The organism is Falsiporphyromonas endometrii, from assembly GCF_042654485.1.
GTDB lineage: Bacteria > Bacteroidota > Bacteroidia > Bacteroidales > Porphyromonadaceae > Porphyromonas > Porphyromonas endometrii.
The window spans coordinates 1-57,671 of the sequence record NZ_JBHSGO010000216.1; the positions used below are offsets into that span (position 1 = coordinate 1).

The following is a 57,671-nucleotide window of genomic DNA, read 5'->3' on the forward strand; positions in this document are numbered from 1 at the left end:
CGAGTGCAAAGATAGAGCATTTATCCATTCCCCTCCAAATGTTTTGACAAAAAAGTTTTGTGAATGACTCGGTGATTATGGCTTAACTGCCTTTATCCTTGTCGGTTAGGCGTGGAAAATATTTTTTCTTGTCCTCGGGAACAAAATACAAATTAGGGGTGAAATGCCATATTAAGGGGAAAAAGGGAGTGGTCGGGTGTTCTTTATTTGAAGAAGGTCCTGATAGCGATTCCGGTCTTTATTGACGAAGGTAATTATTTCGGCTTTCTTCTTTTTGCACACATGCTTTCCTTATATATATAGGTGATATGGGGAGAGTTATAGGAACAAAAAAGCGAGTTCCAATCATCTGCATGATTAGAGCCCGCCTTGGAATACTCGAGATTGTTTTGGGAGGTTTTACAAACAGTCTCTTATTAAAGAAGCCATTTCACCAAGAAACCTTACCACTCCTACCAGTTGATAGGCTCTTTTCCCTGACTAATAAGATATTCATTGGCCTTGCTAAAGTGTTTGCATCCGAAGAACCCTCTATATGCAGCCAAAGGAGATGGATGTGGAGCTTTGAGTATTAGATGCTTCTTAGGATCAATCATTGCAGCTTTTTTGCCGGCATATGCTCCCCACAACAAAAAGACAATACCTGACCTTTCGGAAGCAAGTTTTTGAATAGCTGCATCTGTGAAGGTCTCCCACCCTTTGTTTTGATGCGACCCGGCCTCTTTCGCCTTGACTGTTAGTGTTGCATTGAGTAGTAGCACCCCTTGCCTGGCCCAATCTATAAGATGTCCTGTTTTCATTACGGAAGGTCTTCCGAGGTCAGAAAATATCTCTTGATAAATATTTCTCAAGCTTGGAGGAATAGGGCAATTATCCGGCACCGAAAAAGACAACCCCTCAGCCTGCCCTGCTTCATGATATGGATCTTGCCCCAGTATCACCACCTTCACCTTATCAAAAGGGCACTCATCAAAAGCCCTAAAAATAAGTTTTGCCGGTGGATAGATAGGCGTAGGTCCGGCATATTCCTCTCGAATGAAGTTTGTAAGTATATCGAAATATAGCTTAGAGAATTCATCTTTCAGAGCCTCTTTCCAACCGGCTTCTATTCTAACGAGATCTGGATTCATAATTTTCTTTTCTTAGATTGGTTCTTTATTCGGAAGCCCCCTCTGTTATAGGGTCTATTTCTCCGAAATGTATCTTTCATTATTGGGGGACAAAAAGCAGACTTCATATGTTTCAGGCTCCATTCCCCCTGGTCAAAAACGGCAGCTACTACATCATAGCGGACCTTCATTCTAAGTTTTCTTAGCTTAATGTAGGCATTCGCAGCATAAACAATGTTCCAGATTTTCTGTTCATCCACCGCCATATAAGTACTAAAAGGTGTATTGGCTGTACGGGTTTTCACTTCGACAAAGACCAGCATACGGTGATCTTGACATATTATATCTATCTCTTTATTACGATAGACCCAGTTACGCTCCAAGATAACATAGCCCTTCTCCTGTAGCATCCTGCAGGCCAACTCCTCGCCCTCAATCCCAAGTCTGTTGTGTAGTGCCAATGTTACTTTTTATAGGATTCTATATGTCTTTTCTTCTTTTCTTCCAGGATTTTGTCGATAGCTATAAATATCCCGGTCTCTTCCACTTCTCCAAAAGAGTGATTAACAGCCGTTCCAAAAACCTTCATCTCCGGAGACAGCCCCATATATGCATTAATAAGAGGAGGAATTGTGATACCTATCGCCCTAATAATACGATTGAGTTCTTTGAAGTCATCTTTGATCGAGTCGGACGAGAAGATGTCTTTGGCATCCGACTCACTAAGATCAATCTTCAGGGGTTCAATAGGTCTGATCAACCCCTCTTTATCTTCGAAATGCTTCTTAAGAAAAAAGAGTATTAGATTACGAGCCCTTCTATCATACTGGGGGTACATAGTTACCTTCCCATAGAAATACTTTAGATTTGGAAGCGTAATGGTCAAAGCCCCAATACCATCCCAAAGGTTGTCCAAAGCGAAAATTGCTTTAGCCCCCTTAGCTGTCGATTGATAAGCCAACGTTACAAATGACCTTCCCAACTCTACCGTATAAGGGAGATAGTCTTGTACAAAGTTGTCACTAAAGTGAAACATATCCGCAGTAGCAAGTCGTGGCTGACCGGATTCGTCCATCTCCACCTCAGACCCATGCTTAAATCTATATCCTCCAATAATAGCTTTGTCAATTGGATCCCAGACGATAAGCTGATAGTAAGCATGCTCTCCCAAATCATACTCATCTATATCCAAGGCCTTACCGGTACCACCGCCATGAAATCTAAAAGCCTCTTCACGAAGTCTGCCAAGTTCTTTCATGGTATTTGGAGCTTCATCGCCTTTGAAGATATAAATCTCATTGCCGCCACGATTGGTGTGACGAAGCAATCTGTCCGAAGTTAGCTCCGGCTCAATTAAAGCCACATCAATAGGCTCATGAATAGGGAGAGGTTGATTACTATCTGTATTACACATCGTCATAAAGTTATTTCTTCTTTAGAGTATAAACAAGTTTGCGTATTGCTTGAGCAATCTCTTTTGGAGTCTTGCCATAAGAATCTATTTCACAAGGCATGATTGGCTTGCCAACATAAACATCAAAACGCTTATGCTTGACTCCGAACATCTCATGAGGCAAAAGGGCCATACCCACATTAAGCTTTATGCCAAACCATTTTCGAACAAGCTCAATATTGTAAAAAAGATTGGAGTTTTTCCCATCAAAGAATAGAGGGACAATGGGACGATCATACTCTATTGCCTGTTTGACAAAACTCTTTGCCCAGGGAAGATCCTGTATCTTACCATCTATTTTTCTCGAACATATGCCTGCCGGAAAGCTCACAAGTGGTATGTTGCTCTGAAGTGTTTGATCAAGCATCCTAACCGAATCCTTGGATTGTCGTCCAAACTTATTGACAGGAATGAAGATGGGTCTCAGAGGCTCCAAATTATAAAGCAAGTCGTTTACTACATACCTCACATCTCCATAATGTGTACCAACCAAATGAGAAATGGTAATGCCATCATAAGCGCCCAAAGGATGATTGCAAACGAATATACATCTGCCGGAGTCAGGCAAATTTTGAGGATTGATCCATTCAGACCTTACATCGAAATAACTCATCAACGCTTTCACGAAAGCAAGACCGGACAAATGTCCATAATTAGAAAGGATATAATTGATTTCGTCTTGATGGATAAGTTTTTCGAGTAGACGTACTACCACTCTTGGAGCAGTCTTACCACTCTTTTGCCTAATTATCTCACCAATATGTATTGACTGAACATCTTCCTTCATAATCTAAACATGTATGACATCCTAATACATAGGAGTACTTACACCAAAAAGAGACTGTCACCGACAACAGGCTCGTACACTAAGGCAAAGTTAATACATGTATCCCAAAATTTATACTTTGATGACATTCTAATGTAGATATAAGGTATGAAACTGCATTATTTTGCACAGTTGCAACAATTTCTCAAATGTCATTGACCTTTTTGAAGGATATTGGCAGCTTCTGCCCTGAGAAGAGATCTCCGCAACCTAAATGCCCAAATGGCTGCACCGGTACCCTTCATCATGGTACTTATGGCTATTGCCCACCAGATAAAATCCAATCCAAGCCCCAAGCCTACAAAATATATTGCCATCGGAATCCTCAAATAGTTTCCGGTGATACTGATAATTGCAGGTGGCACACTCTTACCAACACCATAAAACAACCCTTGAGTTGCAATCTCACACATCTGAAAAAGTTGAGAATACCCAATAATGCGCAAATAACTTCCGCCTGCAATGTATGCCATTTTCTCAGGGACAATCAACCCAAACAGGTTTGTTCCCCAGAAGACAAACAGCAATGTTCCAAACACACCAAATATGGAGGTATATAGCAATGTATATTTGTAGGCATCAAGCACTCTTCTATACTTTCGAGCGGCAAAATTTTGCGCTACCACACTCGACAGAGCTGTGGCAAATCCCTGAGATGTATTCCAGGTAATAGCTTCCAACTGTCCTCCTGTTGTAAGCGTGGCAACACCTATATGGCTTGCAAACCCACTCTGCACAGCAGCAGCTGAAGCTTCCCTTCCCATAAAGATATTGACAAAAACAAAGAGAGAATTAAGGACAGCCACCGGCAGTCCAATGCTCAATATCTTCTTGGAATATTTCCATTTGAGACTTGTAAAGAGGGCAATACCACCAAAAAGATGGTCCTTATATTTGAGTCGATACACAAAGAGTGCGAGCACCAAGGTCTGAGACAGCAAGGTTGCCCATGCAGCTCCCTCCACCCCCATCTTAAAGACAAAAATGAGTAAAGGGTCCAGAATCATATTGAGTACAAGGCCTACAGCTGATATTTGGAAGGGGATCTTACTCAATCCGGAAGCGTTGTATATGCCGCTGATGGCAAGAGAAGCAAAGAGAGAAGGCAAACCAAAAAGAACAATCCTTAAGTAATTGACCGCCACATCCTCGACCTCTTTAGGCAAGAGATAGAAACCAAATATATTCCTTCCAAATATTGCATAAATAATGGCCAAAGTAACAGAGATATAGAGCGACATGGTGATATTGTGAGAGGCGTATGTGGCTGCCATCTTCTTATCTTCAAGACCAAGGCTCTGCCCTACTGTCACCTCGCTACCTGTTTTATTGACATTCGAAATCGAGTTGGCAAGCCAAAGCAAAACCGAAGCCACACCTACGGAGGCCACAGCCTCTGACCCCAAACGCCCAAGCCAAGCCATATCGGTAAACGAATAAGCCATCTGAATGAAAGAAGTACCCATGATCGGCAATGCTATGCCGACCAACTGTTTCCTGATATTACCTGTTGTTAGATTTTTAGCCTGTGCCAAGTTTACTCTTCTATATAAATATGAAACATATACCTATCCAAAGGGGTAATCCCTCTTTGAGGGTGCAAAAGTACGATTATTATACGAACCCAAAAGATGCCTTAGACAGAAGACATCCAACAGGTCAATGTATAAGGGGCTAAATAATTTCTATATAAGCACTAAAACTGCGATTAGACAGGTTGCTGCCAATATTTAGACGGCCTCTCTTCAGTCTTCCGCTATCATCAAACTCGGGATCCAAATTGTCAAAAATACCCGGTGCAACAACAAAAGAGGCTTTGCATCCTTTGGCAATTAATCGATTATATAACTCAATAGCAAGATATCCCATCGTCTTTCTCAAGTTGATTTCGACAGCCGGATAACACGATAGATTGCCCTTTTCATCGTAGTATATAAGGGCGTCAATACCTAAATATCCTTCATAATACGGGGCAATATGCTCTTGAATAAAATCTTTGGATACATCCAAGATCTTATCACCCGAGCATTTGGGTAACCCATAGAATAGACTATCCTTTATTTGTTCTTGCGACATAAGGATATTGCCTGTATAACTTCCTCCTTGAGTAGTCTTAAAATACGAATAACCCAAAAAGCAACATTTCCCGTCCACAATCTTCCATTCCGTCGCAAAGTCTTGTTTTATAGGCAACCTCTTCTCCACCATAAGAGAAGATCCACGCTTCAATAGGTTCGATAATAAGGTCTCATCTTCCGCTCTCAAAGGATAATCAAAAGGGAAGACACCTCTTCCGGATGATGAGAATGGGATCTTAGCAATCAATTTGTGCCCCAAAAGCTCAACAATATGCGGCAAGTCGTCAAGAGATTCTATTTCTTGTGCTGTCAGATATTCAGGCAAATGCAATCTTTGACTAAGGTAAGACATCAATCGAGCGGCGGTTCTTCTATGTACAAGCTCTTTGAGATGCGACGGTCGTTCGGAATACTTTACCTGCCCAAATACTTTGGATATGGTACGCACAAAAGTTTGTTGCGCACAAAGTTGAGGTGCCCAAAAATCCAATTCGATTGGCAGGACAGAGTGTAAAGAAGGATTGGGAAGATAAGTTCCATTGACAAAATCCCTTGCAGTGATATCACACCCAAGGTACAAGGGCTCTTTATCTCCCGGGACATATACAACATCACTGGGATTTCCCAAGACACGCAACATTGGGGATAAATCTTCCATCATCCTTTGCACTAAGCGAGGAGGAGTATAACTGCTCATAGCAGGAAGATGCCAAGTTTCCTCACTACCGGGATTGAAAATAAACACTTTGGACATGGCAATAGCTACAAATACATCAAAAGCTTGTTACTTTCTTCCAAAGTCTGCCGGTATCTCCAACCATTGCTCCGTTTTCCACTTCAAGATCTTGTTGGGGTATGTATTTGCTTGAAGCCACTTCTCCGCTCTTTGTATAAGTTCGAAGATTACTTCATTCTCTTCAGTCTTCAAAAGAAGAGTGTTGCACTTCTTCTTTCGTACCCATGCCATACCGGTTTTGCTATCAGAATATATAGGAAGGGTCCACCCTTTTTGTTTACACAAAGCCAAAGCATGTACAATCGCTAAAAACTCCCCAATATTGTTGGTACCCTTCTTAAGTGGACCGATATGGAAGATTTGCTCTTTACTCTTTGTATATACACCTCGATACTCCATATCACCGGGATTGCCGCTACAAGCTGCATCTACAGAGATACTCTCCCAAATAGGGAAATCTGTCACCTGCGCTTCGCCGGGTCCGGGACTATCGCCATCAAAATCCATTCGTTTTGCCGGCCTTGGCGCATTGTAGTATCCGGCATCGAAAGCCTCCTGAGCCTCCTGTGGTGTAGGATAAGAGCGATACTTACACCCCGGGAAGCCATCCACCTGAGCCTTACAATCGAGCCAAGTGTCATACACACCGGGATGATGACCTTCCCAAACGACATACCATTTTCTTTTTGCCGCCATCAGAAGATCCCCCCGGCATATAGATTGTCGAAATTTACTTTTTGGTCTGTTGCCTCTTGCAGTTTAGACAATATTTCATTTAGCTCTGCAACTTTATCTTCATTGCCTTCTTCTTTGTACAATTCGATAAGGGCTTCAAGATAATCTTTGTTGGGCATCTCGGGATCGTTTACATCCTCCAGCAGTTCAATCGCCTCTGTTGTATCTCCTTTGGCACGATAAACTTTGGCCATACCCAAATGAGCATCAATAGAGAATGGGTCAAGGTCCAAAACACTTTGATAAAGGTTGAGAGCAGCGTCCAAATCTTCCCGACAAAAAGCCAAACGAGCTTTCATGATAGGTACATATTCCTCATCCGGCATCAACTCCTCAGCAAAATCCAAACTCTTGACAGCAGCATCAAAGCGTTTTAGAGCTATCTCCATTCTACCCTTCAAGAGAAAGAGTCCACCCGCCTTGGGATAATCCTTTATGAGTGTTTCTACAAGATCCACAGCCTCCTCTGTGCGACCCAATCCATCAAGAGCTTTAGCCTTGCATCTTGTAAATTCCAAATAGGTAATATCCTCCTCGCCCTCTTGGGAAGAAGCGTTGTCCGGCAAATCAGAAACATCATCTGATGAACATTCCCTTGAGACCTCGCCCAATGCCATCTCGGCATCCTTCAAAGCTTGCTCATAGGCCCCTTCTTCCAAACATTTTGTACATCTTCTATGAAGTGAAGGCAGGTGCGTCGGCTCTTCGTCCAACAGCAAATTGAGCTGTGTCATAGCCTCATCTTTTGCTCCGGCTGCAAAAAGCGTATCCATATAATAGTATCGGGTCTCAAACTGTGGACGCATCTCCAACGATTTGGCAAAAGCTGAAAGAGCAAATTGGTATTCATGCATCCTCGAAGCTCTGATTGCATCAAACTTCAATGTATCTGCTTGAAGTTCTCTGACTTTGTCATCTCTATTATCCTCTATCGGCTGTATATCTTCTTGAACCGACCGGATATGATCAAGCTCCGGCTTAGCTTCCTTTTTGGAAGAGCCAAAGAGTTTTTTCAATATTCCCATTTTTATAACGCTAATTTTAGTATTTCTTTGAAACCTCACACAAAAGGACAAAAAAAGCTCTCGACGAAGAGGTTAGACTCTTGGTCGAAAGCTCATTGTTGCTTCTTGACGTTCGGTACGAATGCTAACCGACCGTAAAGTTAGTGAATTCCAAACTCTTTCTTTATTCTATCCACATAATCAAGTTTCTCCCAACTAAAGAGCTCTACCTCCATATCAAACGGATCTCTATGGAAACTTTCGAAATGCTTGGTCACCTTCTTGGGATCTCGTCCAAAGTGACCATAAGCAGCCGTCTCTTCATATATAGGTTGTCGAAGATTGAGTCTCTGCTCAATACCATAAGGGGTCAAGTCAAAAATTGATGCAATCTTCTTGGCAATCTCTGCATCAGACATTTCAACATGACTTCTACCATATGTACGGACATAAATACTTATTGGCTCAGCCACACCAATGGCATAACTCAGCTGCACGAGCATCTCATCAGCCACACCTGCAGCAACCATATTTTTAGCTATGTGGCGAGCTGCATAGCAGGCCGAACGGTCTACCTTCGAAGGGTCCTTGCCGGAGAAAGCTCCACCACCATGAGAAGCCTTACCTCCATAGGTATCTACAATTATCTTGCGCCCCGTAAGACCTGTATCACCATAAGGACCTCCGATAACAAATTTACCTGTTGGATTGACCAGCAACTTAAAGTTATCCGTAAAAAGTTTAGCCAAACCAATCTCTTCATAATATTCCTTCACTCGAGGAATCAGATACTTGCGTATATCTTTTGCTATGCGGTCATGCATCGCACTATCTGCACAATCTTGAGCCTCTTTTGTTTCACTCTCAGGCAAGATAAACTCATCGTGTTGTGTGCTGATAACTATTGTATCAATACGAAGGGGCTCCCCATTGTCAGAATATTCAATTGTTACCTGACTTTTGGCATCCGGACGAAGATAGGGCATTGGGCTATCTTTCATCCTACGAATATCCGCCAGTTCGACCAAAAGCGCATGAGCTAAATCTATGGGCAAAGGCATATAATTGGAAGTCTCTTTTGTGGCATATCCAAACATAATACCTTGGTCACCGGCTCCCTGCTTCATACGATCTTCACGATCTACACCACGATTGATATCATCGCTCTGTCCATGTATAGAATTAAGAATACCACAACTATTGCCATCGAAGCGATACTCGTTTTTAGTATATCCTATTCGATTGATTACCCTACGTGCCGTAGTATCAACATCCACATATACATTACTATTGATTTCTCCCGCTAAAACAACCTGACCGGTAGTTACCAAAGTTTCACAAGCAACCTTACTATCAGGGTCCAAAGCCATAAACTGGTCTAAAATTGCATCCGAAATCTGATCGGCAACCTTATCTGGATGCCCCTCGGATACAGATTCTGACGTAAATAAATAACTCATATCGTTATGTTATTAATAAACTAACCATGATCAAGACGCAAACACGAACTGCCTCGATCATCAAATATCATAATAAGTTATTGTGGAGACTGACTGCAACAGCGACAGAGGGTCGCATTGCTTTGTCGATGTAGGACAAAGGTTTAGCATTTTTTCGCGTGGTTGCAAGCTTCACAAATCCTTCCACGTTTGCGCTGCAAAGGTAGAAATATTTCTTAGAATACAAAACAGAAAAACCAAAAGAGATGACATTAAACAACAAGCAATCCAGTTGCATATAACGCACTCTTTTAGTACCTTAGCATATAAATAAGAACAAAAACCATGGAGATAATCATATTACTTACCCTATTTTTGATTGGTATGATGCTTGGCGGATGGAGCCTCCAAGCAGGTAAGATATGTGTCTTCGGATCAGAGGAGATGGCCATACACACAACCTTCAAAAGAAACCGGGCTGTGAAGCTCGCAACAAAAGGCCTCCGTTTGTTAAATATTGTTGCCTCACACAGTACTCTAAAAGGGGCTCAAACAACCCTTATTTATACCGATATTCATACATTTTGGGGTTAGGGGAATCTGACCCTATACGCACTTTGCCCGTTTTATTAGTACGAAACGGGCTTTTTTATGCGCTATTTTAACAAAATAGCTCGCGCAAGAAGCAATCCGTTCTCGCGCGACTTTCAATCTGATCTCGCGCGACCTTGACATGCAAAGTCGCCCTACTTCGGGTGCAACCTCGCGCGAATATAGGTTCAAGGTAGCGCGAGAATGGATTGCAAGTCGCGCGACCTTACAAAAAAGGCGGCCTGAAGTGGATTTTTAAGCCGCCAAATTGTCCATAAAAAGTAGCTTATACATCTATTAACATTTATATAGGACGGTTTCGTACTATCTATTTTGTGTTATGAGAAGAATGAGCCCGTTTTTACGTCAAAAATGGCAATTTTTCAATCCATAAAAGGCTTGGATTATTAACATAATTTATCTAAAAAGAAGCTTATTGAGAGGGGTTAGAATGACAATATTTGCCTTCCGAAAAAAGATATTTTAGGCAAAAAAATAGTTTATGTAAGCTCTGTTTGCTTATCATTTGAAATAATCTTTTGGCACAAATAAATCTTAAGATACTCTTTAGTTAGCCTTTTATTTTGTTATTTTGCTAATGATATTGGATATTAGGTATCTTTTGCGTTCTTCCATAAGGAATTATTACTCACTTGAAGAGGCACAAATGATACAGAAGAATTAAATATATGAATACAGAACCAATCATATTAGGAATTGAAAGCTCATGCGATGACACGTCGGCAGCTGTTGTTTGCGGGCGCAAATTGCTGAGCAATGTCATAGCTTCACAGGCTGTCCATTCTGCATACGGTGGTGTCGTTCCCGAATTGGCATCGCGAGCACACCAACAAAATATTGTACCCGTGGTTAGTGAAGCTATTAAAAGAGCCGGTATCACTAAGTCGGACATTGATGCCATAGGCTTTACCCGTGGACCGGGATTGCTTGGATCTCTTCTCGTTGGCAATGGATTTGCCAAGGGATTGAGTATGTCTATTGGTGCGCCACTTGTAGAGGTCAATCACCTTCATGCACACGTATTGGCCCACTTCTTATATGAAGAGGGGGAAGAGGATCATGCGCCCGAATTTCCATACTTATGCTTGTTGGTCTCAGGCGGCAATTCACAAATCCTCGTTGTCAAATCTCCCTTCGACATGGAATGTATCGGCCAAACGATTGACGATGCTGCAGGAGAAGCCTTCGACAAATGTGCCAAAGTAATGGGACTTGGATATCCGGGCGGTCCTATTGTCAACAAGCTTGCAAACATAGGTAACGCCAAAGCATTCACCTTTGCCAAACCCAATGTGCCCGGCTATGACTACAGTTTCAGCGGACTTAAAACAAGTTTTTTGTACACGCTCCGCGATGAGCTCGAGAAGGATGCCAACTTCATAGAAGACAACAAGGCCGATCTTTGTGCCTCACTACAAAGTACGGTGATAGATATATTGATGAAGAAACTTCGAAAGGCAAGTAAAGATCTCGGTATCAAAAGAGTAGCAGTAGCCGGTGGGGTATCTGCCAATACAGGACTGCGTGCTGCGTTTGAAGATCATCGAGACAGATATGGATGGAACATTTTTATCCCCAAGTTTGCCTACACTACCGACAATGCGGCCATGGTAGCTGTAACAGCTCAGTTTAAGTACCTTGCCGGAGAAACTTGTCCTCTCAATCTACCTCCTTTTGCAAGAGTAACAGTGTGATATAATCAGCTTATAACAAATGAGCAACAACCCTTTGAAGTCTACAAACATTATGGGTATCGAAACAATCATACAAGAAATAGCCACAATCCTTACCAATCGCAAAGAGACACTTTGCACAGCAGAGAGCTGTACAGGTGGTATGTTGGCGGCCGCATTTACCTCCATACCCGGAGCATCCGAATACTTCAAAGGAGGCATCATCTCATATACCTATGATGTCAAAAACAACCTTCTTGGAGTCCCATTGGAGGATCTTGAGAAGTATGGAGCTGTAAGGTCTGAGGTAGCCCTTCAGATGGCAGTCGGAGCCAAAGAACAGATGCAATCTACATATTCCATCTCCACCACAGGAGTGGCAGGACCGGGGGGAGGAAGCCCCGATACACCGGTTGGCAGTGTGTGGGTAGGCTTGACTTCACCCAACGAGACTTATACAAAATTACTTCACCTGAGTGGAGACAGAAAGCAAATTATCAATTCTGCCAGGGAGGAAGCAATCCGGCTATTTAGAGATTTACTTAATCGGACAAATCACTAACTCTCTTCTTTAATTGTCAAAACAAATAATAAATATGAAACGAAATCACCTCTTAATTATTGGAGCAACACTACTTCTCTTTTTATCGTCAACGATAAACCTGTTGCACGCTCAAACATCTTCAGATATGATTTGCCGAATTGGTATGCAATATCAAATTAGCAAAAATAAATCTTGGGGACTCAATAGACCTGTCATCATTACGGTAGAACCCGGAACTCCCGCAGCTAATGCCGGACTTATGCCCGGTGATATTATCGAAAAGATCAACGATATGTCGACAGATGCTATGACTGAATCTCAAATCAACCGTATCATCAAAACACAATCTGACAATATCCTTTTGCAAGTGAGCAATTTTAGCCGAAAGAACAAGCCTGTCATCCTTAAAAGATCTTGCAAATCGCGCTATGTCTTTAATGAAAATGACTTAGCTTCTGCCTTTGCATTTTATAGCTTGGAAGACGAGTGTGAAAGAAAACTTGTCTACCCTTTCTATACAAAATTTGATCCCAAATTTTCACTCGAGAAGATTCATACTTTTGCTTTTGCCGCTTCCAAAGACCAAACAACTGCGACAATTGATAAAGATATCTACAATATCATAGCGGAAGATCTCACCAAAAAAGGGCTCAAAGAGGACAGCTTTAATCCGGATATTGTGATTGATTGTTTCTACTCGATGACAAAAAACAAAGAGCACAACAACGATTACTCTTCTGAAATTCCAAAAAATACATTTAGATATAGTTTTGATGAGCATAAAATGGTGTCTACACCTTTCTTGCCTGTAGGAGCACCCAAGATGGCAGCCAACTATACTCTGACCTTAGGCATACGCATTCTGGATGCAAAGAATACAGATCTTTTACTTTGGCAATCAGAGGCCGAAGAGCTTCTCTCCAAAGCAATGAGCATTCCTCAATATGCCAAGCTATCGATACCTATGATGCTCATGCAATTCCCATTTGTACGTTACAAAGTCAATCCGGTGTTTCTAATTGCACAACACAGACACTATTATACAGGTATCAATTACAACATTGCCGATCCCTCGGTTGTGGCAAGTGTCGATCCCAACTCTCCGGCTTCTGAAGCAGGTATTGCCGAAAATGACCACATCCTGAGTATAAATGGTCAAGAACTGAAGCAAAATACTGCCACCAGTTTATCTGAAGATTACAAAAAGTTTATCGATGCCACCCTCAAGTATCGCGATCCATTAACTTCTTTTACAGATGCCAGAGGTGTCGAAAGATGCAGATATTGGGATACAAGATATTACAATAAGATTGCCAAGTTGTTTGGCTCAACCAATAAGTATATTACACCTTTTGCCTATATCTTTGGATTTAGACCCTATGTCAATAGAGACCATATTACTTCTATCGTATTTGAAGTCAACAACAGAGACGGCAAAAGAAGTATTATAGTACCTCCTGTCCTTGTAGAAAATTCTTATGTGACACTTTATTAATGATTCAATGAGCAATTACCCTCCCTACCTGGGACATAAACAACAATTTAAAGTCAATAGGCTTACCGAAATTGGAGCTTATATTGATGGTGGCGACACCGAAATACTTGTTCCCGTCAAGTATCTGCCGCAAGGTATTAGGCCCGACGATATGTTGGATGTCTTCATCTACCATGACAATGAAGGAAGGCTGATCGGGACAACCCTTTCACCCCTCATTGAAGTTGGAGAAGTGGCAGCCCTCAACTGCGTCAGTGTAACCAACCATGGAGCATTTATGGAATGGGGCATTCAAAGAGACCTTTTTGTACCTTTTGCAGAGCAAAGCGATGAAATCGTTGAAGGTCGCAAATATTTGGTATATGCCTACATCGATGAGGTAAGCGGCAAAGTGGTTGGATCGACCAAACTGTCAAAGCACCTTGGCAATCTGCCACCACAGTACAATCCCGGAGATAAAGTTTCGGGGGTCGTCTATGGCAGAAACGACTTTGGATATCGAGTAGTCGTAGATAATAAGCATTGGGGGATGATTTATTACAGTGAAGATGCGGTCAACTATCATCATGGAGATCGCGTCGAACTATATGTTGTACGACTTAGAGAAGATGGCCGGATAGACCTCTCCATCAAGCCGGTTGGACTAAAAAGAATCACCAACAGTGCCGATAAACTGCTCGACCTACTCAAAAATAAAAAGAGACTCCCCATAGGAGACAAAAGCGATCCGCAAGAGATTCGCAAGCAAACCGGACTCAGCAAAAAGGCTTTCAAGATGGCTGCGGGTATTCTTTACAAAGAACGCCTAATCAAAATTGGACCTGACAGCATCGAGTTGGTATGAAAAGAATAACTTTGAAGTATAGAAATTTGAATAATATGTATAGAAGCAAAACATGTGGCGAACTTCGCCTCAGCAATGTTAATGAAGAGGTTACCCTGTCAGGATGGGTACAGAGAAGTCGTAAGATGGGCGGTATGACCTTTGTTGACATCAGAGATCGATATGGCATTACGCAACTTGTATTCAGCTCTGACAATTCATCCGAAGAGATGCTTACTCAAGCAGAGCATCTTGGTAGAGAGTTTGTAATTCAAGTAAAGGGTACGGTAGTGGAGAGACAAAACAAAAACACTCAAATACCTACCGGAGAGATTGAGATTATGGTCAAAGAACTCGTTATCCTCAATCGCTCAGAGACTCCCCCCTTTACCATTGAAGATGAGACTGACGGAGGTGATGATCTTCGCATGAAATATCGCTATCTTGACATTCGCCGAAACGCAGTAAAGAACAACCTTATACTTAGACACAAAATGTGCCTTGAGGTTAGACATTATTTGGATAGCCTGGGCTTTATCGAAATAGAGACTCCGGTACTTATCAAATCTACTCCTGAAGGTGCCAGAGACTTTGTCGTTCCTTCCCGCATGAACCAAGGACAGTTTTATGCCCTTCCTCAATCTCCTCAGACATTTAAGCAGCTACTAATGGTAGCCGGAATGGATAGATACTTTCAGATTGTCAAGTGCTTTAGAGATGAGGACCTAAGAGCAGACCGTCAACCCGAATTTACACAGATAGACTGCGAGATGAGTTTTGTGGAGCAAGAGGATGTGATCAGCACATTTGAAGGTATGGCCAGACATATCTTTAAGAAACTCCGCAATATAGACCTTCCGGAGAAGTTTGAACGCATATCTTGGCACGATGCAATGAGATATTATGGCAGCGACAAACCGGATCTAAGATTTGGTATGAGGTTCTGCGAAGTAATGGACATTATGCAAGGTCATGGATTTGGTGTCTTCGACAATGCTGCCTATGTAGGAGGTATCGTTGCTGAGGGTGCGGCAAAGTTTACCCGCAAGGAGATTGACTCTCTTACTGACTATGTCAAACGTCCACAAGTCGGAGCAAAAGGGCTTGTCTATGCGCGCATCAATGAAGATGGATCGGTAAAAAGCTCCGTAGACAAATTCTATCAACAAGATGTTCTTCAAGCATTGGCATCTAAGATGGGAGCAAAAGCAGGTGACCTAATACTTCTAATTAGTGGTGATGACGCCATGAAATGTAGAAAACAGCTCGGTGAACTTCGTTTGGAGGTTGCTCGCCGATTGGGACTTATGGATAAGGATAACTTTGCATGTCTCTGGGTTGTGGACTTCCCTCTTCTCGAATGGGATGAAGAGACCCAAAGATATTATGCTATGCATCACCCATTCACCTCTCCTAAACCGGAAGATATTCCTCTACTTGACACAAAACCCGGAGAAGTGCGTGCCAATGCCTATGATATGGTTATCAACGGTGTTGAGGTTGGCGGAGGATCTATCAGAATCCACGACAGCAAACTTCAGCAAAAAATGTTTGAAGTGCTTGGCTTCACTCCCGAAAAAGCAGAAGAGCAATTTGGCTTCTTGATGAATGCCTTCAAATATGGAGCTCCTCCTCATGGTGGTATTGCCTATGGTCTTGACAGATGGGTATCGCTCTTAGCCGGACTGGACTCCATCAGAGACTGCATAGCATTCCCAAAAAACAATTCGGGACGCGATGTCATGATCGATGCTCCATCTCAGTTGGATGATCTTCAATTGGACGAGCTTGCACTTAAGGTGATTGCTTCAGAAGAAAACAAGTAACACGAAACAATGATTCTTAAAGAAATTATATCTGCTCTTGAGGAGGCGTTTCCTCTGAATAGACAAGAAAACTTTGACAACTCGGGGCTTCAGATAGGAGACCCCGAAGTCGAGGTTTCAGGAGCTTTGCTGGCAATTGATATAGATGAAAAGGTGTTGAGCGAGGCCAAAGGAAAAGGCCTTAACCTTGTAATAACTCACCACCCTCTGCTCTTTCATCCGGCCAAGCGGATTACACCCTCTTCTTATATAGAACGATGTATCACCTATGCTATTCGTCACGAGATAGCGATTTATGCTGCACATACCAATGCGGACAATTCGTTGCCGGGACTCAATACAATGATGGCAGATATAATAGGTATGGAAAAATGTATCCCTCTTCAACCACGACAAGAAGACAAAAGTCAGGGTGGCGGACTAATCGGAAACTTAAAAGAAAAGGTTTCAATCGGATCCTTCCTTAGAAACCTCAAGCAAATCCTCCCTGCACAAAGGATCTGCTACAGCAAATGCAATCCGGAGCAGTTGATACAAACTGTGGCCATGTGTACGGGTTCCGGAGCTTTTATGTATTCCATAGCCAAGGAATTGGATGCAGATATTTTCATTACCGGAGAGGCTAAGTACAACGATTTTTATGATGCTCAAGATGGACCAACACTTATTACAGCGGGCCATTTCGAGACAGAATGGTTTTCTGTAAAACTATTCAAGTCGATTATTTCAAGCAAATTACCTAACTTTGCATGTCAAATAAGTGAGCAGATGAGTAATCCTGTAAATTATCTATAAATTTAAGCAGATGGTTAAAGACATAAATAAAAAAGCAGAGGGTGCTGAAAAGCCTGAACAGACAGTTGAAGACAAACTGAAAGCGCTGGCTCTACTACAAGAGACCCTCTCAGATATTGACAGAATCAAGAAGTTAAGAGGAGAGCTACCCCTCGAAGTACAGGATTTGGAAGATGAGATCGAAGGGAAAGAGACTCGTCTTGCAAACTTCACAGCAGACAATAAAACTTTGTCTCAAGCTGTAGCTGCAGAGAAAATCAAGATGGCCAAATCCAAAGAGCTTATCGAAAAGTACAAAGCTCAGTTGGATATGGTTAGAAACAACAAGGAGTTTGACAACTTGCAGAAGGAGATCGAATTCCAAGAACTTGAGGTTAAGCACTCTGAAAAGAAAATCAAAGAAGCAAATGCACAAATTAGTGCTCGCAAGGTAGAGATTTCCGATCTTAAACTTCATATCGAAGGAAGAAAAGAAGACCTTAAGAATAAGAAAGGAGAATTGGACGGCATCATCGCTGAGACTCGCCAAGAAGAGGAAGAGCTTCGCGAAAAAGCAAAAAGCCTACAAGAAAATATCGAGCCAAGACTTCTTAACGCATTTAAGAGGATCAGAGAAGGTGCTCACAATGGATTGGCCCTTGTACCGGTAGACAGAGATGCTTGTGGTGGTTGCTTCAACAGTATACCTCCTCAAAGACTTCTGGAAATCAGGCTACACAAAAAGATCGTTGTATGCGAATATTGCGGAAGGATTATTGTGGACCCAGTACTGACTACAGATGGCGAGCCAATGAAACCAATGAACGACGAAGAAAAGAAAACAAGAAGGAAGAAGTAAAGACAACCTTCAAACAAATATTCCAAAAGGGGATGTGTCCACACCAAATTATAAGACACATCCCCTTTTTATCCATTAACATATCCTTAAATCCCCAATAACCTCAAGCCTTCAATATCCCTTATTCGCTTTCTCTCCCTTAATTCGTTACTTTTGTATACAGAATTAGGAGCTATTTTGAATTTATTTCGAAACAGAGTCCAAATCAAAAGCAAACATTATCATAATGGTCCAATGAAGAAAATACTTTTCTCAATGATTGGTTTATTCCTCGTGGTAGGAATAGTTTCTTGTAAAAAGAACACCAATCCTAAGCTTGATATATCCATTAACAAGTTGACAGACCCCACCCTTTGCATCAGTTATGTTGGAGATAGTGTAACTTACAATGACACCCTAAAGATTGAAGGAACAAAGTTTCAAAAGACATTGTATCCGGACACAGCTCTTTACAAACAAGTCGTCGTATCTTTCAACAAAAACCAAGGCTTTGTTTTCTATGTATTGGATAAAGAAGGAGTCTGGGTCAAGAAGAAAAATATTGCCGATAGCAAAGCCACAAAGAGCCTATGGGAAAATACTTTGGACAATGTTTTCTTCTTAAGCAACATCGATAAAGAAGAACATGCGTTTGCAGACTCTACTCAAGCTCGATTGCTGGTCTGCTTTCCAAATCAAAAAGCAGACTCTACTATATTGAATAAGCTCAAGGCTGATACAACCGGCTTATTTATTTGCGTATTGACCCCGGTTGACAGTATTGCCGAGAAGACAGGCAAAGCCTTCAAGATACCCAAAGGACGTACATACTCGGATTGGTCCGGTCAAATTACTGATGAAATAATAACTCCCTTTCATATAAATCATTTGCCGGCGCTGGTCTCTATCGACAGTGTGCGTCGTGTCAAGCGTACTTATATTTAAGGAGATTATATGTTGGTAAAGACTTATGCAGCAGCATTACAAAGTATTCATGCAGAGATAGTAACTATAGAGGTTAATGTTAACGAAGGAACTTGGTTTCAACTCGTTGGACTACCGGACGCAGCTATACGAGAAAGCCATGAACGCATTAAGTCTGCAATAGAGATTGCCGGGTATGAAATGCCTTGTAGCAATGTCGTTATCAACATGAGTCCGGCAGACTTAAGAAAAGAGGGAGCTGCCTACGACCTTCCATTAGCAGTTGGATTGCTGGCAGCAGATGAGCAACTGCCTTATGAAAAGCTAAATGAGATTATGATGATGGGAGAGTTGGGACTGGATGGCAAACTCAAACCAATCAAAGGAGCTCTTCCAATAGCTATGCTGGCTCAAAAGGAGGGTTACAAATCACTGATTATACCAAGAGAGAATGCACGAGAGGCTGCTGTCGTAAAAGGGCTCAAAGTTTATGCCGGAGATAATCTCAAAGAGATATGCAACTTCCTCGCGACAGGAGAAGAGCCGGAAATTATCGAGATAGATACAGATCAAGAATTGCACATCCAACAAGAGCAGATAGAGGCTGACTTCTCCGATGTAAGAGGACAAGAGAATGTCAAAAGAGCCCTCGAAGTTGCAGCAGCAGGTGGTCACAATGTCCTGATGATTGGAAGTCCCGGAAGTGGAAAATCAATGATGGCCAAACGAATGCCGGGCATACTACCCCCATTAAGCATGGAGGAGTCTTTGGAAACGACCATGATATATAGCGTAAGTGGAAAGCTCAAAGCAAATACAACCTTAATGACCAAAAGACCATTTAGATCTCCACATCATACCGTCTCTCCCGTGGCACTCGTCGGGGGCGGGACACATCCCAAACCCGGAGAAATAAGCCTTGCTCACAATGGAGTCTTATTTTTAGATGAATTAGCTGAATATAATAGAGCCGTTTTGGAGGTGATGAGACAGCCCTTGGAAGATCGAAAAATCACTATTGCAAGAGCCAAATATACCGTAGACTACCCCGCATCCTTCATGATGGTGGCAGCAATGAATCCATGCCCTTGCGGATACTACAACCACCCTACACGAGAATGTACATGCCCTCAGTACAAAATACAGAGATACCTCAGCAAGATATCAGGGCCACTCCTGGACCGAATAGATATACAGGTAGAGATTGTACCGGTGCCCTTTGAGGAAATATCAGATACAGAGCCTGCAGAAAGCAGCAAAAAAATTAGACAAAGAGTGGTAAATGCAAGGAAAATACAACAAGAAAGATTTAAAAACGCCAAACATGTTCATTGCAATGCACAAATGACACCCGCTCAGATCAGGAAGTTCGTTCGTCCGGACGAAGAAGGTTTAGAAAGACTCAAACAGGCTATGGATCGCTTTGGTATATCAGCAAGAGCATATGACCGAATACTTCGCGTAGCACGAACAATTGCTGACCTCGAAGACTCGATAGACGTAACCTCAAAACATATCGCCGAAGCAATCAGCTATCGCAACCTCGATCGTAAAACTTGGGGACAAAAGGCATTCTAAAAGAAATACTGTTGTTATTGGCATATCAAAAGCTATAATCTATAATTGACTTAGCTAAAGATGAGCAAAAAAGCTTCAAACAATCATTGTCTATTCGTCAAAACCGATGTGATATAGCTATCTTTGTTGTTGATGAAGACAGATTTTGATATACACAATCAAGAAACTCCGATCAATATTGATGATCAGGATATAGACAAAGCTCTGCGCCCAAAAACTTTCGAAAGTTTTAATGGGCAAGACAAAGTTGTAGACAATTTGTCTGTCTTTGTCAAAGCAGCCAAATTGCGCAAAGAAGCTCTTGATCATGTGCTTTTGTATGGTCCTCCCGGACTTGGCAAGACGACTCTTTCCAATATCATCGCAAACGAATTGGGAGTTGAGATGAAGATTAGTTCGGGACCTGTGTTAGAAAAACCGGGAGACTTAGCCGGGCTGCTAACATCCCTTGAGCCCAATGAGGTGCTGTTTATTGATGAGATTCACAGGTTATCCCCGGTTGTAGAAGAATATCTTTACTCCGCAATGGAGGACTATCGAATAGATATTATGTTGGACAAAGGACCTTCGGCAAGATCTATTCAAATTGAACTAAGTCCGTTTACCCTAATCGGAGCTACTACCAGAAGTGGTCTTTTGACAGCTCCTTTAAGAGCGAGGTTCGGGATTAACCTACACCTCGAATATTACGATGTGGACACCATCACATCCATCATCGAACGATCAGCGAACATTTTACAAGTTCCATGCGAAACAAAAGCGGCTCATGAGATTGCAAGAAGAAGCAGAGGGACACCTCGTATAGCTAATGCATTGTTAAGGAGGGTAAGAGATTTTGCCCAAGTAAAAGGGAATGGATCTATTGACCTTGATATTGCTAATTATTCTTTGGAGGCCCTCAACATTGATACGTTTGGATTGGATCGAACAGACAATAAAATCCTGACAACAATGATAGACAAATTTGATGGAGGGCCTGTCGGATTATCGACCATTGCAACAGCTATCGGTGAGGATCCGGGCACGTTGGAGGAGGTTTTCGAGCCATTCTTGATTCAACAAGGATTTATCAAACGGACGCCAAGAGGAAGAGAGGTGACAACATTGGCCTACCAACATCTGGGAAAGACTCCAAAATCTTTTCCTCAAGAACTATTTCCGGATTTTGAAAACGAATAAAACAGGCCTAATGTATCTCATTATGAAAAGAGGGTTGGTAGAGATAATCTCAACCCCATTCAATCACAAGTTTTCCAATCCTACAAGATCTTCTTACATATATGAGAAAAGACCAATGTGCTAACTAATAAAACATTTATATTCAATGCTATATCTAAAGATGATTAGTTTAGTAAAGCCATTTGGTCATGAATTTTAGAACGACAAAGTTTATTTATGAGATTTGACGAATTTAACTTGTGCAATGAAGTACTGGATGGTTTAGATGCCATGAACTTCGAAAAAGCGACACCTATTCAAGAGGTTGCAATTCCTGCAATCTTGGATGGTGAAGACATCCTGGCTTGTGCACAAACTGGAACCGGAAAGACGGCAGCATACGTATTGCCGGTCATCAGCCAACTACAAGAAGGAAACTATCCACATAATGCGGTCAATGCAGTTATCATGACACCAACACGTGAATTAGCTCAGCAGATTGACCAACAAATTGAGGGATTCTCCTATTTCCTGGATATCTCAGCAGTTCCAATCTATGGAGGTACAGATGGTATTGTATGGGAGCAACAAAAGAGAGGTATGGAAATGGGCGCTGATATCTTGATTGCAACCCCCGGACGACTTCTTTCACATCTAAATATGCTTTCTGCCGATCTGTCTCAAGTATCATTCTTTATTTTAGATGAAGCAGACAGAATGTTAGACATGGGGTTTTATGACGATATCATGCAGGTATTTAAGGAGCTTCCAAAAACTTGCCAGATACTTATGTTTTCGGCAACCATGCCGGATAAGATTAAACAGTTAGCTCAAAACATTCTTAAGAAACCTCGTATGATAGAGCTTTCTGTAAGCAAGCCACCCGAAAGCATTATGCAAACGGCGTGTATATGTTATGAGAACCAAAAGATGCCAATCCTTCTGGATCTGTTTACTTCTCAAAAGCCCAATAGAACACTTATCTTCTCAAAATCAAAACAAAAAGTAAAAGATCTGACCCTTATGCTAAAAAGGAAAGGGTTTAATGCCGGCGAAATGCATGCAGATTTGGACCAAGATCAAAGGGAACAGGTCATTCGAGACTTTAGAAATGACAAAATTGACGTATTAGTAGCAACAGACATTGTAGCTCGTGGCATTGACATTGACAACATTGGAGTAGTCATTAACTATGATTTGCCAAATGACCCGGAAGACTATGTTCACCGGATTGGTCGAACAGCGAGGAACAACGAATCCGGACTATCCATTACCTTTGTCAACGAAAAAGAACACAGAGACTTCAAAGTCATTGAAGATTTCCTGGAAAAAGAACTTTACCGATTGCCAATCCCTCATGAGATTGGACCCGGTCCGGAGTATAACCCAAATGCAAATCATTTTAGAAGAGGTCGCACTACCGGCAAAGGAAAACATAATCAAGGGAAAAACAGGAAAGGTAAAAGAACCAACTTTAGAAAGAACAAAAAGAAATGAAATCAGACGAAATTAAGAAGATGACCTACTCCCAAGCTATGGAAAGATTGGAAGAGATCATACAAAAGATCGAGCATGAAAGCCCGGATGTCGATGAGTTGACAAAACTTGTTGCAGAAGCTGTGGAGTTAGTCAAATTTAGCAAAGAAAAACTGACCACGGCAGATAAGAAACTTGAAGAATTGATTGCAAAACTCGACTAACCAAGTTCTCATAAGAAAGATGAATAGGACTAAGAAATATGGTATAATATTGGCTGGTGGGAAGGGGCTAAGAATGGGTAAAGACCTTCCAAAACAATTCCTTCAAGTAAAAGGAAGAATGATACTCAGTCGAACCTTAGATGCAATGGCACAAGTTTGCGACCACCTAATCTTAGTCCTACCTCAAAATCATATTGCATTGTGGAAAGAACTATCCCAAAAAGAAAGCCGATTAGTTCCGACACACTCCATTACTATCGGTGGAGAGACTCGCTTTCACTCTGTAAGAAATGGGCTGGAGATGGTTGAAGAGAACAGCCTGGTAGCAATCCACGATGGTGTCAGGCCTTATGTCACAGAAGAGACAATCAGAATATCTTTTGAAGCTGCTTTACGATTTGGAGCTGCGATACCGGTACTCCCGGTTACAGAAAGTTTGAGGCTTGTAAAGTCTGAAACTGAAAATGAAGCTGTAAATCGCAATCTTTACTATACTGTCCAAACTCCACAATGCTTTGAATCAGACAGAATAAAAAAGGCATATCAAACACCCTATAAAGAAACATTTACAGACGATGCCGCTGTATACGAGCATTTGTATGGCAAAAATACAATCAAATTAGTGGAAGGAAACTGGGAAAACATCAAAATAACCCGACCAAATGATCTACTCTTTATCCCGGAATTTATCGATTAGAAAGATATTTCAATTTATAGTTGAAGAGGTTATTCCAAAACAAACTCACAACATTGGCTATTACTACTCATAAGACTCCGTTCTTAGTATAGCCCCTCTGATATCACCACATTTAATATATCTGAAGTAAAGATTTCTTTCTGCTTGATACAGTGATTGTGATCCCAACAACTTCCTCAAACATCTTGTCAAACGATATTTATAAATAAAGAACCGCACATTCTTTAACCCCTCTTTCTTAAGTTGACGCCTCGCAAAAGAAAAGGCCTTACGGCTAAAAAATGCGTCAGAATATTTTTGAATCCTCTTTATGGCATGCTGCGGATCAAACCCTCTTTCAATAGCATAATACTCTGCCAATAAGTTCGTCACCTCATAAGAATCAGATATACGAGCCAAATTTTGGTACGACATCTCTTCATTCAATGGAGAATCGAAAAACTTCATTCGATTGAGATCGACCAAAAAGAAATGTCCTCTAACACAATTAGATTTAAGGATATTACCTGGGGACAAATCAATATGTAAAACACCTTTTAGATGAAGAGTCACTATAAAGTGCACGACCATCTTCAATAACTCCGGATCATGCAGACTCCCATCCATAAGGCTCCTAATATCCTCTGTATCATCTAATTTCTCAGATAAATAATAACTCTTGGAAAGTAGACCTCCGGAATATTCAATAGCAGCACCTATCGGTTGTGGATTGTCAATATGAAGCTGGTACAATCTCAAGCTGTTACGAAAACTTCTAATTGCCTTTGAAGGTCGTATGAAAGTATAAACAATACGCTGAACAAAAATGGGGACCTTAAAAGATTTGATTACATATTCCACCTGATCAATTTGAAGAGAATAAAGTTTATTTCTTTTGTCATATATAAGAGTGACTCCGTCCGGTATGTTATCTTCACTAATTGAGCGAACCAAACCAACAGCAGCTTTTAAGATCTTACGATTGTGATCTCCTTCAGCAAAGTATTTTAATATCCCCATATCGATAAATATATTAATTCACAAAGATACAACAACCAATCTGAAACATAATTGAGGAAACATAAGTAAAAACAATCTGTACATTTTAAACCTTTCCCCTCAAATTGAATCACATACGTACGATGTAAATAAATGTATCGAAGGTAAAAACATCAACGATCATTGATAATAGTTTTTGAACGTATTGAAGGACTAAAAAAGTTCAAGATCATAGTTTTCCCATTGTTTTAAGCTCTTTCAATCAGTTTCAGGCTGTGGAGGTCTGATTCTCCATGGTCTTAATGATAAGCATTGGTTAAACATAAATCCATACAAGATTGTTATATAAGAAAGAAGAGCAACGAACTTATGACACTAAGGTTACTTTGTATTTATTGATAATAAGCATTGAACTTAAAGATTCATAGTTCATCCATGTTGTCTGATAATTTCTCTATATAAGAGACTTAAGGAATTTCTTTCAGACAATTATGACATTAATTCAAATAAGTTCGGAATATTCCTTTCTGGTATATAATTTGTATAACATTTATCAGAATAACAATAACAACAACAATTAAATATTTCGTATTATGAGACTAACAGAAAAAGTAAGAAAAGCAATCAACGACCAAATTAACGCTGAGATGTGGTCCTCTAACCTATATCTTTCAATGTCAATGTTTCTAAAGCATGAAGGATATGATGGATTCTCAGCTTGGATGATGATGCAATCACAAGAGGAACTTGGACATGCCTATGAAATGGCAGACTTTGTAAACAAAAGAGGTGGTAAAGTAGAAATCACAAAAGTTGATGCTGTACCGACAACCTTTGACGGACCACTGGACATATTCGAAAAAGCATATGAACATGAATGCAAAGTTACAGAGTTGATAGAAGGAGTAGTAAAAGTAGCAAGCGAAGAAAGAGATATGGCAACTCAAGACTTTTTCTGGAAATTTGTTCGTGAACAGGTTGAAGAAGAAGATTCAGCTTCTCAGATTGTGTCAGACATCAAACTTGCAGGAGATCTGCATATCAGTTTAATTGATCATAGCATTATGGAGAGAAGAAGAAGCGATAAAAAGTAATCATAGAAGCTGTTTCGAGTTTATTGAGAATAAATATTAGAATTCAAATTTGAATCTATTCGTATTGTTTCAAGACTTTCTCAATCGGTCTTAAGATAAATAAGACAGAATCACATAAAAAGTTTCTTCAAACAAAGCCAAAGTAAATCCCGAACAGCTTTATTATGATGCGAAAATATTCCGATTGTCTACAGTCCGGCCCAATCCTCAAAAATGATGATTGGGTCGGGTTTTGTAAAACTTGTATATAACAACATACATATCTCATACAATATTCTCGGTCAACTTTCGTTGTTCAAAAATGATTGTCTAACTAAGGCTATTATTAGATGTAAGCATCGAGAATTATTGCCGAATGGAGTAAATAAGTTTTTCGGATTAATCAAGGTATATCTCAAATAATCTGTTATTTGCTTCAACATATAGATAAAACGGAAATTACTTTACAAGTAGATCGACGACATAAAGATTAGACATAGGTATTAAAGCTAAATGAAAGAAAGCCTAAATGTTTAACTTTAGAAAAAGGAAAATGATGACAACTAAAAATTGTTGGAAACTGGCAGCAGCCTGTGCTGTTGCCTTCACATTGGGTTATAGACCTATTTATGCAGGTAACCAGCACTTGTCTGTTGGTTATGCGATGACATCAGTGGATCTTGGTGGTCCTGACTTGACCAGTGCAGCAGAATCTTCTGTACACGCAGTTGTACATATTAAGGTAGAAGGCACACAAGAAGTTACCCAATCTCAATTTATGGATCCATTCGAATTCTTTTTTGGAGGATCCGAAGGTCCACAGAGGAGACAAATGAGACCCGTGGTTGGCTATGGCTCCGGGGTTATTATCTCTCCTGACGGATATATTGTTACTAACAACCATGTTATTGACAACGCAAATAAAATCACCGTCACATTAAATGATAATCGTACATTCTCAGCAAAACTGATTGGAGCGGACCCTGGAAGTGACATTGCCCTTATCAAGATTGATGCAAAGAACCTCCCCACCATACCTTTTGGAGACTCAGACAAATTGAAATTGGGAGAATGGGTACTGGCTGTAGGAAATCCTTTTAACCTTACATCAACTGTTACTGCAGGGATTGTAAGTGCCAAGGCAAGATCTACCTCAAGTCCCAAACCCGGTAAAATGCAAGTTGAGTCTTTCATCCAAACAGATGCTGCCGTTAATCCGGGCAATAGTGGTGGAGCTTTGGTCAATTCGAAGGGAGAACTGGTTGGTATTAACACTATGATCTTTTCTCAGACCGGGAATTATGCGGGCTATTCTTTTGCCGTACCTATCAGTATAGCGTCAAAGGTGGTAGAAGACTTAAAGAAATATGGTACAGTCCAACGTGCAGTAATGGGAATTACAATTGGTGACATCAACGAAGACTTAACCAAGAAATATGACCTGAAACTTCATGAAGGAGCTGTAGTTACAGGCTTTGCCGATGTATCTTCTGCTCTTGCCGGAGGAATCAAAGAGGGTGATGTCATCACATCAATCAATGGGAAAGACATCAAAAATATTGCATCTCTCCAAGAGCAAGTTAATAGATATAGACCTGGTGACAAGATAAAGGTTACAGTTAACCGTAAAGGTTCAACATTGGTCAAAAATGTAATACTTAAGAATCTTCAAGGTGGTACCTCTTTTGTGAAATCACAAGGAATCAATGAGCTTGGTGCATCTTTTGAATCTATCCCTGACGATATCAAAATGAGCTATGGTATATCTTTCGGTGTAATTGTCAAATCGGTTACAAAGGGCAAGTTTATGGATGCCAATATCAAAAGCGGCTTGGTTATCCTTAGCCTAAATGATCAGCCCGTGTCAAGTCCGGAGGATGTTTCAAGGGTTGTCAACCGTGTAAACTCAAATAGCTCTAAGGATGAGAAGAATCTGATTGTCAAAGGATTTTATCCTCCAAATGGCAATGTTAAATTCTTCGTAGTAAACCTTGGAGACAAACCCAGAAGATAAAAAATCACCGTTTGGATTTATTGAAGTCTTCTTCTCTAACAGACTCAAAATAAATCCAAACGGTTTATGATCTCCAAAATACACATTAGGGCAAAGAATAATGCGAACAGAATTATTGGCTCCATTTTGGATTCGCCAAAGGAATAGTGGATTATGATCCCTCCGACGAAGCTAAAAGAGCACATATAATTGGAAATCATCCTACTAAGTTTTCTTTCAGAGAAGTTTGTACAATCTTTTGTCTGATGACATTTTGGGATAAATTGATTAACTTTGCAGACTGCATTGCGCAGTAGCATAATAACCCATAAGTCTGTAACAGGATGCGATTTAGCATGATACAGATTTAGGTGTTATAGTAGACCAAGAAGGCTAAACATAGATTGATCTTTTGGTGCTCATTTGTGCATTATAGCGACAAGATCGCTCATAAGCCGGAGCAAAAGAAATAACATCCAGACCAATTCAACGCACAGCCCAAAGGGAATACTAAAATACACCAAACAGATAATAAGCATAAGGAGTAATAGATGAGGCAGTTAAAAATTTCAAAATCAATCACAAATCGTGAAAGTGCATCTCTTGATAAATTCTTACAGGAGATTGGTCGTGAAGAACTAATTACTGTAGAGGAAGAAGTCGAACTTGCACAAGCGATTAAACGTGGAGACAGATCTGCTTTGGACAAGCTCGTAAGGGCAAATCTACGTTTCGTGGTTTCAGTAGCTAAGCAATACCAAAACCAGGGATTAAGTCTTCCTGACTTGATTAATGAAGGTAATCTAGGATTGATCAAAGCAGCTGAAAAGTTTGACGAAACGAGAGGTTTTAAGTTCATCTCTTATGCTGTATGGTGGATTCGACAATCTATTCTTCAAGCTTTGGCTGAGCAATCTCGTATTGTTCGTCTTCCCCTCAACCAAGTTGGGACACTCAATAAGATTACAAAAGCTCTTCAAAAGTTTGAACAAGAGAACGAACGCAAACCTTCTTCATCGGAATTGGCAGAAGAGTTGGACCTTCCTGTAGAGAAAGTTGCCGACACATTAAAAGTTTCCGGAAGACATATTTCGGTAGATGCGCCATTCGTTGAAGGAGAGGACAATAGTTTGCTTGACGTTCTTGTGAATGATGACACCCCCAACACAGACAAAGAACTTATGGATGAATCTCTGGCTCGTGAGATTGACCGAACATTGTCAACATTGACAGACAGAGAAGCTCAAATTGTCAAACTATTCTTTGGTATTGGAGGTCATCAAGAGATGACACTGGAGGAGATTGGAGATAAGTTTGGTCTTACACGAGAGCGTGTACGTCAAATTAAAGAAAAGGCCATCAGAAGGCTTAGACAAAACAACAGATGCAAATTGTTGAAAAGCTATTTGGGCTAAGTCTCACTGTTTCTTATCGGGGCATAACCATACACCAGCATAAGATGTTGAAAAGTGTCACCCACTAATGAGTTAACTCATATGGGGGATTGACAAAGATCCAAACATAGATAATAATACAAGGAGATGAATCAGACTTAAATTGATTCATCTCCTTATTTATTTTTAATATCATCAGTAATCATCAATGCACAATATACCTCTAACGACAAATACCCGTTTATATAAAAATACAATTAGATATGATATTCAAGCAAAATGGTTATTTTTGTCCTTTGTTGTTTAGTGTATATCTATCCTTATTACAAAGAACAAACTAAAATGTAATGTTTAATAACCCAAGAGGAGCGAAAGATATCTAAGCAACTACTAATTAGAACCCTTAAAAAATATGGACAAAATAAGTTATGCTTTAGGGCTTAGCATTGCGAGCAACTTCAAAGCCAGTGGCATAGATCAGATTGATATATCTGAATTTATGCATGCATTAAATGATGTGTATTCCGGGCAATCTCCGGCAATCAGCTTTGAGGAGGCACAATCTGTGATGAATAGCTTTTTTGGCGCACTCAAAAACAGGTTAGCCAAACAAAACCTGGAGCAAGGAGAAGAATTTTTAAAGATTAATGGTCTTAAAAAGGGCGTCACAACAACTAAGAGTGGTCTTCAGTATGAAGTAATCAAGATGGGTAAAGGCAAAAAGCCCACAGCCAACGATACTGTCAGATGTCATTATCACGGCACTCTAATCAATGGTACTGTATTTGACAGTTCGATGGATAGAGGCGAACCGGCAGAATTTCCATTAAATGCTGTTATTAAAGGATGGACAGAGGTACTTCAACTGATGCCTATCGGATCAAAATGGAAAGTTACCATACCTGCTAATCTTGCATATGGGGAGCAAGGTGCCGGTGATATAATTGGTCCAAACACAACCTTGATTTTCATCATCGAACTCTTAGATATTATATAAGAAACACAAAAACAGACTGAATATGAAGTATTTGAATCTTTTTATGGCATCAGCCATTGCTTTGTCGTTGATGTCTTTTACAGCTAAACCAAAAAAGCAAAAGCCATTTAAGCTTACGACACAAGCTGACTCTGCGGCTTATGCTCTCGGAATACTCAATGGGACAGGATTTAAAGGAAGTTTATCCAATATTCCAGGAGATTCTCTTAGCCACGACATTATCTTAAGAGGCTTTAATGAAGCATTTAAGGGAGATAAGACTTTGATTTCTCCGGAAGAGGCTCAACAGCTTTTTATGAATTATTATCAAGAGACTTCCAAAAAGGTTAGTGAAGCCTATAAAAAAGAAAATGAAGCATATCTTGAGAACTACAAAAAGCAAGAGGGTGTCAAAACGACAGCAAGCGGCCTTGCTTACAAGGTTTTAAGAGCATCAGAAGGTCCAAGACCTACAGTACAAGACACAGTAGTCGTTCATTACGAAGGAAGGACTATCGATGGGAAAGTATTTGATAGTTCTTACGAAAGAAAAGAACCTACAACCTTCGGCTTATTGCAGGTTATACCGGGATGGACAGAAGGGTTGTGTCTCATGAACAAAGGATCTAAATATGAACTTGTGATTCCGTCTAATCTGGCTTATGGCGAAAGAGGTGCATCATCGATGATTAAACCTAACTCCACACTTATATTTGACATTGAGCTTCTTGACATCAAACCTTATGTAGAAAAGGAAGCCCCAACAGTCATCACTAACAAAGAGGGGCAAACGTCTGACAACAGCAAAAAGGCGAAAAAAGCAAAAAAGTCAACAAAGAAGAAATAAGTTTCATTTCAGAGCTAATCATATAGTTCACAATGGCTTGCAATCCTTCTTAAAAGGGATTATTTAATAAAGAATATAATAAACTAAACTCATAATTATTATGAAAAAGATTTTTCTATTAGGTGCTGTTGCCATTGCTTTGGCAAGCACTTCATGTAACAAAGGTGGAAATGTAGACCTCAAGTCACCTAAAACTCACGAAGACAGTTTGGAAATTGCACTTGGTGTAATGAGTGGTATGCAAACATCTCAGATGTTTCAGATGGCAGCAATGCAAGGTGTAAACATCGACTCCGCTGAATTTATGAAAGGCTATGAAAGGGGTATCGAAGACACATCTAAGTTCTCATACTATGTTGGTGCACTTCAAGGGATCCAACTTAGTAAAAGCCTTAAAGAAGACTCTGTAAACGTTAAGAATGTGTATGCAGCTTTCACTAAGTATATGAAAGCACATGGCAAAGATATGGCCATTACAGATGAGCAGGCAAATCAAATTCTCCAAGAGCATATGATGAAGAAACAGGAGAAAGAGATGAGAAAGCAATTTGGTAAAAACATCGAACTTGGAGAAAAGTATGTAGCTAAGTACAAACAAGAGAATCAATCTGCGATTACAACTAAATCCGGTCTTGTTTACAAAGTGATAGAAGAAGGTAAAGGAGAGGCTCCGACTCTTCAAGATACAGTGATGTGCGACTATGTATTGTACGATATTGATGGCAAAGAACTTCAGAAAGACGATGATACTAAGTTCCCTGTAACAGGAGTGATCAAAGGTTGGACAGAAGTTCTTCAACTTATGAAACCTGGCGAAAAGGTAGAAGTTGTCATTCCTCAAGAACTCGCTTATGGTTCAAAAGGGAATTACAGTATTGAGCCATTCTCAACACTTAGATTTGAGATGAAACTCAAGAAAGTACTCAAAGCTAAACCTGTTGATACAAAAGCACAAATAGAAGAGGTTTCAAAAGATATAAAAAACGGAGACATTAAAGTTTCTAAATAATCAACTGTATTTTTTGTGACTATAGAAAAGGGTTTGTACCGAAACAGTACAAACCCTTTTTTCATCATTCCATCAATGATCATGCTCACAAACTTATTGCAAAGAAGTATCTTTTTTAGTATCTTAAGCAGAGATAACGAGTAAAAGCCATGGAGATAAACATATTACTTACCATACTTTTGATAATCATTTCGCTTGGTGGATTGTTCCTCCAAAAGGGGAAGATATGCATTATTGAAGAGGTGCAAATCAATGACTATGTAACCATCAAATACAATCTCAAAAATGCTCTTTATCAAGAAGCTGTGAAGCTCATATTGAGAGGGTGTTATTTATTAAATATTGTTACCTTAACTAATGCTCAAAAAGCTACTCAAACAACACTGAATCAACTCCAAAATCACAAATTCGAGGGTTAGGGTCATCTGACCTTCTTCCCGACTGTGCCCGTTTTTATAGTACGAAACGGGCTTTATTTATGCGCTATATTAACAAATAAGCTCGCGCGAGAAGCAATCTGTTCTCGCGCGACTTTCGATCCGTTGTCGCGCGACCTTGACATGCGAAGTCGCGCTACTTCAAGTGCAACCTCGCGCGAGTTTACTTTCAAAGTCACGCGAGGATAGATTGCAAGAGTCGCGCGACCTTCCAAAAAAAGCAGCCTGAAAGCTATTTTTAAGCCACCGAAAGACAATTTAGAAATAGCTTTTATATAATTTAACATATAACAATACCCATAAATCTACCTTCTGTCTATTTTTGTAGAGATAATAGCCTTTTTTAAATCAAAAACAGGCTGTTCTTCTCCTCTATAAACATCCTGACATATTTACATTATTTATCTATTAAGTGGCTATTTAAGCAAAATAGAACAACACATTTTGCGATTCAAATTCGAATTGAAATAGCAAAAGGCTTGAAAATTAGCAAGTTTTTATATGGCAAATCACGATCACAAAAGAATTTAGATTAATGAGATCACGACAAAGCTATTAACAATAAGGATGTTATACAAAATGCATCAAAAACAGTATCTTAAATAAAAAGAGTTATCTTTGCACGCAATGTATGCCCAAAAGCAAGTGTTTTCAGATCAACATTTAACTTTGAGCATGATGTTTAATGATAATAGCAAATCATATGGAAGATCCTTTACCGACAAGAGAATGTAAGAACGAGCCTCGATCGAGAAGCTTCAAATTCCTACGGTTATAGGACATGCCTATTGAAAAAGCTAAGCATACAATACTCACATCAGTATATCTCTTAGTCTCTTTTCATAACGCATCTCCTATTCCGCCGGATTGTATTACGTAACCAAGTGCGAACATCTAAATTTAGGAGATAAGTAATGAAAAGATATATTTACCCTTTTGAGGGCTTTATTGAAAAAGACACAATTGAAAATGGTTGCTGGATATCGCTTGAAAATCCAAGTTCAGAAGATCTTCTGACAGCAACAAACGAATGGGGAGTTCCCGAACAATTTTTGAGTGACATAGCCGATACAGAAGAGCGTCCTCGTACAGAAGAAGAAGATGGGTGGCAACTAACTATTTTGCGCATTCCCATTGAATCTATCTCTGATGATGATATCAGCTATTCTACCGTACCTATCGGTGTAATTATATCAGAATCCAAGGAGCTCATCGTGAGCGTCTGCTATTTTGAGACAAGAGTACTACCCGACTTTGTTGGATATTCCAAACGAAAGGGTATTGTCATCAAGACTCAAGCAGATTTCCTTCTTCGCATGATTTATAGTTCTGCTGTATGGTTTCTCAAATATCTTAAGCAGGTAAATGCCGAAGTTACTCGTGCCGAATCTGCACTTGAGCAATCCATCAGCAATCAGGCTCTTCTTCGACTAATGAGGCTTCAAAAAAGTTTTGTCTTCTTCAATACCTCACTCAGAGGCAATGAAGCTATGATTGGCAAACTTCGAACAGTTTATCGAGGGGACTTCGATGAAGATTTAATGGAAGATGTTCTGATTGAGATGAAACAGGCAAGCAATATGGTTACGATATACAATGATATCTTGACAGGAACAATGGATGCCTTTGCCAGTGTCATTTCGAATAATGTAAACACAATAATGAAACGCATGACAAGTATATCCATGTTGCTGATGATGCCAACATTGATTGCAAGCTTATATGGTATGAACATGCGTCTTCCCATAGCAGAAAGTGAGTTCGCATTTGTTGCTGTACTTCTGATTTCAGCAGCATTGTCCGCCATTATGTTCTATATCTTCAAGCGAATCAAATGGTTATAATCATTTAACTATTTTTCAGCTTACTATAAATGAATTGTAATAGTTCAGAGTGCTATGTGAGCAAAAAGGGGCTGTGTCAAAATTCCATTTGGCGCAGCCCTTTTTGCTTATATATCAACGGAAAAACTGTCGAAAAGCGACACTATCTATTTGTAAACTATAAGGCTTGGGATTAAAGATTCCATCCGAAAAAGCTCTTATTCGGGCAAAATATTCTCTGGTCCTTGTCTTAAAAGAGAAATAACCATCGATATCTTTGGCATTATAACCGACAACCTCAAGCCCATTCTTATTAGCAAGATAAACTGCACGTTCATTATGAAATTTTTGACTTACCACTATGAAACTTTTAAGATGATATATCAACTTGGCCCTTAAAATAGTATCATAGGTTCTTTTGCAATGTGCATCTAAAATAATAGACTTGGCAGGTACACCTTTTTTGACAGCGGCAATCTTCATTTCATGTGGCTCATTAAACTCACCATTCTTATCATTTCCACTCATGATAAGATACTTCACTTTACCCGATGTATACAGCTTGACAGCCGCATCTATACGAGTCACAAAATATGGATTATCTTTCCCGGATTCGAGCCTTGGATTGGTACCCAAAACTATCGCATATTCAGACTTTGGAATATCATGTATAGTTCCAAAAACTTTTCCACGAGCATTATATTCAATAATCTTGTTGCTGACAACTAATAGCAAAAAAAGCAGTATAGCTAATCCGCAAATTACCATCAAGATCTTTGTGTACAATGAATTTCTCACTTTTATAAAACAATTAAATTAAGGTCTCAGACACTCTCCATCATTCTTTTTGATAGAACAAACATACAAAAAGCTAAAATACATCCGAAACCAAACGATCTATAACTTACAACAATAACAACTCAATTCATCTTAGTAATTATAAAAACTAACTCATCGATCCCCAAAAATCCATGCTAGAACTATGCATTTTAATTTTATAAGAGACATTAGCTCTAAGATGATTGTTAGTGTAGAGCATAGTAAATTGTTAAAGGCTCGTTCTCTTTCTAATATTTTGAGTCTGATTACTGGTGAAAATTATGATGGTGAAGGTAGGGTTACTGTTACTGGCAATAGCCCTTATTAAACCCAAAAATGTCGATAGAACATCGAAGTATCACATACATTCAAATATTCAAAGCCCTTTTTCCCTTTATCACATCGCACCCAAATGGTAGAAAAATTTAGTAGACAAGAATCATTTTGTAAGATTATAAAACGATGATATATATGTATTAAGAATAATAATTTTTAATGACGGTCATTAGAATCTGCCGTCTAATGACAAATCAGAGTTTATATATGGAAATATCCTTTACCTGGGCCATATGGAATTGTAGAAAGAATGTAATGAGTTGTTACCCTTTGATGAGGCAAGATGATTAGATGGAATGCGGTATCAAATAGCTTAGAACAATTGAATCCAAAGGTAATCTGAGCTTCTATCGACATAGGGGACAAAACACATTTGATCGAGTCAATTATTAATAAGTGGAGATAGACTTCTATCCTTTATTCCTTTTGATTACTTTTGTATGGATATAGGTGTGCCGATAAGTCGGCGAAGTATCGTCTTGCTACTATTACGCACAATATAGCACTCCTTATTGCATAATTAAGGCCTGTTTATATTGCAAAAGCTTATCTGACATCATCAGGGGGAGACCTCTAATAGATTGATTTCTCCTACTTTATCCTTGAAATACATATTAATAAAAAAACAATATTATGAACGTATTAGATCAAATCATCAGCCAAGCACAAGCAGCTCCTCAGCGCATTGTGTTTCCTGAAGGAACAGAACCACGTACACTACAAGCCGTAGAAAAGTTGGTTAACGACAAAGTAATCGTACCTATTCTTCTTGGCAAACCGGAAGAAGTTAAAGCTAAAGCTAAAGAACTTGGTCTTAAAAATATCGAAAATCTACAGATCGTAGATCCCGACAACAACGAAAAGAGACAAGCTTATATAGATCTTCTTTGTGAATTAAGGAAGAAAAAAGGAATGACGCCTGAAGAGGCTGCCAAACTTGTTAGCAACCCTCTTTATACAGCATGCCTAATGATTAAGAGTGGTGATGCAGATGGTGAAGTAGCCGGAGCCATCAATACTACCGGCAATGTCCTAAGACCGGCTCTACAAATTATCAAGACTGCTCCCGGCTTTAGCTGCGTAAGCGGATTCTTCCTTCTCTTCACAAAGTCTAATCTTGGTGAAAATGGTCTTATCTGCTGTGCAGACTGTGCCGTAATGCCTAATCCAAACGCAGAGGAGTTGGCTCAAATTGCTGTTGCATCTGCAGGCTCAGCAAGAACACTTGCAAACATCGAACCACGTGTAGCCATGCTAAGTTTCTCTACCAAAGGAAGTGCTAAACACGAAGTTGTTGACAAAGTTGTTGAAGCAACAAGATTGGCACAAGAAAAGGCTCCTAATGAACTTATTGATGGAGAGCTTCAGGCTGATGCAGCTCTTATCAAAGAGGTTGGCGAATTGAAAGCACCAGGTAGTCCTGTAGCAGGAAAAGCTAACGTGCTTGTATTCCCGAATCTTGAAGTCGGAAACATCGGCTATAAACTTGTACAACGCTTAGGTGGAGCCGAAGCTATCGGACCTGTATTGCAAGGAATGGGAGCACCTGTTAATGACCTCAGCCGTGGTTGCTCTGTAGACGACATCTACAAACTGGTAGCTATAACAGCTAACCAAGCTATTGCTCTTAAGAAATAATCATTTTGACAAAAAACTCAGAACATCAAATTATGAAAATCTTAGTATTAAACTGTGGTAGCTCCTCAGTAAAATATAAGCTCATCGACATGCCTAAGGGTGATGTATTAGCTGAAGGTGGAGTAGAAAAACTTGGCTTACCTGACAGCTTCCTTAAGCTAAAAATGCCTGATGGGAAAAAGGTAGTTTTGGAAAAGAATATGCCGGAACACACCGTAGCTGTAGATTTTATACTCTCAACTCTTAAGAGTGAAGAATATGGCTGCATCAAGGACTATTCAGAAATCGAAGCTGTAGGTCATCGTCTTGCACATGGTGGTAGCAAATATGCCAACAGTGTAGAGATTGGACCGGAAGTAATCAAGACTCTCGAAGAATGTACAGACCTTGCTCCTGCTCACAATCCTGCCAACATCAAAGGTATCCAAGCTGTATCTGCTATCTTACCAAATATTCGCCAGGTGGGCGTATTCGATACTGCATTCCATCAAACAATGCCGGATTATGCTTATATGAGTACATTGCCTTACGAAATGTACGAAAAGCATGGTGTTAGACGCTATGGTTTCCACGGAACAAGCCACAGATATGTAAGCCACAGAGCTTGCGAAATTTTGGGTGTGGATTTCAACAGTATCAACATCATCACTTGCCATATTGGTAACGGAGCTTCTATCGCTGCCATCCAAAAAGGTAAAGTAATAGATGTTTCTCTCGGACTAACCACGGTATCCGGACTTATGATGGGTACTCGTTGTGGTGATGTTGACCCGGGAGCATTGACATTTGTTATGGAAAAGGAAAACATGACTGTTGCCCAACTATCAGAAATGATCAACAAAAAGAGTGGTGTACTTGGTGTTAGCGGTGTATCAAGTGATATGCGCGACCTTGAAGCTGCTATTCAGAAAGGCAACAAAAGGGCTATTCTTGCAATGAAGATGTATGACTACAGAATAAAGAAGTACATCGGCTCTTATGCTGCGGCCTTGGGTGGTGTCGACCTTATCGTATTTACAGGTGGTGTTGGTGAAAACCAATGGACTACTCGTGAAATTGCTTGTGAAGGCCTCGAATTTATGGGTATTAAGATTGACAAATCAATCAACACAGATCTTCATAGTGAAGAGAAGGTTATCAGTGCTGCAGACAGCAAGTGCAAGGTAATGGTAGTACCTACAGACGAAGAATATCTAATTGCTAAAGACACAATGGAAATTTTGTCTAAGTAATTGATCAAATAGGTCAGTAAGTTACCGGCCAAACAAAACATCAAGGGGTTGTAATTGCATAAATCGCAATGTACAACCCCTTGTTAATTTCACAAGTTCGAGAAAGATTCTTAATCTTCCATATTCATGATCGAATCTTCTGCATTGGTCAAAGTATTATGTATCTCCTTTTCAACTTGAGCACTACCAAGCTCACTTAGTTTGTTATTAACTTTCTGCTCAAACTCAGATACAGCATCTTTGATTTTTGATTCCTCTTTAGAACTAATTGACACATCCGGATCAATATCTTCCAACATTTTACCGGCTGTTTCAAGAGCTATATTCTGAACCTCATCGACTGTCAAAGCATTTTCAACATCAATACCGGCTTCATTATAAAGCTTGACAATCTTATCAACATCCTCGCTATGTCCACAAGCCATCATAACCATAGCAAAAGCGCAAAAGAAAATAATTTTCATCATAGTCAATAATGTCTTTATAGTGTTCTGCAAAGGTAAAAAAAATAATGTTAAGGTTTTATCATCTTGCAAACTAAGACCTAAGCTATTTTCAGATGAAATGTCAGTATAATAAAACAGCTTCTTAACATTACACAAGGAGTGCAATATTAAGAAGCTGTATCTAAAAATCTACTGTTAACCTTATTTCAAGATATCAAGTAATTCTATTTCGAAAATCAAAGTCGAATTAGGTGCAATATCTCTGCCTGCTCCTCTTTCGCCATAAGCAAGATTAGAAGGAATCGTTACCTTCCACTTAGAGCCTATCGGCATGAGCTGAAGCACCTCTGTCCATCCGGGGATTACTCCTTGCAAAGGGAATTGTGCCGGCTCTCCACGCATCACAGAGCTATCGAAAACAGTACCATCGATAAGCATTCCATGATAATGACATTTTACAGTGTCTTTGAGAGTTGGTTTAGCACCATCACCCTTCTTAAGAATCTCATATTGAAGGCCACTTGCAGTAGTTGTTACTCCTTCTTTTTGAGCGTTTTCTCGAAGATAATTCTTACCCAGAACCTCATTTTGTGCAGCCATCTCAGCCTGTTGCTTTTGTAGTTTTTCTTGTAGTTTGCCAAAAAATTCATTCAAAACACCGGATGCTTCTTGACTCGTCATCTTTGGTTCCTTACCATCCATAGCTGCTTTCATGGCATCTTGAAAAGAATCCATGTCCAACTTTTCAATGCCTGTAGCTTTAAAATTGCTGGCTATACTCAGTCCCAGCGCATAACTTACTTTATCCATAAAATAATAATTAATGTACTCAAGAAGGGGAAGAGATCAGACCTATCAATTCCGATTCACACCCCAATAAAGGTATCTACTCACGAGCTAAATGATAACCGTGAGACGGCAAAGGTACAGATTTAGAATCTGTCGAATAGACTATTCTTCGGAATCACTTGCTATGACGCAACCATTTCTCAGGATATACCGATCTCCTTCGATAGGACAATGGGCAATGCCCGCTACATCAAAAGTCAGTTTATGCCCCGCCTTACTAACCCATCCGATCTGTCTGGCGGGATTACCTACCATCAAGGCAAAAGCCGGCACATTGCGTATCACTACACTTCCGGCCCCAATCATTGCATATTCACCTATTACGACACCACACAGCGTCGTAACATTAGCACCAATACTGGCTCCCTGCTTGATAATTGTAGATCGATATTCATGCTTCCTACTAATAAAAGCACGCGGATTTATCACATTTGTAAATACACATGAAGGCCCTAAGAACACATCTTTCTCACAATGAACCCCGGTATAAAGTGTCACATTATTTTGAACTCGACAACCATCTCCCAAAACGGAATCCGGCATCATAACAACATTTTGTCCCAAACTGCATCGATTACCTATCATCGCACCGGGCATAATATGACAAAAGTGCCATATGTAGGTATTATCACCAACGATTGCTCCGGGTTCAACAATGGAAGATGGATCAATAAAAGTCTTCATTTAGCAATGATAAATTTATTAAAAAAGAAAGATCTGAAGAGTGCAAAAAGCTATGATTACCATAGGCCACCCATCAGATCAGAAATTGTGTCTATAAAGAAAACACTTAGTCTTCATTGCGGAGAGCATCCTCTATCCGCTCTAATGTTGCCTTAATCTCAGGTTCATTTTTTTGCCTCTTGCAAATCGTCTTATAACCATGAAGCACAGTAGAGTGATTTTTGCCACCCAGCATCTGCCCGATAGCACCAAGAGACTGCGTTGTGTATTTCTTAGAAAGATACATACAGAAATGCCTTGCCAAAACTAAGTGTTGCTGACGATTGTTTTCCCTTATCTTATCGATTGGAACATTACAAATCTTACTTACCTTGTCAAGAATGCGATCAATAGTAATCTCATGCTCCTCAATAGAAACCGAACGTTTGATAATATCTTCCGCATAAGCCCTGGTTATCTCACGGTTCTCAATAACAGAATTGGTTATCAAAGAGACCAAAACTCCCTCAAGCTCTCTGACACTTCCACCAACACTATTAGCCAGAAAATCTATGATATCCTCATGCATCTTGATACCCTCCTTCTCCAACTGCTTATGAAGAATCTTTTTGCGAAGTTGCACATCCGGACGTTCGAGTTTGACAACAAGAGATCCGGAGATACGAGTAATAAGTCTATCCGGCATTCCTTTGAGTTCAACCGGTGGTTGGTCAGAGGTTAAGATAATCTGCTTACCCAACATATAGAGGTGATTAAATATCTCAAAGAAAGCCTTTTGTGTAGCAGTCTTATTGATAAATCCCTGAATGTCGTCAATTATAAGAACATCGATTTGTTGGTAGAAACTAATAAAGTTGTTGTATTGCCCCGTACGAGTAGCTGTAGTAAACTGCATCACGAACAAATGTGATGACACATAAAGAACTCTCAGATTTGGAAAGTTTTGCCTGACTCCAAGACCAATAGCTTGACATAAGTGCGTCTTCCCCACCCCACTCGGACCGAACATAAAAAAAGGATTCGACGGACCACTACCGGGAGCCTCCACAATGGTTTTACCTACTGTCACAGCAATCTTATTACACTCACTCTCCACGAAGTTGCTGAATGACAAGTTGGGATTTAGTTGAGAATTAAACCCTTGCTTGGCAATACTCTGATTTGCCAAAGACTCCTCCGGTGTCATCGTAGGAAGACCGTTTTGAGGCACATTCTTTGACGGGGTACTTATTGTAGAATCAACCGGTGCATCAGCTGTGCTATCCACCAAAGATGTATAGACAAGTCTGGCATGTGGACCAATGACTGAATGAAGGGCAAATGACAATTCCTTAAGATAGTTACTCTCAATATGATTACTTACAAATTCACTCGGTGACTGTATAGTTAAGGTGGTACCATCAAAGGCTACAGGGACCAACGGAGTGAACCATGTGCTATATGCATCTTCATTGAGTGAGGCACGAAGTTTAGCCAGGCAATCCTTCCAGATTACCTTATGTTGAGAGTTATTTGTCATATTTTATTGGGTGGTTTTTGACCAGTTATTTCATGCAAAGATTGCCCTTTTTGAGCAAAAAAACAAGTCTACCAAGTCACCTCATTTGGGCCCTGTCACTCCATGTGCTTAAAAATTAGGTAGTTAGCATATCAAAGTTATGAACAGTCGACAGAACACACATATCTAATTGTATTACAATTTATTGCATCAATTATTTTGCGATTAAAGTACCTTATTGACAACTAAGCTTTTAAAATCTTAAACCTCTATAAGATAGGTTATTAGAACAACAGAGAAGTCTTTCGAGCAAGAAAATAAAATTTAGACATTGAGTAAATTATGATTCTTAAGAAAGAGCCTGAAATAAGCCTATTCGCATTCTTACGACTTATCATGGTTAGCAATGACTTATTTGATTTATCAAAACCATATCTCAAACCGGCAAGAGATTGTCTATGGTCTGCAAAATGGCGCAAAGAGCTTTTTGAGGTCAAATATCCATATTATAAATCCAAATGGAGTCCAAAACGAGTAACATCATCCTTAAAGATGTGATTCCGGTGCTTTTGATTCATATTATCTTCCCAAGATATAGGATAGCTTGACTAATTAAGATATCTTTGTTGTCGCTAATGAAGTGATATGAAGGACTACGTTTTTTTGATAAAAGTTGCTTGATTATTAGCATTATTAGTGGCCATTCATAACAATAAGCAAACCTCTCGTAAGGGCATTCTCCTCTTATTTAGAGAACATTGTACATCTGAGCCCTTGCAAGAAAAACAAAGGACTTTTGCTACGCAATTGTCTCAATATAGTATTAACCATAAACAAGATATTGAAAATGAATCTATATGTTAAAAACATTGCTCAACTCGTGACATGCTCCGGCAAGGAGGCTAAACACGGTAAGGAAGCGATGAATGATGTAGGCCTGATCGAAGGACCGGCTGCAATAGTCATTAAAGATGGAAAGATCACATTTGCAGGGAAACAATCAGAATTGGATCTTACACTTACCGATGGATGCGAAGAATATGATGCAACAGGTTGTTGCGTCCTTCCCGGTTTTGTAGATAGCCATACACATCTTGTATTTGGGGGATTTAGAGAAGAAGAGTTCCAGTGGCGTCTAAAAGGAGACAGCTATATGAGCATCATGGAACGAGGTGGCGGTATCAACAACACAATGAAAGCTACCAGAAACGAATCTAAAGACAAGCTTAAGTTAGCAGCCAAACATCATTTAGATGCACTTTTTGCACAAGGTATCACTACGGTGGAAGCAAAAAGTGGATATGGTATGGAGAAGGAAGCAGAGCTCAAGCAACTTGAAGTTGTCAAAGAGCTCAATGAGGAGCATCCCATGAGTATTTATCCAACTTATATGGGTGCACACAGCACCCCGCCCGAATATGCCGGCAAAGAGGATGAATTTATAGAATACCTCAATAAGGAGGTACTTCCGGCTGTCATGAAACAAGGTATAGCCAAATGTTGCGATATATTTACCGAAAAGGGTGTGTTTGATCATGCACAGACAAGAAAATACCTTGGAGCAGCCAAAGAGGCAGGGCTCAAACTAAAGATGCACGCCGATGAGATAGTCTCTTTTGGCGGAGCAGAATTGGCGGCCGAACTTGGTTGTCTGTCAGCAGACCACCTATTGAAAATATCAGACAAAGGTATTGAAGCACTTGCTCAGTCAAATACAGTGGCTACAGTCCTTCCCGGTACTGCCTTTAGCCTCAAAGAAGACTTTGCCCCGGCACGTAAGATGATAGATAAAGGGTGTGCTGTAGCCATCGCTTCGGATCTCAATCCGGGATCATGCTTTAGTTGCTCGATTCCACTCTTAATTGCATTGGCAACTATTTACATGAATATGACTGTGGAAGAAGCCATCAATGCACTTACCATCAATGGAGCTGCCGCTCTCGGAATGGCAGACAAGATAGGAAGTATTGACCCGGGTAAGCCTGGAGACCTTTGCATCATCAGATATCCCAGCTACAACTTCCTTTCTTATCACTTTGCAATGAACCTTGTAAAGGCAACGGTAAAAGACGGAAAAGTCTACAATTTTCCAAGGACTAATAACTAATCAATCAAACTAAATAAATAAGTAAATAAAATGCTTACAGAACTTAAAGTAACAGATTTCCTGGCTACAACAGCAGGAGAAGATCCGGTACCCGGAGGTGGTTCGATCTCAGCACTCAATGGCGCAATTGCTGCTGCATTGACAGAGATGGTTGCTAACCTTACACTTGGCAAAAAGAAATACGCCGAAGTACAAGATCTAATGGCCCAGATTGGCAAAGAGGCTGCTGCTATCCAAAAAGAACTTGTTATTGATATTGACCGAGACAGCGATGCATACAATATTGTCTTTGCTGCATTCAAGATGCCAAAAGAGACAGACGAAGAAAAGGCTGCACGCTCACAGAAGATCCAAGAAGCAACAAAGGTGGCTGCAAACGTTCCTATGGAAGTTGCAAAACGCACTTTCTCTCTCTTGGATAAAATTGAAGAGGTTGTAAAAAAAGGCAATCAAAATGCCATTACAGATGGTTGTGTTGCAATGATGTGTGCACGTACAGCTATCTATGGAGCCCTCTTTAATGTTCGCATTAACCTTGGATCAATTAAGGATCAGGCATTCGTTGAGCAACTCACCAACGAAGCAAATAAGATCGAAACAGAAACAGCAAAACGCGAAGCTGCTATTATTGAATACACAAAAACACAACTTTAATAATCATGGCAAAAAAAGTCTATGAAGTAGGAGCTCAAGATTTGACTCTTGACATACTGGAACAGTTCCTAAATGAAGGATTTGACCTTAAACTTTCTCAAGAAGCAGTCAAAAGAATTGAGCACTGCCGCAATTACCTTGACAACAAGGTCAAAGAAAGTGACAAACCTATCTATGGTGTAACCACAGGTTTTGGTTCTCTTTGCAACAGAAATATCTCAGCCGAAGACCTTACCACACTTCAAGAAAATCTCGTAAAGAGTCACTCTTGCAGCTGCGGTAATGAAGTAAACAAGGATATCATTCGTCTTATGCTTCTTCTAAAGGCTCATGCTTTGTCTATTGGCAATAGCGGTGTACAAGTCGTAACAGTTGAACGCATCCTTGACTTCCTTAACAATGATGCTCTACCTGTTGTTTATGACAGAGGATCTTTGGGAGCTTCAGGTGACTTGGCTCCGTTGGCTAATCTTTTCCTTCCATTGATTGGAGAAGGCGAAATGTACTTCAAGGGAGAAAAAAGAGACAGCAAAGATGTTCTTAAAGAACTTGGACTAAGCACAATCACACTTAAGAGCAAGGAAGGTCTTGCACTCCTCAATGGTACTCAGTTTATGAGTTCTCACGGTGTTTATGCCCTTCTTAAGGCAAGAAGACTTGCTAATGTTGCAGACTATATGGCAGCACTTTCTTTGGACGCTTTCGATGGCCTTGACGCTCCTTTTGACGATCGTCTGCACACTATTCGTCCTCACAAAGGACAATTGACTGTAGCTCGTCATATGAAGGCTCTTCTCAAGGATAGCGAACAGATTGCTAAGCCTAAGTCTCAAGTTCAAGACCCATACAGTTTCCGTTGTGTACCCCAAGTACATGGAGCATCAAGAGATGCTATCGACTATGTAACTTCTGTTGTTGTGACTGAAATTAATTCGGTTACTGACAACCCAACCGTATTCCCGGATGATGATATGGTGGTATCAGGAGGTAACTTCCATGGTCAACCATTGGCTTTGGTATATGACTTCCTCGCTATTGCTCTTAGCGAATTTGGCAACATATCTGAGAGACGTGTCGCTCAGCTCATCTTCGGTTTGAGAGGTCTACCTGAATTCCTTGTTGCAAAACCGGGACTTAACTCAGGATTTATGATTCCTCAATATGCAGCTGCAGCAATGGTTAGTCAAAATAAGATGTACTGCCACTCAGCAGCAAGCGACTCTATCGTCTCTTCAAACGGACAAGAAGACCACGTTTCAATGGGTGCAAATGCGGCTACTAAACTTATCCCTCTTATTGAGAATGTAGAAAGGATCTTCGGTATCGAACTTCTTAACGCATCCCAAGCATTCGAATTCCGTCGTCCTACCAAGACCTCTCCTATCCTCGAAAAGATGCTTGCAGCATTCAGGAAGGAAGTTCCTATGGTTGAGAACGACATCGTAATGTACAAGGCTATCCAAAAAGCTACTAAGTTCGTTCAGACATACGAATTCTAATTGCTTACATGCCACAAAAGGGGCTGTGACTGTCAATCATGACTTGTCACAGCCCCTTTTCTTGCTACACACCAAGATCTCTTACATGACCGAATCTTGGACCACTTGCTCTGTATCCCCTTCACTTGGAGATGCGGCATCAATCTTCTTGCCATCTACCCCTACCAAATGATTGACAAACCATTTGCCATCTTTCTTGACCAATTCGAGTTGAATGGTATGATTGCTTTTAGAATAAACCACAGCAGAAGCCTTATCACCACTGATAACAATATCATCAACACGATCCAAATTGTCAAATATCTTTGAACCCTTGACAGACTCTCTAAACGAATCCAATGAACTCTGATCATCTTTGATTTTTAGAAAGCCGGCAGAAAGATCTCCGGCCGAACAGGATGCAAGCTGCTCAATATCTCCCGCTTGATAAGCTTTAAGATAATCTTTAACAACCCCTTTGATAGAAGATTCGGCACATGAAGACAAAAAGGCCGCCATCATAACAAAGATGAAAGAATAAAATAACTTTTTCATACGTACTTCAATGATGCCTTCGCCATAAACAAACACCAAGAATCGGGGAAAGCATTCCAACTCTTTGGTTTAGTAAAGATAATATATGTTTAGATAACACATAAAGAGACAAGCAATCCTCTTTGCAAAAAACAACTCTGCGTACTGAAAGGCAAAGAGTCTCCTTTTATCATTATGACTCAAAAGGAGTAACTTTGCGATTGTAAGAATAGGATGATATGCAAAACAGATCTTTATATACAATGGGAATAATGCTGATGACAGCATTGTTTTTGATAAGTGAAGCCAGCCCATGCCTTGCTCAGAAAGCTGATAAGACTGTCAAGAGCAAACAGGAGGTAAACGCTATTGACACGATTTACAAGCTCAATACCCTTACCGTTACTGCTCGAATACGAAGACAGGATATAATCAAGCCACAGCAACTTAGTGGAAAAGAACTTAAAAGCCTCAACAGTCTTAATGTTGCTGATGCCTTGAGATACTTCAGCGGGGTACAGATAAAAGACTATGGAGGAATTGGTGGTATTAAGACTGTCAATGTACGATCGATGGGGTCACATCATGTGGGAATTTTCTACGATGGCATCGAACTTAGCAATGCTCAAAACGGACAAGTAGACCTTGGGCAATACTCTCTGGACAATATGGAATCTGTGGAGGTATATAACGGACAAAAAAGCACCCCTCTTCAGCCGGCTAAAGACTTTGGCTCATCAGGGAGCGTATATATGCAGACTCGCAAGCCTGTATTTGATACAGATCGAAATTATAACTTGAAATTTAATGTCAAGACCGGTTCGTTCGCCCTAATCAATCCCTCTATCTTATGGGAGCAAAGAATTAGCAACACACTAAGCAGTTCTTTCAGTTGTGAAGGGCTAAACTCAGATGGCAAATATAAGTTCCGCTACAAACGAGTTTTCCAAGATGGATCGACTGCTTATGATACAACAGCCACTCGACAAAACGGAGATATTTGGGCCTTTAGGATGGAGGAAAATCTTTTTGGCCGTCTACCTTCTGGTCAGTGGAAAGCCAAAGTATACCATTACCAATCCGAAAGAGGTATTCCGGGGGCAATAGTCAACAATGTTTGGAGAAGAGGAGAAAGGCTGTGGGACAACAACACCTTTGCACAAGCCATGTTGCAAACCGAAGTGACCGAAAGATATTCACTCAAAGCAATTGCCAAATATGCCTACTATAAAACCCGTTATATCAACAAAGATCCCAAGCTACTATATGTAGACAACAGGTATAGACAACAAGAACTTTACGGATCAATTGCAAATGCCTATTCTCTTTCTGAAGGATGGCATATATCATTGGCTTACGACTTCCAATGGAACAAACTGACAAGCGATATGACCGAGTTTGCTTATCCGACAAGGCAACTCCACCTGGTTGCTCTTGCTACAACTTATCGATCATCTAAAGTCAATCTGCAGGCCAGTTTGCTTGGCACATTTGCCAAAGACCACACAAAACTCAGAGGAGCTGAACCATGGAGAGATGACTTTTCGCCGTCCGCTATGATCTCATACAAACCATTTGACAACATCAATCTTCGCTTCAATGGCTACTTCAAAGGCTCTCTTCGTATGCCCACATTCAATGATTTATATTACGCAGACATAGGGAACAGCGGCCTAAAACCGGAGAGGACAAAACAATATGACTTAGGACTACAATACTCCATATTCAAAGATCAAGGAATATTTAGAGGTCTCGATGCAAAAATAGACGGATATTACAATCGAATAACCAATAAAATCATTGCATACCCCAAAGGACAACAGTTTAGATGGACCATGCTAAACTTAGGCAAGGTTGACATCAAAGGGTTAGACATAGTCCTTACCAACAGACTTGAGCCAATCAAAGACCTTATAATAACGCTTAAGGGACAGTATACCTATCAAAAGGCAATTGATGTCACCAATCCCAAAGACACCTATTACCACAATCAAATCCCATATATCCCATGGCACAGCGGGTCTCTCATCACAATGGTTAATTATAAAGGATGGCAACTCAACTATAGCTTCGTCTATGTCGGGGAGAGATACAACCAGCAAGAAAATACCATATATAATTATACGGAGCCATGGTATACCAACGACATAAGCATAGGAAAAGATATTGCATTTAAAGATTGGGGAATGCGCATACAACTTGAGTGCAACAATCTCCTAAACCAAGACTATGATGTCATTCTAAATTACCCTATGCCAAAAAGAAATTACAGACTTACAATAGCATTCAACATATGAAAAGATTTATCTTCATTATCTTCCTTATTGGACTGACAACTACCCTATCTTCCTGTAGAAAAGATGTGATGATTGTTCCGGCTCAATATACCGACTTACCACAAGCCAAACAGCCAAACAGCCCCTTCAGAGGAATGTATTTGCTTAACGAGGGCAATATGGGAAGCAACAAATCATCTCTCGACTACCTTGACTACATGAGTGGTATGTTTATTAGAAACATCTATGCCGAAAGGAATCCCAATGTGGCTCTTGAGCTCGGAGATGTCGGCAACGATATCAAGATATATGGCTCTAAGATGTACATCGTGGTAAATAGCTCACATAAACTTGAAATTGCAGATGCCATCACAGCAAGAAAAATAAAACAAATAGATGTTCCCAATTGCAGATATATAGCTTTTGACAAAGGTTACGCTTATCTATCGAGCTATGTGGGACCGGTTGTCGTAGATCCCAAAGCTCCCAAAGGTGCAATATTCAAAATAGATACAACCGGCTTAAACATAGTTGACAATGTCGAGGTTGGCTACCAGCCGGAAGAATTGGTCATCGAAAAAGGCTATCTATATGTAGCCAACTCCGGTGGTTATCGCAAGCCTAATTATGACAATACAGTAAGCATAGTCGACCTAAAAAATTTTAAGAAGGTCAAAGATATACCTGTTGGCTACAACCTTCATAGACTAAAAAAAGATCAATATGGGCACTTGTGGATATCCTCAAGAGGAAATTATACAACCGAAAAATCAAACCTATATTGTGCAACCATAAACCCTAATAATCCTCTCAAGTTAGATATTGATACAATCAATGTCCCCTGCTCAAATATTGCAATCAACAACAACTCAGCATACATCCTCGGTACAGATTGGAACAACATTGATATGAAAAATAATATCTCATACGCAATAGTCGACATCCAAAGCAAGAAGAAAGTATCAAATAATTTTATTACAGACGGAACAGAAAGCGAGATAGTGATCCCCTATGGCATTATCGTAAATCCTTACACAGAAGATATTCTTATTACAGATGCAAGGAACTATGTATCCTCCGGAAGGCTGATATGCTATTCCAAGCAAGGAAAACGGAAATGGGTTATGACTACGGGAGATATTCCAAATGCCATGTGCTTTCTCCCCAAAAAGCAATAATCAACGATTTGACAATTGATAAGCAAAGGGGATATGCCGATCAAATTTGGCATATCCCCTTTGCTATATATCATCACATATCGGATTACTTCTCCCTCACAAAGATATTGATTGGTGTCCCACTAAAATCCCAATTCTCACGGATTTTATTCTCAAGAAACCTCTTATAAGGATCTTTGACCCACTGTGGAAGATTGCAGTAAAAAACAAATGTCGGCACAGCTGTACGCACCTGTGATACATATTTGATCTTTATATACTTTCCCTTGTTTGCAGGCGGCGGAGTGTTCTCTATAATCGGGAGCATCACTTCGTTCAACTGATGGGTTGGAATACGCGTAGAACGCTTCTTATAAATATCACCGGCAATCTCCAAGACCTTAAAAATACGCTGCTTGGTAAGAGCTGATATAAATATTATGGGGAAGTCGTTAAATGGAGCAAAGCGAGCATAAATAGCCTCTTTGAAGCATTTGATTGCCTCTTCGGTTTTATCCTCAACCAAGTCCCATTTGTTTACACAAACAATCAGTCCCTTGCTATTCTTCTGGATGATACTAAATATATTGACATCCTGGCTCTCAATACCCCGTGTAGCATCCAACATGAGAATACAAATATCAGAACTTTCAATCGAACGAATCGAACGAATAACGCTATAATATTCCAAATCCTCATTTACCTTACCCCTTTTACGGATGCCGGCAGTATCAACCAGATAAAGATTCTGACCAAACTTATTATACTTTGTATAGATAGCATCACGAGTAGTCCCGGCAACATTGGTAACAATGTGTCGATCCTCACCAATAAAGGCATTGATAAGTGAACTCTTACCGGCATTCGGACGACCTACAACAGCGACACGAGGAAGCTCCTCTTCCAAATCTTCCGGCTGATCTTCCGGAAGAAGTTCAATAATACGATCCAAAAGATCTCCCGTACCGGAACCACTATTTGCAGCTATGGGATAAGGATCTCCAAGACCTAACTGATAAAAAACAGATGCTTGAGCATGAAGAGAGTAATTGTCAGCCTTGTTGGCAACAAGAATGACCGGCTTTTTGCTTTGACGAAGAATACGCGCCACATCCATCTCTAAAGAAGGCTCAGCAATCTGAACATCAACGACAAACAATATCAAATCAGCCTCTTCAACGGCTATATTAACTTGCGAATTGATCTCTTCCTCGAAAACATCTTCCGAACCAACAACCCAACCTCCGGTATCTACAACCGAGAAGTCACGATCCAGCCAAATAGCCTTACCATACTGACGATCTCGAGTCGTGCCGGCAATCTCCGTAACAATAGCACGGCGAGACTCTGTAAGGCGATTAAATAATGTTGATTTTCCTACATTTGGACGGCCTACAATGGCCACTAAGTTGCTCATAATTTACATTTTAATCATTATTATAGCCAAAGCTACGCAACTTCTGAACATCATTGCGCCAATCCTTGACTACCTTAACAAACAACTCCAAGAAAATCTTCTTATCAAAGAATTTCTCTAAATCTTTTCTTGCCATAGTGCCCAGTTTCTTTATTGCGGCACCCTTATTTCCAATGATAATTCCTTTCTGAGAATCTCTCTCAACCATAATCACAGCACGAATGCTAATTAGTTTTGGCGACTCCTTAAAGTCTGTCACCTCAATCTCAACAGCATAAGGAATCTCCTGCTGATAGTATAAAAGTATCTTCTCTCTCACAATCTCAGAAACAAAGAAACGAGCCGGACGATCGGTCAAAGCATCCTTTTCGAAGTAGGGAGGAGAAAGCGGAATAAGCTCTTCAATACGAGTTTTTAAGGCAGACGTATTGAACTTATTGGTCGCAGAGACAGGCAAAATCTCTGCCTCAGGGATGACTTGATGCCAAAGCTCAACCAATGTTTCAAGCTCTGACTGTCCTTTAAGAAGGTCTACTTTGTTAATCACAACAATGATAGGACATTCCAATTTCTTTACCTGTTCGATAAATTCTCCGTTCTTTTCAGGCGTTTCAACAACGTCTGTCACATAAACAAGGACATCGGCATCCAAAAGAGCCGACTTGCTAAAGTTAAGCATCGACTCTTGCAACAAGTAATTTGGTTTGAGTACCCCGGGGGTATCGCTATAGACAATCTGCATATCCGGAGTATTGACAATTCCCAATATACGATGTCTGGTCGTCTGAGCCTTAGAAGTAATGATGGACAAGCGCTCGCCCACCAATATATTCATTAAGGTCGATTTGCCCACATTTGGGTTACCCACAATGTTAACAAATCCGGAACGATGTCCGGATTCGCCAGTTTTATTCAAGTTATCTATCGTCATTTAATTAATTCTTGGGGTCGTAAGCCCATTTGAGATAGATCGCGGCCCAAGTAAAGCCAGCTCCAAAAGAGGTCAAGACGAGGTTGTCACCCTTATGAAGTTTATTTTCCCATTCCCATAGGCAGATAGGAATAGTTGCCGAACTCGTATTGCCATACTTCTCAATATTGATCATAACCTTCTCAATAGGCACCTCCATATATCGTGCAACAGCGTCAATGATACGCAAGTTAGCCTGGTGAGGTACGACCCAGTTAATATCATCTTTAGTCAGATTGTTGCGACGCATAATCTCGCCACACGAACGAGACATATCAATGACAGCATGCTTAAAAACAACCTTGCCCTCTTGATAAACAAAATGCTCGCGACGATCTACAGTCTCATGAGTAGCAGGACTGACAGAACCACCTGATTTCATAATCAAATTGCTTCGGCCAACCCCATTGGTATGCATCACTGCATCCAAAACACCTACCTCTTCCTCAGTAGGCTCAAGTAAAGCACACCCGGATCCATCACCAAAAAGAGGAATGGTATTGCGGTCCTGAGGATCAACGACTGCACTCATCTTCTCAGCTGCAGCCACTATGATCCTTTTGTACCTTCCTGATCGAATATAATTACTTCCGGTCTCTAATGCATACAGCCAACTTGGACAAGCACTTTGGAGATCAAATGTAAACGCATTGGTACACCCTGTTTCATAAGCAACGACTGAAGAAGAGGTCGGGAAATGATAGTCAGGCGTATTAGTAGCCAAGATAACACCATCAATACTCTTCGGGTCGATATTGTGCTTCTTAAGCATATTGTTAACCGCCTGGATAGCCAAATATGAAGCCCCTTTGCCGGGGACTTTGAGTACTCTGCGTTCTTTGATACCTACCCTGGTCATAATCCACTCCTCAGAAGTATCTACCAACTTCTCAATATCCGCATTGGTAAATCTATCTTCAGGAAGGTAGGCCCCAACTGCTGTAATAGCTGCATTTATTTTATTCATAATAATATATAGAGACTACAATTTATAAATGATGACGCTAAAATAATAAAAAAAGCCCCGACTACCCAAAAGTGGAGCCGGGGTTTTTATACCGTTTGCTTATTAGGCATTAAAGAGCAGCCTCTTTAACAATTGCTAACTTGCCTCTGTAGTATCCGCATTCAGGACATACAGTGTGGTAAATGTGCCATGCACCGCAGTTTGGACATTTGGCCAAAGTCGGCATCTTAGCATGGTCATGAGAGCGACGTTTACCTTGTCGCATCTTTGACTGTCTTCGTTTAGGATGTGCCATAATTTTATGTTTTAATTATTAATCATTCTTACTCAACTGAGTTTGTCTTTTAACTTTGACAACTCAGCCCAACGAGGATCTTTAGGGGCATCTTCCTCACCAAAATCATACAACTTGTCAATCATATCCTGATTGCATTCAGACTCCGGATGTACCTTTTTCATTGGAAGTGAGAGTTCGACGAACTCATACAACAGCCAAGACAGGTCTAAGGTAGCCTCTTTTTCGGGAATAGTGATAATATCTTCGGACTCTTCCTCATATTCTTCACCTAATTTCACCATCAAATGGGCAGATGTATCGACCGGACAAATCAACTCATCCAAACATCTATCACAAATGGTTTTGATTTTCCCCTTCAGTTCAATCTGAACGTCAAAGACTCCCGCTGTTTTTGTTATATCAACAGTGGCTTCAACATATCCTCCATCCGTTTCGATCTTCTCCGAATCTGCAAAATATGCATCATCCAAAATGAACGACTCACGGTGACAATCACCTACAATTGCCTTGAGGTCTATCTTATATGTCTTATTTTCAACCACGTTAATCTTTGCGTAAAATCGTGTGCAAAGATAGCAATAAGGACAATAACAACAAAAGGTTTTATGTATGGAGAGTCCTCAACATAGAAGAAGATAGGTCCAAAGTGCTGAATTTATGGCACTTTGAGAAAGTTTATGAAAGCTACAATTTTTTGCTTTTCCATTTTCCCGACCATAAATATTTGTAACTAAAGATACCTATAAAGATGTAATATAAAACTTCTACAGTATAACAAATATCCACAGAAGCTCTTAAGCCATAGGTCATTATACCTGAATAAATGACATAAAAGATAGTGGCAGCCATTTCAATAAGGAGAGCTTTTTTCGTAGCACCCGCAGCTGAGACGGCAGAGAACGCCATATTGCCGTATGCACAAATACAAAGAGAGACACAAATCACATACAAAGCTGGCCTTGCCTCTTGTATTAAAACTGGTTCGTCTGTAAAAACACCAATCACAAAACCGGGAAACACACTAATTATAATACAAACTCCAGCCATAACCAAGAAGGACAATCTCGATATACTCCTCACAAATCGCTTCACCTCGTCACTCTTACCGGCACCAATAAGCTGGCTAACCAATGAATTGACAGATGTGGAGAAGGAATTGATAGGGATAAACAAGAAGATATATACACTCCTTATTATAGTGGCTATGGCAAGAGGCCTTTCGCCCAAATGTTCGATCATAAAGAAAAACAATGCCCATGAAGACATACTGATAAGAGCCTGGAGCATGATATAGACAGAGAGTCTAAATATCTTCAGAATAAGTTTCCACTGAATAGAGAAAAGGCCTCTTACTGAAAGGCCAAAATGTGAACGATCGACCTCCAAGCGAACATAAACAAGGTAAAAGACAAGTGAACACATCTCTGCAATAACTGAAGCTATTGCTGCACCTTTGACACCAAGTTGAGGCAATCCCAATTGCCCAAATATAAGACCATAATCGAGTATGATATTCACGAATGCCATCACAAAGGCATTGTAAGTCAAGACTTTTGTCCTTGCAATACCAACAAAAAAAGATCTAAATGCAGCACACAAGAATGAGAACAAGAATCCAAGGAGTCGGTAATCCCAATATTCGGTGGCGACTGCTGCGATTCGATCAGAAGAAAAAACAGCATAGAAAAACTTCTCTCCAAAAAAATATCCGACAACAATCACAAATACAGCTGCCATAGAGAGCATAATGAAACTTTGTGAAAGGACTTTTCCTATGTTGGAATAATGTTTGCTGCCAAAACGTCTGGCAATAATAATCTGAGTCCCCGCCCCCAAACCAAAACCTAAAGTAAAAACACAGAAATATACCATAGAGGCCATAGCTGAGCCTCCCAAGGCAATCTCTCCAAGTCTACCCATGAAAGCTGTATCTGTAAGCCCTATGATATTTTGAGCAAGCAGAGAGATAAAGACCGGACTTGCAATCCTAAAAACATTTTTGCTGTATTTATTCATAGATTATGAATCAATCAAGTTGCAGAAAAGAACCTACTTTGAAGATATTTTGAATGGATTAAAAGAATATGTAAGGTTTCACAAAACTGCAACAAAACACCCTCAGCACAGATAAATGATGAAATCAAGTATAATCTTACTCTCTGAAAAGACGAGTACCATTATACCAAGGTGTTTTCACAAAGGTAACGAAACATTGCAAGACAGCATATATGCAAAGGGAAGCTGTTCCTGATCTGACCTTGGTTCTTAATCACGAATCAGCATGCCCCATGTTATGGATTTATTCGGAATGGTCTGACACTACCAGATCTAAGCAAGACAAGTCCTATGCCATTTTTTATGTTGGTAAGTGTTGGTGTCTGCTCAACCAAACCAGAGTCTTCATCAATACTAAAATCGTCATCATCGTCCAAGTCCAGATCATATTTTATTAGTCCAAACTTATAATAGGCTTCATTCAGTCCATATAGATAAAAGCACCCCTCTTGATGTTGTGATATTTTTGGAATCCTCACATCAATATTTGCCGTCTTAGAGCTCATTCTCTTTGTATTGAAGAACGGTATAACATAGAGGGAAAGCTGGCTAATATAATTTTCATTGATTCCTTTCATGAGATCATTACACACCTTTGGGAAAAGCGGATCATACCCTGTCCAGACCGGAAAATTGTTCTCACTGTCTCCGTACCAGAATTCTGATTGAGCATCATGGGGTGTTGTATTTCTTACTGCAAGACCCAACCAATTCTCTTTTGGATAGGTTCTATCAGTCATATTTACATCAATTTTATATGTAACATACTTCCCATTTTCATCATGAGCAATACGGCTAAAATGGTTGTAATCTGTCACGACCTCACTTACAGTCAGAGAATTGATCTGAGGCTTCTCCGGCATGACTTCTTCAAAATAGGCCGTCTTGTAGCCGGGACTTGAGGCCTCTATTCGTATCTTTTGTTTCTCTCTTGGAGCAACCTTTCCTCTATAAAAAATTATACCGTTGTAGCTACTCGGATCCTGCTCAAGAAGCTGGCGGTCCACCAATTTGTCATCTATAAACATCTTAACCTCGACAGATTGCAGTCTAAGCGAATCTTCCGAACTATGTTTAGCCTTTCCACTCGAAATATATGCGTTGGTCTTGCTAAGTTTCAATTCAGGAATACTGTCCGCCTCTATCAGTCCGTTGATTACAATAGATGGATGAGTCTGGCTTTTTATATCTAAGTTAAGGTCGTTTTCACAGCCGGTCAGACATAGTGCCAAAGTCGCTAAAACAATAAATATAATCTTATTCATAAACTAAATTCATTAAAATTTATAGGTATAAGATATAGATGGGATGATCGGGAAAAATGTTATGGATTTGAGCTTGGCCCTGTTTACATCAGCGCCCTGCATGAAACCATCGGTCTCCTCATCTAAATAGACCATAAAGGAATTTTGATGGACGTACGCATTGTACAATCCGAAGGACCATATACCCATTCTACCTTTTTTCTTGGGTCTATAAACATTAACATTCAAGTCCAGTCTATGATATAGAGGCATACGGTAATTGTTTCTCTCTTTAAGATATTTCTTTTGCTTACCATTGATATCGGTATAGTATTCCAACGGCAAGGTTGCCATATTACCACTTGACAAAGACCAAGTAGCCGAAAGATCTACCTTCGGGCTAACCTTCCATATTCCAACGATATTGAGTTTGTGTCTATTATCAAAGCGATCCGGAAAG

At 40.1% G+C, this 57,671-nt stretch carries 54 protein-coding genes (1 of these 54 running past the window's edge); 30 read left to right on the forward strand and 24 right to left on the reverse strand.

All coding sequences use genetic code 11. The features are described 5' to 3' along the window. Positions 1-452: 452 nt before the first annotated feature. The 9 genes from ung to metK all read right to left on the reverse strand — a co-directional run bounded on the left by ung (position 453) and on the right by metK (position 9,401). Positions 453-1,130, reverse strand: a complete 678-nt coding sequence (ung, locus tag ACFO3G_RS09355) for a uracil-DNA glycosylase (RefSeq protein WP_380080219.1) — start codon at positions 1,128-1,130, stop codon at positions 453-455. Next, a complete protein-coding gene (locus tag ACFO3G_RS09360) occupies positions 1,127-1,570 on the reverse strand; it encodes a YraN family protein (protein ID WP_380080221.1) in 444 nt (147 codons plus the stop codon). Before ACFO3G_RS09360 ends, ung begins: the two co-directional genes overlap by 4 nt. A 2-nt stretch (positions 1,571-1,572) precedes the next feature. Continuing rightward, on the reverse strand, positions 1,573-2,523 hold the full coding sequence (locus tag ACFO3G_RS09365) for a GNAT family N-acetyltransferase (protein ID WP_380080223.1): 951 nt from the start codon (positions 2,521-2,523) through the stop codon (positions 1,573-1,575). Positions 2,524-2,533: 10 nt separating this feature from the next. Then, positions 2,534-3,349: a 1-acyl-sn-glycerol-3-phosphate acyltransferase gene (locus ACFO3G_RS09370; protein WP_380080225.1), complete on the reverse strand. Its 816-nt coding sequence runs from the start codon at positions 3,347-3,349 to the stop codon at positions 2,534-2,536. Between the two features lie 191 nt (positions 3,350-3,540). Then, the gene (locus tag ACFO3G_RS09375) at positions 3,541-4,923 is read right to left on the reverse strand and encodes an MATE family efflux transporter (protein WP_380080227.1); all 1,383 of its coding nucleotides are present in this window, start codon (positions 4,921-4,923) and stop codon (positions 3,541-3,543) included. 139 nt (positions 4,924-5,062) lie between these two features. Continuing rightward, entirely contained in the window at positions 5,063-6,220 is a 1,158-nt protein-coding gene (locus tag ACFO3G_RS09380) for an ATP-grasp domain-containing protein (RefSeq protein WP_380080229.1), read from the reverse strand. 30 nt (positions 6,221-6,250) lie between these two features. Further along, entirely contained in the window at positions 6,251-6,898 is a 648-nt protein-coding gene (locus tag ACFO3G_RS09385) for a ribonuclease H1 domain-containing protein (protein ID WP_380080231.1), read from the reverse strand. Further along, positions 6,898-7,962, reverse strand: a complete 1,065-nt coding sequence (locus ACFO3G_RS09390) for a tetratricopeptide repeat protein (RefSeq protein WP_380080233.1) — start codon at positions 7,960-7,962, stop codon at positions 6,898-6,900. Before ACFO3G_RS09390 ends, ACFO3G_RS09385 begins: the two co-directional genes overlap by 1 nt. 140 nt (positions 7,963-8,102) lie before the next feature. After that, positions 8,103-9,401 (reverse strand): methionine adenosyltransferase, encoded by a 1,299-nt coding sequence (gene metK, locus ACFO3G_RS09395; RefSeq protein ID WP_380080235.1) that lies wholly within the window; start codon positions 9,399-9,401, stop codon positions 8,103-8,105. A 324-nt stretch (positions 9,402-9,725) separates the two neighbouring features. On the opposite strand from metK, the gene ACFO3G_RS09400 reads away from it, so the two are divergent. From ACFO3G_RS09400 to ACFO3G_RS09465, 14 genes are all read left to right on the forward strand, one after another. Next, the gene (locus tag ACFO3G_RS09400) at positions 9,726-9,974 is read left to right on the forward strand and encodes a hypothetical protein (RefSeq protein WP_380080237.1); all 249 of its coding nucleotides are present in this window, start codon (positions 9,726-9,728) and stop codon (positions 9,972-9,974) included. A 686-nt stretch (positions 9,975-10,660) separates the two neighbouring features. Continuing rightward, on the forward strand, positions 10,661-11,686 hold the full coding sequence (tsaD, locus tag ACFO3G_RS09405) for a tRNA (adenosine(37)-N6)-threonylcarbamoyltransferase complex transferase subunit TsaD (protein ID WP_380080239.1): 1,026 nt from the start codon (positions 10,661-10,663) through the stop codon (positions 11,684-11,686). 19 nt (positions 11,687-11,705) lie between these two features. Then, the gene (locus tag ACFO3G_RS09410; protein WP_380080241.1) at positions 11,706-12,227 is read left to right on the forward strand and encodes a CinA family protein; all 522 of its coding nucleotides are present in this window, start codon (positions 11,706-11,708) and stop codon (positions 12,225-12,227) included. 34 nt (positions 12,228-12,261) lie between these two features. Further along, positions 12,262-13,704 carry a PDZ domain-containing protein gene (locus ACFO3G_RS09415; RefSeq protein WP_380080243.1) on the forward strand — a complete coding sequence of 481 codons (1,443 nt, stop codon included), beginning with the start codon at positions 12,262-12,264 and terminating at the stop codon, positions 13,702-13,704. 7 nt (positions 13,705-13,711) lie between these two features. Next, on the forward strand, positions 13,712-14,548 hold the full coding sequence (locus tag ACFO3G_RS09420; protein ID WP_380080245.1) for a CvfB family protein: 837 nt from the start codon (positions 13,712-13,714) through the stop codon (positions 14,546-14,548). Between the two features lie 35 nt (positions 14,549-14,583). Further along, complete coding sequence (aspS, locus tag ACFO3G_RS09425; RefSeq protein ID WP_380080321.1) at positions 14,584-16,353, forward strand: aspartate--tRNA ligase; 1,770 nt, start codon at positions 14,584-14,586, stop codon at positions 16,351-16,353. A gap of 9 nt (positions 16,354-16,362) precedes the next feature. Continuing rightward, positions 16,363-17,148 (forward strand): Nif3-like dinuclear metal center hexameric protein, encoded by a 786-nt coding sequence (locus ACFO3G_RS09430; RefSeq protein ID WP_380080247.1) that lies wholly within the window; start codon positions 16,363-16,365, stop codon positions 17,146-17,148. Positions 17,149-17,158: 10 nt separating this feature from the next. Beyond that, entirely contained in the window at positions 17,159-17,986 is an 828-nt protein-coding gene (locus ACFO3G_RS09435) for a zinc ribbon domain-containing protein (protein WP_380080249.1), read from the forward strand. Positions 17,987-18,220: 234 nt separating this feature from the next. Continuing rightward, the gene (locus ACFO3G_RS09440) at positions 18,221-18,910 is read left to right on the forward strand and encodes a hypothetical protein (RefSeq protein WP_380080251.1); all 690 of its coding nucleotides are present in this window, start codon (positions 18,221-18,223) and stop codon (positions 18,908-18,910) included. 9 nt (positions 18,911-18,919) lie between these two features. Continuing rightward, the gene (locus tag ACFO3G_RS09445; RefSeq protein ID WP_380080253.1) at positions 18,920-20,467 is read left to right on the forward strand and encodes a YifB family Mg chelatase-like AAA ATPase; all 1,548 of its coding nucleotides are present in this window, start codon (positions 18,920-18,922) and stop codon (positions 20,465-20,467) included. A gap of 132 nt (positions 20,468-20,599) precedes the next feature. Further along, the gene (gene ruvB, locus ACFO3G_RS09450; protein ID WP_380080255.1) at positions 20,600-21,646 is read left to right on the forward strand and encodes a Holliday junction branch migration DNA helicase RuvB; all 1,047 of its coding nucleotides are present in this window, start codon (positions 20,600-20,602) and stop codon (positions 21,644-21,646) included. Positions 21,647-21,862: 216 nt separating this feature from the next. Then, positions 21,863-23,122 (forward strand): DEAD/DEAH box helicase, encoded by a 1,260-nt coding sequence (locus ACFO3G_RS09455; RefSeq protein ID WP_380080257.1) that lies wholly within the window; start codon positions 21,863-21,865, stop codon positions 23,120-23,122. After that, a complete protein-coding gene (gene xseB, locus ACFO3G_RS09460; RefSeq protein ID WP_380080259.1) occupies positions 23,119-23,325 on the forward strand; it encodes an exodeoxyribonuclease VII small subunit in 207 nt (68 codons plus the stop codon). The genes ACFO3G_RS09455 and xseB overlap by 4 nt, the downstream gene beginning before the upstream one ends. Positions 23,326-23,344: 19 nt before the next feature. Next, entirely contained in the window at positions 23,345-24,022 is a 678-nt protein-coding gene (locus tag ACFO3G_RS09465) for a 2-C-methyl-D-erythritol 4-phosphate cytidylyltransferase (protein ID WP_380080261.1), read from the forward strand. Between the two features lie 63 nt (positions 24,023-24,085). Here the strand turns inward: ACFO3G_RS09465 and ACFO3G_RS09470 are convergent, their stop codons facing one another. Further along, a complete protein-coding gene (locus tag ACFO3G_RS09470; protein ID WP_380080263.1) occupies positions 24,086-25,021 on the reverse strand; it encodes a lipopolysaccharide kinase InaA family protein in 936 nt (311 codons plus the stop codon). 572 nt (positions 25,022-25,593) lie between these two features. On the opposite strand from ACFO3G_RS09470, the gene ACFO3G_RS09475 reads away from it, so the two are divergent. From ACFO3G_RS09475 to ACFO3G_RS09510, 8 genes are all read left to right on the forward strand, one after another. Beyond that, on the forward strand, positions 25,594-26,094 hold the full coding sequence (locus ACFO3G_RS09475) for a ferritin (RefSeq protein ID WP_380080265.1): 501 nt from the start codon (positions 25,594-25,596) through the stop codon (positions 26,092-26,094). 535 nt (positions 26,095-26,629) lie between these two features. Then, on the forward strand, positions 26,630-28,087 hold the full coding sequence (locus ACFO3G_RS09480; protein WP_380080323.1) for a Do family serine endopeptidase: 1,458 nt from the start codon (positions 26,630-26,632) through the stop codon (positions 28,085-28,087). A gap of 530 nt (positions 28,088-28,617) precedes the next feature. Beyond that, positions 28,618-29,481 (forward strand): sigma-70 family RNA polymerase sigma factor, encoded by an 864-nt coding sequence (locus ACFO3G_RS09485; RefSeq protein WP_380080267.1) that lies wholly within the window; start codon positions 28,618-28,620, stop codon positions 29,479-29,481. A 391-nt stretch (positions 29,482-29,872) separates the two neighbouring features. Next, positions 29,873-30,457, forward strand: a complete 585-nt coding sequence (locus tag ACFO3G_RS09490) for an FKBP-type peptidyl-prolyl cis-trans isomerase (protein WP_380080269.1) — start codon at positions 29,873-29,875, stop codon at positions 30,455-30,457. Positions 30,458-30,479: 22 nt separating this feature from the next. Further along, positions 30,480-31,283 carry an FKBP-type peptidyl-prolyl cis-trans isomerase gene (locus tag ACFO3G_RS09495; protein ID WP_380080271.1) on the forward strand — a complete coding sequence of 268 codons (804 nt, stop codon included), beginning with the start codon at positions 30,480-30,482 and terminating at the stop codon, positions 31,281-31,283. A 100-nt stretch (positions 31,284-31,383) separates the two neighbouring features. Continuing rightward, positions 31,384-32,292, forward strand: a complete 909-nt coding sequence (locus ACFO3G_RS09500; protein ID WP_380080273.1) for an FKBP-type peptidyl-prolyl cis-trans isomerase — start codon at positions 31,384-31,386, stop codon at positions 32,290-32,292. A gap of 149 nt (positions 32,293-32,441) precedes the next feature. Then, the gene (locus tag ACFO3G_RS09505; protein ID WP_380080275.1) at positions 32,442-32,711 is read left to right on the forward strand and encodes a hypothetical protein; all 270 of its coding nucleotides are present in this window, start codon (positions 32,442-32,444) and stop codon (positions 32,709-32,711) included. Positions 32,712-33,643: 932 nt separating this feature from the next. Beyond that, a complete protein-coding gene (locus tag ACFO3G_RS09510; RefSeq protein ID WP_380080277.1) occupies positions 33,644-34,573 on the forward strand; it encodes a magnesium transporter CorA family protein in 930 nt (309 codons plus the stop codon). Between the two features lie 114 nt (positions 34,574-34,687). On the opposite strand, the gene ACFO3G_RS09515 is transcribed toward ACFO3G_RS09510, so the two are convergent. After that, the gene (locus ACFO3G_RS09515) at positions 34,688-35,320 is read right to left on the reverse strand and encodes a SanA/YdcF family protein (protein WP_380080325.1); all 633 of its coding nucleotides are present in this window, start codon (positions 35,318-35,320) and stop codon (positions 34,688-34,690) included. Positions 35,321-36,340: 1,020 nt separating this feature from the next. Here ACFO3G_RS09515 and pta point away from each other — a divergent pair. Both pta and ACFO3G_RS09525 read left to right on the forward strand, forming a co-directional pair. After that, positions 36,341-37,345, forward strand: coding sequence for a phosphate acetyltransferase (gene pta, locus ACFO3G_RS09520; protein ID WP_380080279.1), 1,005 nt, complete (start codon positions 36,341-36,343; stop codon positions 37,343-37,345). A gap of 32 nt (positions 37,346-37,377) precedes the next feature. Continuing rightward, positions 37,378-38,577, forward strand: coding sequence for an acetate kinase (locus ACFO3G_RS09525; protein WP_380080281.1), 1,200 nt, complete (start codon positions 37,378-37,380; stop codon positions 38,575-38,577). 110 nt (positions 38,578-38,687) lie between these two features. On the opposite strand, the gene ACFO3G_RS09530 is transcribed toward ACFO3G_RS09525, so the two are convergent. The 4 genes from ACFO3G_RS09530 to dnaA all read right to left on the reverse strand — a co-directional run bounded on the left by ACFO3G_RS09530 (position 38,688) and on the right by dnaA (position 42,075). After that, a complete protein-coding gene (locus ACFO3G_RS09530) occupies positions 38,688-39,044 on the reverse strand; it encodes a hypothetical protein (RefSeq protein WP_380080283.1) in 357 nt (118 codons plus the stop codon). Positions 39,045-39,224: 180 nt separating this feature from the next. Beyond that, the gene (locus ACFO3G_RS09535) at positions 39,225-39,833 is read right to left on the reverse strand and encodes an FKBP-type peptidyl-prolyl cis-trans isomerase (protein ID WP_380080285.1); all 609 of its coding nucleotides are present in this window, start codon (positions 39,831-39,833) and stop codon (positions 39,225-39,227) included. Positions 39,834-39,974: 141 nt separating this feature from the next. Then, entirely contained in the window at positions 39,975-40,556 is a 582-nt protein-coding gene (locus ACFO3G_RS09540) for an acyltransferase (RefSeq protein WP_380080287.1), read from the reverse strand. Positions 40,557-40,662: 106 nt separating this feature from the next. Continuing rightward, on the reverse strand, positions 40,663-42,075 hold the full coding sequence (gene dnaA, locus ACFO3G_RS09545; protein WP_380080289.1) for a chromosomal replication initiator protein DnaA: 1,413 nt from the start codon (positions 42,073-42,075) through the stop codon (positions 40,663-40,665). Between the two features lie 321 nt (positions 42,076-42,396). On the opposite strand from dnaA, the gene ACFO3G_RS09550 reads away from it, so the two are divergent. From ACFO3G_RS09550 to hutH, 4 genes are all read left to right on the forward strand, one after another. Next, positions 42,397-42,612: a hypothetical protein gene (locus ACFO3G_RS09550; protein WP_380080291.1), complete on the forward strand. Its 216-nt coding sequence runs from the start codon at positions 42,397-42,399 to the stop codon at positions 42,610-42,612. Between the two features lie 289 nt (positions 42,613-42,901). Beyond that, positions 42,902-44,161: an imidazolonepropionase gene (hutI, locus tag ACFO3G_RS09555; RefSeq protein WP_380080293.1), complete on the forward strand. Its 1,260-nt coding sequence runs from the start codon at positions 42,902-42,904 to the stop codon at positions 44,159-44,161. A gap of 30 nt (positions 44,162-44,191) precedes the next feature. Next, the gene (locus tag ACFO3G_RS09560; RefSeq protein WP_380080295.1) at positions 44,192-44,815 is read left to right on the forward strand and encodes a cyclodeaminase/cyclohydrolase family protein; all 624 of its coding nucleotides are present in this window, start codon (positions 44,192-44,194) and stop codon (positions 44,813-44,815) included. 5 nt (positions 44,816-44,820) lie between these two features. Then, positions 44,821-46,314: a histidine ammonia-lyase gene (hutH, locus tag ACFO3G_RS09565; RefSeq protein WP_380080297.1), complete on the forward strand. Its 1,494-nt coding sequence runs from the start codon at positions 44,821-44,823 to the stop codon at positions 46,312-46,314. An 81-nt stretch (positions 46,315-46,395) separates the two neighbouring features. Here the strand turns inward: hutH and ACFO3G_RS09570 are convergent, their stop codons facing one another. Further along, positions 46,396-46,848: a hypothetical protein gene (locus ACFO3G_RS09570; protein ID WP_380080299.1), complete on the reverse strand. Its 453-nt coding sequence runs from the start codon at positions 46,846-46,848 to the stop codon at positions 46,396-46,398. A gap of 218 nt (positions 46,849-47,066) precedes the next feature. Here ACFO3G_RS09570 and ACFO3G_RS09575 point away from each other — a divergent pair, with 218 nt between their 5' ends. Continuing rightward, entirely contained in the window at positions 47,067-49,124 is a 2,058-nt protein-coding gene (locus ACFO3G_RS09575) for a TonB-dependent receptor (RefSeq protein WP_380080301.1), read from the forward strand. Next, the gene (locus ACFO3G_RS09580; RefSeq protein WP_380080303.1) at positions 49,121-50,281 is read left to right on the forward strand and encodes a YncE family protein; all 1,161 of its coding nucleotides are present in this window, start codon (positions 49,121-49,123) and stop codon (positions 50,279-50,281) included. The genes ACFO3G_RS09575 and ACFO3G_RS09580 overlap by 4 nt, the downstream gene beginning before the upstream one ends. 85 nt (positions 50,282-50,366) lie before the next feature. Here the strand turns inward: ACFO3G_RS09580 and der are convergent, their stop codons facing one another. The 8 genes from der to ACFO3G_RS09620 all read right to left on the reverse strand — a co-directional run. Continuing rightward, positions 50,367-51,677 carry a ribosome biogenesis GTPase Der gene (gene der / locus ACFO3G_RS09585; protein WP_380080305.1) on the reverse strand — a complete coding sequence of 437 codons (1,311 nt, stop codon included), beginning with the start codon at positions 51,675-51,677 and terminating at the stop codon, positions 50,367-50,369. A 10-nt stretch (positions 51,678-51,687) separates the two neighbouring features. Continuing rightward, positions 51,688-52,608 carry a GTPase Era gene (gene era, locus ACFO3G_RS09590; RefSeq protein WP_380080307.1) on the reverse strand — a complete coding sequence of 307 codons (921 nt, stop codon included), beginning with the start codon at positions 52,606-52,608 and terminating at the stop codon, positions 51,688-51,690. Positions 52,609-52,612: 4 nt separating this feature from the next. After that, positions 52,613-53,614, reverse strand: coding sequence for a beta-ketoacyl-ACP synthase III (locus tag ACFO3G_RS09595; RefSeq protein WP_380080309.1), 1,002 nt, complete (start codon positions 53,612-53,614; stop codon positions 52,613-52,615). Between the two features lie 109 nt (positions 53,615-53,723). Next, on the reverse strand, positions 53,724-53,909 hold the full coding sequence (rpmF, locus tag ACFO3G_RS09600) for a 50S ribosomal protein L32 (protein ID WP_380080311.1): 186 nt from the start codon (positions 53,907-53,909) through the stop codon (positions 53,724-53,726). Positions 53,910-53,941: 32 nt separating this feature from the next. Next, positions 53,942-54,454, reverse strand: a complete 513-nt coding sequence (locus tag ACFO3G_RS09605; protein ID WP_380080313.1) for a YceD family protein — start codon at positions 54,452-54,454, stop codon at positions 53,942-53,944. Between the two features lie 142 nt (positions 54,455-54,596). Further along, a complete protein-coding gene (locus ACFO3G_RS09610; RefSeq protein ID WP_380080315.1) occupies positions 54,597-55,928 on the reverse strand; it encodes an MATE family efflux transporter in 1,332 nt (443 codons plus the stop codon). 275 nt (positions 55,929-56,203) lie between these two features. Then, on the reverse strand, positions 56,204-57,232 hold the full coding sequence (locus tag ACFO3G_RS09615) for a DUF4249 family protein (protein ID WP_380080317.1): 1,029 nt from the start codon (positions 57,230-57,232) through the stop codon (positions 56,204-56,206). A 12-nt stretch (positions 57,233-57,244) separates the two neighbouring features. Continuing rightward, positions 57,245-57,671, reverse strand: the 3' portion of a protein-coding gene (locus tag ACFO3G_RS09620; RefSeq protein ID WP_380080319.1) for a TonB-dependent receptor. It continues 1,976 nt past the right edge of the window; the window shows 427 of its 2,403 coding nt (coding positions 1,977-2,403); the start codon falls outside the window, past its right edge; the stop codon is at positions 57,245-57,247.

Excerpts from the sequence above, each read along its gene's own strand:
- ung (WP_380080219.1), bottom strand. The coding sequence starts at position 1,130 with ATGAATCCAGATCTCGTTAGAATAGAAGCCGGTTGGAAAGAGGCTCTG.
- ACFO3G_RS09365 (WP_380080223.1), bottom strand. The coding sequence starts at position 2,523 with ATGTGTAATACAGATAGTAATCAACCTCTCCCTATTCATGAGCCTATT.
- ACFO3G_RS09370 (WP_380080225.1), bottom strand. The coding sequence starts at position 3,349 with ATGAAGGAAGATGTTCAGTCAATACATATTGGTGAGATAATTAGGCAA.
- ACFO3G_RS09380 (WP_380080229.1), bottom strand. The coding sequence starts at position 6,220 with ATGTCCAAAGTGTTTATTTTCAATCCCGGTAGTGAGGAAACTTGGCAT.
- ACFO3G_RS09385 (WP_380080231.1), bottom strand. The coding sequence starts at position 6,898 with ATGGCGGCAAAAAGAAAATGGTATGTCGTTTGGGAAGGTCATCATCCC.
- ACFO3G_RS09390 (WP_380080233.1), bottom strand. The coding sequence starts at position 7,962 with ATGGGAATATTGAAAAAACTCTTTGGCTCTTCCAAAAAGGAAGCTAAG.
- metK (WP_380080235.1), bottom strand. The coding sequence starts at position 9,401 with ATGAGTTATTTATTTACGTCAGAATCTGTATCCGAGGGGCATCCAGAT.
- ACFO3G_RS09400 (WP_380080237.1), top strand. The coding sequence starts at position 9,726 with ATGGAGATAATCATATTACTTACCCTATTTTTGATTGGTATGATGCTT.
- tsaD (WP_380080239.1), top strand. The coding sequence starts at position 10,661 with ATGAATACAGAACCAATCATATTAGGAATTGAAAGCTCATGCGATGAC.
- ACFO3G_RS09410 (WP_380080241.1), top strand. The coding sequence starts at position 11,706 with ATGAGCAACAACCCTTTGAAGTCTACAAACATTATGGGTATCGAAACA.
- ACFO3G_RS09415 (WP_380080243.1), top strand. The coding sequence starts at position 12,262 with ATGAAACGAAATCACCTCTTAATTATTGGAGCAACACTACTTCTCTTT.
- ACFO3G_RS09420 (WP_380080245.1), top strand. The coding sequence starts at position 13,712 with ATGAGCAATTACCCTCCCTACCTGGGACATAAACAACAATTTAAAGTC.
- aspS (WP_380080321.1), top strand. The coding sequence starts at position 14,584 with ATGTATAGAAGCAAAACATGTGGCGAACTTCGCCTCAGCAATGTTAAT.
- ACFO3G_RS09430 (WP_380080247.1), top strand. The coding sequence starts at position 16,363 with ATGATTCTTAAAGAAATTATATCTGCTCTTGAGGAGGCGTTTCCTCTG.
- ACFO3G_RS09435 (WP_380080249.1), top strand. The coding sequence starts at position 17,159 with ATGGTTAAAGACATAAATAAAAAAGCAGAGGGTGCTGAAAAGCCTGAA.
- ACFO3G_RS09440 (WP_380080251.1), top strand. The coding sequence starts at position 18,221 with ATGAAGAAAATACTTTTCTCAATGATTGGTTTATTCCTCGTGGTAGGA.
- ACFO3G_RS09445 (WP_380080253.1), top strand. The coding sequence starts at position 18,920 with ATGTTGGTAAAGACTTATGCAGCAGCATTACAAAGTATTCATGCAGAG.
- ruvB (WP_380080255.1), top strand. The coding sequence starts at position 20,600 with ATGAAGACAGATTTTGATATACACAATCAAGAAACTCCGATCAATATT.
- ACFO3G_RS09455 (WP_380080257.1), top strand. The coding sequence starts at position 21,863 with ATGAGATTTGACGAATTTAACTTGTGCAATGAAGTACTGGATGGTTTA.
- xseB (WP_380080259.1), top strand. The coding sequence starts at position 23,119 with ATGAAATCAGACGAAATTAAGAAGATGACCTACTCCCAAGCTATGGAA.
- ACFO3G_RS09465 (WP_380080261.1), top strand. The coding sequence starts at position 23,345 with ATGAATAGGACTAAGAAATATGGTATAATATTGGCTGGTGGGAAGGGG.
- ACFO3G_RS09470 (WP_380080263.1), bottom strand. The coding sequence starts at position 25,021 with ATGGGGATATTAAAATACTTTGCTGAAGGAGATCACAATCGTAAGATC.
- ACFO3G_RS09475 (WP_380080265.1), top strand. The coding sequence starts at position 25,594 with ATGAGACTAACAGAAAAAGTAAGAAAAGCAATCAACGACCAAATTAAC.
- ACFO3G_RS09480 (WP_380080323.1), top strand. The coding sequence starts at position 26,630 with ATGACAACTAAAAATTGTTGGAAACTGGCAGCAGCCTGTGCTGTTGCC.
- ACFO3G_RS09485 (WP_380080267.1), top strand. The coding sequence starts at position 28,618 with ATGAGGCAGTTAAAAATTTCAAAATCAATCACAAATCGTGAAAGTGCA.
- ACFO3G_RS09490 (WP_380080269.1), top strand. The coding sequence starts at position 29,873 with ATGGACAAAATAAGTTATGCTTTAGGGCTTAGCATTGCGAGCAACTTC.
- ACFO3G_RS09495 (WP_380080271.1), top strand. The coding sequence starts at position 30,480 with ATGAAGTATTTGAATCTTTTTATGGCATCAGCCATTGCTTTGTCGTTG.
- ACFO3G_RS09500 (WP_380080273.1), top strand. The coding sequence starts at position 31,384 with ATGAAAAAGATTTTTCTATTAGGTGCTGTTGCCATTGCTTTGGCAAGC.
- ACFO3G_RS09505 (WP_380080275.1), top strand. The coding sequence starts at position 32,442 with ATGGAGATAAACATATTACTTACCATACTTTTGATAATCATTTCGCTT.
- ACFO3G_RS09510 (WP_380080277.1), top strand. The coding sequence starts at position 33,644 with ATGAAAAGATATATTTACCCTTTTGAGGGCTTTATTGAAAAAGACACA.
- ACFO3G_RS09515 (WP_380080325.1), bottom strand. The coding sequence starts at position 35,320 with ATGGTAATTTGCGGATTAGCTATACTGCTTTTTTTGCTATTAGTTGTC.
- pta (WP_380080279.1), top strand. The coding sequence starts at position 36,341 with ATGAACGTATTAGATCAAATCATCAGCCAAGCACAAGCAGCTCCTCAG.
- ACFO3G_RS09525 (WP_380080281.1), top strand. The coding sequence starts at position 37,378 with ATGAAAATCTTAGTATTAAACTGTGGTAGCTCCTCAGTAAAATATAAG.
- ACFO3G_RS09530 (WP_380080283.1), bottom strand. The coding sequence starts at position 39,044 with ATGATGAAAATTATTTTCTTTTGCGCTTTTGCTATGGTTATGATGGCT.
- ACFO3G_RS09535 (WP_380080285.1), bottom strand. The coding sequence starts at position 39,833 with ATGGATAAAGTAAGTTATGCGCTGGGACTGAGTATAGCCAGCAATTTT.
- ACFO3G_RS09540 (WP_380080287.1), bottom strand. The coding sequence starts at position 40,556 with ATGAAGACTTTTATTGATCCATCTTCCATTGTTGAACCCGGAGCAATC.
- dnaA (WP_380080289.1), bottom strand. The coding sequence starts at position 42,075 with ATGACAAATAACTCTCAACATAAGGTAATCTGGAAGGATTGCCTGGCT.
- ACFO3G_RS09550 (WP_380080291.1), top strand. The coding sequence starts at position 42,397 with ATGATTCTTAAGAAAGAGCCTGAAATAAGCCTATTCGCATTCTTACGA.
- hutI (WP_380080293.1), top strand. The coding sequence starts at position 42,902 with ATGAATCTATATGTTAAAAACATTGCTCAACTCGTGACATGCTCCGGC.
- ACFO3G_RS09560 (WP_380080295.1), top strand. The coding sequence starts at position 44,192 with ATGCTTACAGAACTTAAAGTAACAGATTTCCTGGCTACAACAGCAGGA.
- hutH (WP_380080297.1), top strand. The coding sequence starts at position 44,821 with ATGGCAAAAAAAGTCTATGAAGTAGGAGCTCAAGATTTGACTCTTGAC.
- ACFO3G_RS09570 (WP_380080299.1), bottom strand. The coding sequence starts at position 46,848 with ATGAAAAAGTTATTTTATTCTTTCATCTTTGTTATGATGGCGGCCTTT.
- ACFO3G_RS09575 (WP_380080301.1), top strand. The coding sequence starts at position 47,067 with ATGCAAAACAGATCTTTATATACAATGGGAATAATGCTGATGACAGCA.
- ACFO3G_RS09580 (WP_380080303.1), top strand. The coding sequence starts at position 49,121 with ATGAAAAGATTTATCTTCATTATCTTCCTTATTGGACTGACAACTACC.
- der (WP_380080305.1), bottom strand. The coding sequence starts at position 51,677 with ATGAGCAACTTAGTGGCCATTGTAGGCCGTCCAAATGTAGGAAAATCA.
- era (WP_380080307.1), bottom strand. The coding sequence starts at position 52,608 with ATGACGATAGATAACTTGAATAAAACTGGCGAATCCGGACATCGTTCC.
- ACFO3G_RS09595 (WP_380080309.1), bottom strand. The coding sequence starts at position 53,614 with ATGAATAAAATAAATGCAGCTATTACAGCAGTTGGGGCCTACCTTCCT.
- rpmF (WP_380080311.1), bottom strand. The coding sequence starts at position 53,909 with ATGGCACATCCTAAACGAAGACAGTCAAAGATGCGACAAGGTAAACGT.
- ACFO3G_RS09610 (WP_380080315.1), bottom strand. The coding sequence starts at position 55,928 with ATGAATAAATACAGCAAAAATGTTTTTAGGATTGCAAGTCCGGTCTTT.
- ACFO3G_RS09615 (WP_380080317.1), bottom strand. The coding sequence starts at position 57,232 with ATGAATAAGATTATATTTATTGTTTTAGCGACTTTGGCACTATGTCTG.